The sequence below is a fragment of the Photobacterium damselae genome (assembly GCF_003026815.1).
Taxonomy (GTDB): Bacteria; Pseudomonadota; Gammaproteobacteria; order Enterobacterales; family Vibrionaceae; genus Photobacterium; species Photobacterium damselae.
The window spans coordinates 1-47,675 of sequence record NZ_PYOG01000030.1; the positions used below are offsets into that span (position 1 = coordinate 1).

40 protein-coding genes and 1 pseudogene are annotated in these 47,675 nt (G+C 40.3%); 15 read left to right on the forward strand and 26 right to left on the reverse strand.

The annotated features are described in order from the left end of the window. Positions 1 to 124: 124 nt before the first annotated feature. From CTN07_RS18715 to CTN07_RS18725, 3 genes and pseudogenes are all read left to right on the forward strand, one after another. A pseudogene (locus tag CTN07_RS18715) lies at positions 125 to 1,156 on the forward strand (SNIPE associated domain-containing protein); the annotation flags it as partial. 348 nt (positions 1,157 to 1,504) lie between these two features. Continuing rightward, entirely contained in the window at positions 1,505 to 2,836 is a 1,332-nt protein-coding gene (locus CTN07_RS18720; RefSeq protein ID WP_005299149.1) for an AAA family ATPase, read from the forward strand. Beyond that, complete coding sequence (locus CTN07_RS18725; protein ID WP_005299153.1) at positions 2,833 to 3,663, forward strand: HNH endonuclease; 831 nt, start codon at positions 2,833 to 2,835, stop codon at positions 3,661 to 3,663. Before CTN07_RS18720 ends, CTN07_RS18725 begins: the two co-directional genes overlap by 4 nt. 187 nt (positions 3,664 to 3,850) lie before the next feature. On the opposite strand, the gene CTN07_RS18730 is transcribed toward CTN07_RS18725, so the two are convergent. From CTN07_RS18730 to CTN07_RS18745, 4 genes are all read right to left on the reverse strand, one after another. After that, positions 3,851 to 4,084 carry a glutaredoxin family protein gene (locus CTN07_RS18730; protein WP_036763756.1) on the reverse strand — a complete coding sequence of 78 codons (234 nt, stop codon included), beginning with the start codon at positions 4,082 to 4,084 and terminating at the stop codon, positions 3,851 to 3,853. Between the two features lie 20 nt (positions 4,085 to 4,104). Next, positions 4,105 to 5,316, reverse strand: coding sequence for a leucine-rich repeat-containing protein kinase family protein (locus CTN07_RS18735; protein WP_005299155.1), 1,212 nt, complete (start codon positions 5,314 to 5,316; stop codon positions 4,105 to 4,107). Between the two features lie 158 nt (positions 5,317 to 5,474). Continuing rightward, the gene (locus CTN07_RS18740; RefSeq protein WP_036763757.1) at positions 5,475 to 5,930 is read right to left on the reverse strand and encodes a tellurite resistance TerB family protein; all 456 of its coding nucleotides are present in this window, start codon (positions 5,928 to 5,930) and stop codon (positions 5,475 to 5,477) included. Between the two features lie 81 nt (positions 5,931 to 6,011). Continuing rightward, positions 6,012 to 6,977 (reverse strand): zinc transporter ZntB, encoded by a 966-nt coding sequence (locus CTN07_RS18745; protein WP_005299159.1) that lies wholly within the window; start codon positions 6,975 to 6,977, stop codon positions 6,012 to 6,014. A gap of 372 nt (positions 6,978 to 7,349) precedes the next feature. Between CTN07_RS18745 and hrpA the strand changes: the two genes are divergently transcribed. Further along, complete coding sequence (gene hrpA / locus CTN07_RS18750; RefSeq protein ID WP_417568652.1) at positions 7,350 to 11,231, forward strand: ATP-dependent RNA helicase HrpA; 3,882 nt, start codon at positions 7,350 to 7,352, stop codon at positions 11,229 to 11,231. A gap of 110 nt (positions 11,232 to 11,341) precedes the next feature. On the opposite strand, the gene CTN07_RS18755 is transcribed toward hrpA, so the two are convergent. The 5 genes from CTN07_RS18755 to CTN07_RS18775 form a co-directional block, all read right to left on the reverse strand. Then, positions 11,342 to 12,007, reverse strand: coding sequence for a peptidoglycan DD-metalloendopeptidase family protein (locus CTN07_RS18755; protein ID WP_005299164.1), 666 nt, complete (start codon positions 12,005 to 12,007; stop codon positions 11,342 to 11,344). Next, on the reverse strand, positions 11,997 to 13,238 hold the full coding sequence (locus CTN07_RS18760) for an MFS transporter (protein ID WP_005299166.1): 1,242 nt from the start codon (positions 13,236 to 13,238) through the stop codon (positions 11,997 to 11,999). Before CTN07_RS18760 ends, CTN07_RS18755 begins: the two co-directional genes overlap by 11 nt. A 136-nt stretch (positions 13,239 to 13,374) precedes the next feature. Continuing rightward, positions 13,375 to 13,854, reverse strand: a complete 480-nt coding sequence (locus CTN07_RS18765) for a DUF417 family protein (protein WP_036763761.1) — start codon at positions 13,852 to 13,854, stop codon at positions 13,375 to 13,377. Between the two features lie 181 nt (positions 13,855 to 14,035). Further along, positions 14,036 to 15,346, reverse strand: a complete 1,311-nt coding sequence (locus CTN07_RS18770) for a DUF1501 domain-containing protein (protein ID WP_005299170.1) — start codon at positions 15,344 to 15,346, stop codon at positions 14,036 to 14,038. Next, entirely contained in the window at positions 15,343 to 16,881 is a 1,539-nt protein-coding gene (locus CTN07_RS18775; protein ID WP_005299173.1) for a DUF1800 domain-containing protein, read from the reverse strand. The genes CTN07_RS18770 and CTN07_RS18775 overlap by 4 nt, the downstream gene beginning before the upstream one ends. Before the next feature lie 487 nt (positions 16,882 to 17,368). On the opposite strand from CTN07_RS18775, the gene CTN07_RS18780 reads away from it, so the two are divergent. Continuing rightward, positions 17,369 to 18,922: a BCCT family transporter gene (locus tag CTN07_RS18780; RefSeq protein ID WP_005299177.1), complete on the forward strand. Its 1,554-nt coding sequence runs from the start codon at positions 17,369 to 17,371 to the stop codon at positions 18,920 to 18,922. A gap of 113 nt (positions 18,923 to 19,035) precedes the next feature. On the opposite strand, the gene CTN07_RS18785 is transcribed toward CTN07_RS18780, so the two are convergent. The 3 genes from CTN07_RS18785 to CTN07_RS18795 form a co-directional block, all read right to left on the reverse strand. Then, the gene (locus CTN07_RS18785; RefSeq protein ID WP_005299179.1) at positions 19,036 to 20,268 is read right to left on the reverse strand and encodes a mechanosensitive ion channel family protein; all 1,233 of its coding nucleotides are present in this window, start codon (positions 20,266 to 20,268) and stop codon (positions 19,036 to 19,038) included. 117 nt (positions 20,269 to 20,385) lie between these two features. After that, positions 20,386 to 20,856, reverse strand: coding sequence for a hypothetical protein (locus CTN07_RS18790; RefSeq protein ID WP_225314515.1), 471 nt, complete (start codon positions 20,854 to 20,856; stop codon positions 20,386 to 20,388). A gap of 206 nt (positions 20,857 to 21,062) precedes the next feature. Continuing rightward, a complete protein-coding gene (locus tag CTN07_RS18795; protein ID WP_036763765.1) occupies positions 21,063 to 21,419 on the reverse strand; it encodes a glutaredoxin family protein in 357 nt (118 codons plus the stop codon). A gap of 173 nt (positions 21,420 to 21,592) precedes the next feature. Between CTN07_RS18795 and CTN07_RS18800 the strand changes: the two genes are divergently transcribed. From CTN07_RS18800 to CTN07_RS18820, 5 genes are all read left to right on the forward strand, one after another. Next, a complete protein-coding gene (locus tag CTN07_RS18800) occupies positions 21,593 to 21,937 on the forward strand; it encodes a DUF3802 family protein (RefSeq protein ID WP_036763767.1) in 345 nt (114 codons plus the stop codon). A gap of 144 nt (positions 21,938 to 22,081) precedes the next feature. Then, positions 22,082 to 22,804, forward strand: coding sequence for a tRNA-uridine aminocarboxypropyltransferase (locus CTN07_RS18805; RefSeq protein WP_005299187.1), 723 nt, complete (start codon positions 22,082 to 22,084; stop codon positions 22,802 to 22,804). Between the two features lie 128 nt (positions 22,805 to 22,932). Next, positions 22,933 to 23,844: an N-acetylglucosamine kinase gene (gene nagK / locus CTN07_RS18810; protein WP_005299190.1), complete on the forward strand. Its 912-nt coding sequence runs from the start codon at positions 22,933 to 22,935 to the stop codon at positions 23,842 to 23,844. 227 nt (positions 23,845 to 24,071) lie between these two features. After that, positions 24,072 to 25,358: a DEAD/DEAH box helicase gene (locus CTN07_RS18815; RefSeq protein WP_036763769.1), complete on the forward strand. Its 1,287-nt coding sequence runs from the start codon at positions 24,072 to 24,074 to the stop codon at positions 25,356 to 25,358. 227 nt (positions 25,359 to 25,585) lie between these two features. Continuing rightward, positions 25,586 to 26,890, forward strand: a complete 1,305-nt coding sequence (locus CTN07_RS18820) for a GGDEF domain-containing protein (protein WP_005299196.1) — start codon at positions 25,586 to 25,588, stop codon at positions 26,888 to 26,890. 114 nt (positions 26,891 to 27,004) lie between these two features. On the opposite strand, the gene CTN07_RS18825 is transcribed toward CTN07_RS18820, so the two are convergent. The 4 genes from CTN07_RS18825 to CTN07_RS18840 all read right to left on the reverse strand — a co-directional run bounded on the left by CTN07_RS18825 (position 27,005) and on the right by CTN07_RS18840 (position 32,798). Further along, on the reverse strand, positions 27,005 to 28,375 hold the full coding sequence (locus CTN07_RS18825) for an SLC13 family permease (protein ID WP_005299197.1): 1,371 nt from the start codon (positions 28,373 to 28,375) through the stop codon (positions 27,005 to 27,007). A gap of 481 nt (positions 28,376 to 28,856) precedes the next feature. Then, entirely contained in the window at positions 28,857 to 29,531 is a 675-nt protein-coding gene (locus CTN07_RS18830) for a SanA/YdcF family protein (RefSeq protein ID WP_005299200.1), read from the reverse strand. Positions 29,532 to 29,773: 242 nt separating this feature from the next. Then, positions 29,774 to 31,462, reverse strand: coding sequence for an NAD-dependent malic enzyme (locus tag CTN07_RS18835; RefSeq protein WP_005299202.1), 1,689 nt, complete (start codon positions 31,460 to 31,462; stop codon positions 29,774 to 29,776). A gap of 439 nt (positions 31,463 to 31,901) precedes the next feature. Then, positions 31,902 to 32,798, reverse strand: a complete 897-nt coding sequence (locus CTN07_RS18840) for a 1,4-dihydroxy-2-naphthoyl-CoA synthase (protein ID WP_005299205.1) — start codon at positions 32,796 to 32,798, stop codon at positions 31,902 to 31,904. Between the two features lie 260 nt (positions 32,799 to 33,058). Between CTN07_RS18840 and CTN07_RS18845 the strand changes: the two genes are divergently transcribed. Both CTN07_RS18845 and CTN07_RS18850 read left to right on the forward strand, forming a co-directional pair. Further along, positions 33,059 to 35,458, forward strand: a complete 2,400-nt coding sequence (locus CTN07_RS18845; protein ID WP_036763771.1) for a helicase-related protein — start codon at positions 33,059 to 33,061, stop codon at positions 35,456 to 35,458. A 28-nt stretch (positions 35,459 to 35,486) separates the two neighbouring features. Then, on the forward strand, positions 35,487 to 35,855 hold the full coding sequence (locus CTN07_RS18850) for a hypothetical protein (protein ID WP_036763773.1): 369 nt from the start codon (positions 35,487 to 35,489) through the stop codon (positions 35,853 to 35,855). A 172-nt stretch (positions 35,856 to 36,027) separates the two neighbouring features. Here the strand turns inward: CTN07_RS18850 and CTN07_RS18855 are convergent, their stop codons facing one another. Further along, on the reverse strand, positions 36,028 to 36,456 hold the full coding sequence (locus CTN07_RS18855) for a nitrous oxide-stimulated promoter family protein (RefSeq protein WP_036763775.1): 429 nt from the start codon (positions 36,454 to 36,456) through the stop codon (positions 36,028 to 36,030). Between the two features lie 238 nt (positions 36,457 to 36,694). On the opposite strand from CTN07_RS18855, the gene CTN07_RS18860 reads away from it, so the two are divergent. Then, positions 36,695 to 36,988, forward strand: coding sequence for a hypothetical protein (locus CTN07_RS18860; RefSeq protein ID WP_005299211.1), 294 nt, complete (start codon positions 36,695 to 36,697; stop codon positions 36,986 to 36,988). A 311-nt stretch (positions 36,989 to 37,299) separates the two neighbouring features. Continuing rightward, complete coding sequence (locus tag CTN07_RS18865) at positions 37,300 to 37,938, forward strand: thiopurine S-methyltransferase (protein ID WP_036763777.1); 639 nt, start codon at positions 37,300 to 37,302, stop codon at positions 37,936 to 37,938. Positions 37,939 to 38,044: 106 nt separating this feature from the next. On the opposite strand, the gene purT is transcribed toward CTN07_RS18865, so the two are convergent. The 7 genes from purT to sbcB all read right to left on the reverse strand — a co-directional run bounded on the left by purT (position 38,045) and on the right by sbcB (position 44,810). Further along, positions 38,045 to 39,220, reverse strand: coding sequence for a formate-dependent phosphoribosylglycinamide formyltransferase (gene purT / locus CTN07_RS18870; RefSeq protein WP_005299217.1), 1,176 nt, complete (start codon positions 39,218 to 39,220; stop codon positions 38,045 to 38,047). 173 nt (positions 39,221 to 39,393) lie between these two features. Continuing rightward, the gene (locus tag CTN07_RS18875; RefSeq protein WP_036763779.1) at positions 39,394 to 40,266 is read right to left on the reverse strand and encodes a DMT family transporter; all 873 of its coding nucleotides are present in this window, start codon (positions 40,264 to 40,266) and stop codon (positions 39,394 to 39,396) included. Positions 40,267 to 40,454: 188 nt separating this feature from the next. Beyond that, positions 40,455 to 41,342, reverse strand: a complete 888-nt coding sequence (cdd, locus tag CTN07_RS18880; RefSeq protein WP_005299223.1) for a cytidine deaminase — start codon at positions 41,340 to 41,342, stop codon at positions 40,455 to 40,457. Positions 41,343 to 41,536: 194 nt separating this feature from the next. Continuing rightward, positions 41,537 to 42,217: a CidB/LrgB family autolysis modulator gene (locus tag CTN07_RS18885; RefSeq protein ID WP_005299226.1), complete on the reverse strand. Its 681-nt coding sequence runs from the start codon at positions 42,215 to 42,217 to the stop codon at positions 41,537 to 41,539. Further along, complete coding sequence (locus CTN07_RS18890) at positions 42,214 to 42,558, reverse strand: CidA/LrgA family protein (RefSeq protein ID WP_036763782.1); 345 nt, start codon at positions 42,556 to 42,558, stop codon at positions 42,214 to 42,216. The genes CTN07_RS18885 and CTN07_RS18890 overlap by 4 nt, the downstream gene beginning before the upstream one ends. A 173-nt stretch (positions 42,559 to 42,731) precedes the next feature. After that, positions 42,732 to 43,247 carry a winged helix-turn-helix domain-containing protein gene (locus CTN07_RS18895; protein WP_005299232.1) on the reverse strand — a complete coding sequence of 172 codons (516 nt, stop codon included), beginning with the start codon at positions 43,245 to 43,247 and terminating at the stop codon, positions 42,732 to 42,734. A 141-nt stretch (positions 43,248 to 43,388) separates the two neighbouring features. After that, positions 43,389 to 44,810, reverse strand: coding sequence for an exodeoxyribonuclease I (sbcB, locus tag CTN07_RS18900; protein ID WP_005299234.1), 1,422 nt, complete (start codon positions 44,808 to 44,810; stop codon positions 43,389 to 43,391). A 179-nt stretch (positions 44,811 to 44,989) separates the two neighbouring features. On the opposite strand from sbcB, the gene CTN07_RS18905 reads away from it, so the two are divergent. After that, positions 44,990 to 46,153 carry a tyrosine-type recombinase/integrase gene (locus CTN07_RS18905; protein WP_005299237.1) on the forward strand — a complete coding sequence of 388 codons (1,164 nt, stop codon included), beginning with the start codon at positions 44,990 to 44,992 and terminating at the stop codon, positions 46,151 to 46,153. 191 nt (positions 46,154 to 46,344) lie between these two features. On the opposite strand, the gene CTN07_RS18910 is transcribed toward CTN07_RS18905, so the two are convergent. Continuing rightward, positions 46,345 to 46,611, reverse strand: a complete 267-nt coding sequence (locus CTN07_RS18910; protein ID WP_036763784.1) for a hypothetical protein — start codon at positions 46,609 to 46,611, stop codon at positions 46,345 to 46,347. A gap of 198 nt (positions 46,612 to 46,809) precedes the next feature. Next, the gene (locus CTN07_RS18915; protein ID WP_005299243.1) at positions 46,810 to 47,442 is read right to left on the reverse strand and encodes a hypothetical protein; all 633 of its coding nucleotides are present in this window, start codon (positions 47,440 to 47,442) and stop codon (positions 46,810 to 46,812) included. Between the last annotated feature and the right edge of the window lie 233 nt (positions 47,443 to 47,675).

The window sequence follows — 47,675 nt, forward strand, 5'->3', positions numbered from 1 at the left end:
GCCGCTTCTAATTTAAATTCAGCACTAAATAATCGTCTTGTTCGTTTTGTCATGATGTCACCTATTCATGTTAAGAGGTGATGATATCACCTCTGAGTAGGTGGCCAAATTTAATGTACCACTACAAAAAGACCTTCTGCGTCTGAAGAATACCTCTGGAGCCATTTACTGCACTACAGAGTGGACGGTAGGTAACTCAAAAGTCGAAGGTAAGAAGATGACTGAACGAGGCATTAGGCTCACAGCTCGTGCATTCAATAATGAATGTGAAGCTGCCATCGCCAACTGTACATGGAAAAATGCTACCAAGATGGAGGAGCGAATCAATAAGGCCTTTGAAGCAATTAATAAGCTGAATGAGTCCAACATGATTATCATTTCAAATAAGTATCTGCAATTTAAAATTGAGGAACTTCGCCTGACTCACGAGTACAAAGAGAAGAAACAACGAGAGAAAGAAGAGCAGGCTGAAATTAAAGCTCAAATGCGTGAAGAAGCGAAGGTTGAAGCTGAGATTAAGAAAGCGGAACAAGAAGCCATCAAAGAAGAAGCTCGTTTTTCTAAAGCTCTTGTGATCGCCAGAAAACAGCTTGAGTCAGCGAATGATGAAGCTCGTAGTAAACTGGAAGAGCAGATTACACAACTACAGGCAGATCTTGAGGCTGCAGAGCAAAAACATCAACGAGCACAGAGTATGGCAGAGCAAACTAAGCAAGGTTACGTTTATATTATTAGTAATATTGGCTCGTTTGGAGAAAATGTTTATAAGATTGGTATGACCCGTCGACTCGAACCAATGGATAGAGTGAAGGAGTTAGGAGACGCTTCTGTACCATTCAGTTTTGATGTTCACGCTATGATTCACACTAATGACGCACCTTCTCTTGAGAAAGAGTTGCACCGTATATTCGATAATAATCGTCTGAACATGGTGAATCGCCGTAAAGAGTTTTTCCAAGTAGCGTTGTCTGATATCAAGCAAGCTGTTAAAAAATTCGATATTGATGATGCTGAATTCATTGAAACTGCTGTCGCGCAGGACTTTAATGAAACTAAAGCAATGCGTAAACAAGCTGAGTTAAAAGAAGCAATGGAACTTGGTGCTATCACAGATATAACTAAGACAAAGCAGCCTGAATTTGCCGAGTGTATTTGAAGATATAGAGGCATTGGTATCATCGAGCTAGCTAATACAGTTAGCTCAGTTTTGCCCCGAAATGTGTTAGCGGTTGAGAAGTGAGTCATTTTATCGCAATGTTTTTAGTATGTATCATAAGAAGAAAAAGTATACTAAAGAAACTCTTTATTAAGATCGCGTTGATGTATTATCGGTAGCAAGAAAGCGATACATAGAACATCGGTATATCATATTAGGAACTGTGAACCTGTTGATTAGATTCACTTGAATCCAGAGAAATAAACTGCCCAATAATCGTTTGAATAATGATGGCTATCTTGAAGAGCTGCACACTAGGTAATTTTAAATAACTAAAGAAGCAATTAAATGAAAATTTCAAAAATCAACGTCAAAAATTTTAAGAAGATACGTAATCTAGACTTGGATATTCCCGCAGATAACCGCGTGATCTGTTTTGTCGGAGAGAACGGAGCGAATAAATCATCTCTATTATCGGCGTTATATGCAAACTTACGTCAAACAAGCGGTGTCACTTCTCCGAGTGATGGGCAAGATCGTTATGTTGATAACTTAAACCATGTTTCTACATCAGTTAGTGCTGATGAGCGATTCTCATTGCTTTCGTTATCTTTATCAGAAAATGATGCTGTAATAAAGTCAGATAGGGCTATAGTACCTTCACTAGAGGACTTATCTGAAGAAAATAAGCAATTACTGAGAACTACATTTAATATCTTCTATAGCGAAGATATTAAATTCTTATTAGGGCAGAGTAATTTTCGTAATTTAGATTCTTATAACCCAGACCTTGTTCGTCAAAACGTTGTACTATTTAGACCGTTTAATAGAACAGAAACGCCTACTTGGGAAAGAGAAAGTCTGTCTGAAAATCAGGATGTTGTAGCAACGGGTCATAATATTATAGGTAAACGAAAATTCCCTATGCGTGTTGCTTCTGGAATTGAAAAAACAAACTCCTATTTTTTAGATGTTGTATTAGATCATCTGATAGACTCTTCGAATAATAGTGACACTACCTATTCGCTATTCAATAATTTCAGGGAAATACTGAGCACCATTGAGCCAGCTGCTAATGGTACTTTTGTTGTGCAAGAGTTCCCAAACAAATGTATCTCATTCCCAAATGTACCTGAATTAGCGTCATTATCTGCTGGTCAAAGCGATTGGTTTGTAACGGCTATCAATATATTGATACAGATGAAAGAACTTGCTAGAAACATTGCACCAGAGCTGATAAGAAATGTGGGCGGGATTGTTTTTATTGACGAGATGGACATGAATTACCACCCATCATTTCAAGAAAGAGTACTGCCTTGGTTCTTAGATTTCTTTCCTAATATCCAGTTTATCATTACTACTCACAGTCCATATCTCATTCGTTCGTTAGGGGAAAACTCTCTTGTAGTGAAATTGCCGTCAGGTGAGGTATTGGACGATGACTTCAGTTATTACGATATAAATGAGGTAGCTCTTAAAGTCTTCGGACAAGATCAAGGCTTTTCACCGATAGTAAAAGATAAGCTAGTTGAGTTAAAGCGAGCACTTAACGAAAGCAATAATGTAGTTGCTCGTGCTATTTACGACCAACTGATTACTAAATCAGAGTCATTAGATCGTGAGTTAAATAAAATTGTCATGACGGTTGCTGATGAAGAGTTTATTGGGGGATTGCAGTGAGATACATTAATCGAAACTCGATTCAAGTTCCTCAAAAGCTAGCAACTTTATATGCAAATCAAGCTGAGTTTGATAATGCAAAGCAAGCAATAGCGAATGGTACAGACATAAGAAAGGGTTTATATCGGCATGACAGTGTAAAACTGGCTTTAGAGACTCTTTATAAAGACGTTTGCTTCCTATGTCAGAAGAGTGTGAAAGATAACTATGATGTAGAGCACTTATTACCCTGGAGTAAACATTTTCCAGAGCGGGCTTACGACTGGGAAAATTTGCACCAATCATGCAAAGAATGTAATCAAAAAAAGAAGAGGCATACGTATAAAGAGCTTGATACGACCGATCATAATAAAGTTATCGATATTTTGTTGTTAGATCCTACAAGAGCACAAGTAGATCAATTTATCACATTTGACCCGTTTACATCTGAATCTGTTGTAACAGAGAGGGGAAATACTGTGCTTAAAGCCCAGACGACTACGCACTTTTTGAATAGTTCGGATTATGTATTAGCGCGTAAAGCTCATTGGGATGCTATTAGGGATATTTTTACGAGTGAAGAGTGGTTTGATGCATACAGAAAGTTGCGCAGCGAATATAGAAATCATAATGTTATCAACTTAAACTTCGCAGATGAGTTAGATTCTAAGGTCGGTTCTTTGTGTTACAGGATAGCAACAGGATTTTTAGGTCTTAACCGCCCATATAATATGTTTGTCGCAAGGGTCATGAATCAGAATATCAAAGTAAATCCTTATGCTATTAAACACTTTGCACAGCAGCATTGTGTAAATGTTGGTTCATTATTGCCAGCCCTAGTAGTTTAACTGAATGTGTTAATAACCTACGAATGCATGTTGTTTCGATACGCAGCCATGTGTTGCTTTTACAACCTTTAGGAATGTGTAACTTATTTTTGTCCACAAGCGAGTAAGCTATTCAGCTAACTCACCCAAAGCGATCCCTAAATTTAATAGATACAAAAAAGGATCTTATAAAAGATCCTTTTGCTGATTAATCTTTTGAATTAAAGATCTTATCAAAATTCTTTTGGTTCCAACCAACCATCACCTGATCACCAATCTTTAATACCGGAATACTTCGGGCACCAAGCGCTTGCAATTCTTTGCGGCCTCTTGGTTGCATGGCATCGGTTAAACGATATGGGATCTTCTTCGCATCAAGATAGCGTTGAGCATCTTTACAGTGTGGACACTGACTTTTTGTATATAGAACGACACGTTTCATACTGAGTTCTCATTGTTATATTAAGCCACAATCTTATCAGGAGTTTGAACACAAATAGAGGCAAGATCATCAATAAAATGCTCTAACGCTCGTTGTTCAATCTGACGAATTTGTTGCTGTTGCGACTCTGATAGCATGTGGTACATCGAAGCGGCACCAAAATCACCCACCAAAATATTCGCATCACGATCAAATAGCGTATTGTGCGCATACAGATCACCATGACACACCTTATTTTGATGAAGATGAGTAAAGACATCTCGCATCTGCTGCACGATTTTATCTATTTGCGTTTGCTCTAGTGAGAAATCGGCTGGAAAAGTATCTCGGGTGCAAGTTACTAGAGTAGGAGGCAAGCCCAGATTTTGATAATGGCTCGGGATTAAATCCATAATTAGAGCCAGATTATCAGGCTGCTGCACTTGAGCCAGAGATTTTACCAAGTTGGGATGAGAACCCGCCTTTAAGCACGCTTGCAGTTCATCATTTGGATAACCGTCACTGGTGACTTCACCTTTAAACACTTTCACTGCAACTTCATCGGGTAACTGATGTTCATTATGAGTCCAGGTCGCTTTCGAGATCACTCCAGATGCGCCTTGACCCAACACGTGATGCAGTTCTAATTGCGAAAAATCAACACAAGGTACAGTATCTAACTCTAGGTTATGCTGTGAAAACGGGTTGCCCGAGAACGCAAACCAAGCCAGCTTAGGTAAGTTTAATAACTGATCAGGACACTCAGTTAACTGATTTGCAGAGATGCGAACCAATTCTAATTCGTGACAGTGTAACATGCTCTGTGGTAATGAAGTGAGTTGGTTGCCAGCTAGCGCGAGCTTTTTCAGATGAACGCATTGGCCTAACGTGTCAGGCAACTGCTCAATATTATTGTCGGTTAAAATCAACCAACGTAATTTAGGAGGAAGCGAGTTTGCTGGCACTTCTTTAATGGCACAGCTTTTAAACCCAATCATCTCAAGGTTAGGGCAGCGACCAAGAACCTCTGGCAAGGTGGTAAATGGATTATTCGATGCAAAGACAATCTTTAATTTTGTTAATTGAGCAAACTCAGCAGGAAAAGCATTCAGTTGATTGCCTGATAGATCCAACACTTCTAACGTTTCGGCAAGATCTAAAATCTCCATTGGAAACTCAGTCAGTTGTTCTGAAATCTTTAAATGAGTAATACCGCGTAATTCACCGGCTTTAAGCTGAGCGAGAGTCTGCACCACAAAATCCTAATAACTAAAATTGAAGCGGTATTTTAGCCTAAGGGAAAGAAAATGTGATCGGTTTAACTAAATATAACTCAATGAGTAAGATATCGCTTGAGGGTAAAGCGAAAACCAAGACGATTTCCGCTTTAAGTAAAATGGCAGGAGAGGCATTACTGAGCCAGTTTTTGTGCGCTTAATTTTGCTCGAATAAACTCTGAGTGATCCAGATAAATCAATTCTGCTACTTGGCGGATCACCGCTTCTTCCATAGGATCAATTACACCGTCTGCATAGGCGACTTGCCACATAGCTTCAACCAATTCATAACGGGCTTCTTGCTCTAATGCGCGTAACTTATTAGTAAACTCATACAAAGAAACCGCATTTTCACTGCGCAGCTCACCTTCATTGAGTAGATGTTGTGCTTGCTGCTCGTCCACTTCCAGCAGTTTCGTTAATAGTTGTACTTTTGCTTGTTCTTCACGTGGATCTTTAGCATGGTCAGCATTAGCAACTTCACACAGTAAAGAGGCCATTGCTAAATTCATAGAGAGACTATCCATTGTCCCAGCATCGGTGCCATCGTTCATGACTTGGCGAAGTAGGGTGCGTAGCTTTGTAAACATATTTGCTCTCTGTTACTTATCTCTAGTTAATTAGAACGGTTATACAATCAAAAGTTCCTATTTATTCTTTATAGTTAGACACTATATCCATTTTCTACGATAGAAAAACAGCAACTGCAGCATAAACACAAACGCGAGTAAAATGCAGAAAATGGTAAAGGCTCGACCATCTTGTGCGCCCGGAATACCTCCTAAGTTTACGCCAAGCAAACCAGTTAGAAATCCTAATGGTAAGAATATGGTGGTGACCAAAGAGAGGAAATAAACACGCTGGTTTAAAGACTCCGACTGTAAACTCATTAACTCTTCTTGAGTCACATTCGCACGCTCGCGGATCGAGTTAAGATCATCGAGAACATGGCTAAGCTTATCGTTAACTTCGTGCAGTTTTTGACGATCCGTTAAGCTCAATAATGGCGTTTCTGTTGTCATCAATTTAGCAAGAGCATCACGTTGAGGGGCAACATAACGGCGGGTGTATACAGTTTGACGACGGATTACGGCAACATCACTGCGCAAATCAGGATCTGCTTTAGCAAGAATACGATCTTCAAGGTCGGTGACTTGATCATCTAAGACATCGATAAGGTTCATTTTATGACTAGCAAGATGATCACAAAGAGAAACAATAAAGCTGCCGGTATTTTTCGGACCAAAACCATCGCGGATATGATTAGCAATGCTTTGTAGAGAATCAATGTCGTGGTTTGAGGTTGTTACAATAAGATGCTTAGTAAAATAGCCTCGCACCGATGTCATATCATCTTCTTTTGGGCTGTCATTTAAATTGATGGCACGAAGAGCGAGGAACAACCCATCTTTAGAACGGTTGGCTCGGGGACGAATACGAGATGCAAGCAAAGAGTCCTTCTCAATATCAGGCAAGTCGCTATTTTTGATCCACTCTTGAGCATCGGGTGAGTTGTAGTTTAGATGCAGCCACAATAAGCCATCTTCATCATCCCAATCATTGATCTGTTCTAAGGTGAGCTGACTGTATTTTAATTTGCCGTTTAAAACGTAGCTATATACAAAGCAATTGGCCATGACACACTCCATCGATATCCATAAGCGTTACAGTTAATTTATCCAAAATAGCGAGAGGATATGCTTAATTATCATGACCTAAGCTTAACGTATCTCATGAATTATCATCCAGTGAAATATGAAATTAAGTTATATATTGCTGAATAAATCACCGTTGTCGTTTTGGTAACAGTCTTTTTCTAAACGAAATGCTTTCTCATCTCTCCAAGAAGTAAATCTGTGATAGAATTGGCAAAATTTAGAATTTAAATGACTCGCTATTTGCGCCCTAAATTTAGGGGATAGAGCATACTCAGTTTTGGCGAGTCAGTTCTCCGAAAATTGATATCAGGAATTCCATTGAGCCAGTCTAATCACTCTCAATCTAGCGCTTTGAATAATGAAAAGACGCTAAAGGCTGCGATAAAAGATTGCATGATGCGCGATCAGTTCCGCTTGCACAGACGTTTGCAAGGCGCAGCACGAATCAAAAATGACCAAGCCAAACACGCTGTTTTCGATGAAATTGCAACCGATATTGCAAAATCGATGAGTGTGGTTGAGCTGCGTCGTACTCAGCGTCCAACCGTAACGTACCCTGAATTATTGCCTGTTAGTCAGAAAAAAGACGATATTGCAGAAGCGATCAAACATAACCAAGTTGTGATTGTGGCGGGTGAAACAGGTTCAGGTAAAACCACTCAGCTTCCTAAAATTTGCTTAGAGTTAGGCCGTGGTGTGAAAGGTATGATTGGTCATACTCAGCCTCGTCGTCTTGCTGCCCGTTCTGTTGCTTCGCGTATTGCCGAAGAACTTGAATGTGAAATGGGCTCTTATGTGGGTTATAAGGTTCGTTTTAACGATCAAGTTTCTGACCGTAGCCAAATTAAGTTGATGACAGACGGTATCTTGCTGGCTGAAATTCAGCACGACCGTTACCTTAATCAGTACGACACCATTATTATCGATGAAGCGCACGAACGTAGCTTAAACATTGATTTTATTTTGGGTTACTTACGCGAGTTATTACCAAAGCGTCCTGATTTAAAAGTTATCATTACGTCGGCAACTATCGACCCAGAACGTTTCTCAAAGCATTTTAATAATGCGCCAATTATTGAAGTATCTGGTCGTACTTATCCGGTAGATGTACGTTACCGTCCGATTGTTGAAGACAGTGACGATACCGATCGCGATCAACTTGAAGCCATTTTTGATGCGGTTGATGAGCTGTGTGATGAAGGTCAGGGCGATATTCTGATCTTTATGAATGGTGAGCGTGAGATCCGTGATACTGCCGATGCGTTAGAGAAACGAAAACTGCGTGATACCGAAATTGTTCCGCTGTTTGCCCGTTTGTCGGCTGGTGAGCAAAACCGCGTATTCCAGCCTCATACGGGTCGTCGTATCGTTCTCTCAACCAACGTTGCAGAAACCTCGCTAACAGTACCGGGCATTAAGTATGTTATCGACCCAGGTACAGCACGTATTAGCCGTTACAGCTACCGTACTAAAGTTCAGCGTCTGCCAATTGAGCCGATTTCTCAGGCCAGTGCCAATCAGCGTAAAGGTCGTTGTGGTCGTGTGCAAGAGGGTATCTGTATTCGTCTTTACTCTGAAGAAGATTTCCTATCTCGCCCAGAGTTTACCGATCCAGAAATTCTGCGTACCAACCTAGCGTCTGTTATTTTGCAAATGACCGCAATTGGTTTGGGTGATATCCAGGCTTTCCCATTTGTTGAAGCGCCAGATAACCGCAATATTCAAGACGGTGTACGCTTATTGGAAGAGCTAGGTGCAATTAATGCAAATGCCAAAGATCCACGTAAGCGCTTAACGTCGGTTGGTCGCCAATTAGCCCGTTTACCTATTGACCCGCGTTTGGCTCGTATGGTGTTAGAAGCACCGAAAAATAATGCCTTACGTGAAGTAATGATCATTGCCTCTGCGTTGTCGATTCAAGACCCTCGTGAACGTCCGATGGAGAAACAGCAAGCGTCGGATGAAAAGCATCGTCGATTCTACGATAAAGAATCTGACTTTATGACGTTTGTGAACCTTTGGGATTACGTTCAAGAGCAGCAAAAGGCATTGTCGGGTAATCAATTCCGTAAGCAGTGTAAGAAAGATTACCTTAACTACTTACGCATCCGTGAGTGGCAAGATATTCACTTCCAAGTGCGCCAAGTGGTACGTGAACTGGAACTGCGTATTAATGACACTGAAGCTGGTTATGATGCTGTGCACATGTCGTTGCTATCGGGCTTGTTGTCGCATATTGGTATGAAAGATCAAGAGAAGAACGAATACCAAGGCGCTCGTAATGCCCGTTTCAATATCTTCCCTGGTTCTGGTATTTTCAAAAAACAGCCTAAGTGGGTTATGGTGGCTGAGCTGGTTGAAACCTCTCGTTTATGGGGTCGAATTGCCGCTAAAATTCAGCCTGAGTGGGTCGAGCCATTAGCACAACACCTATTAAAACGCAGTTATAGTGAACCGCATTGGGAGAAAAAATCTGCTGCTGTTCATGCGTTTGAAAAAGTGACGTTATACGGAATTCCGGTTGTTGCTAAACGCAAAGTTAACTACGGCCGTATTGATCCTACAATTTCCCGTGAGATCTTCATCCGTTCTGCACTGGTGGAAGGGGATTGGGATACCAAACATAAGTTCTTCCAACAAAACCGTAAGCTGTTACGTGAAGTGGAAGAGTTGGAACACAAATCTCGTCGTCGTGATATTTTGATCGATGATGAGCAGTTGTTTGAGTTCTACGATCAGCGTATTGATCTTTCGGTTGTGTCGGGTCGTCACTTCGATACTTGGTGGAAAAAAGCCTCGAAAGAGAACCCTGAGTTATTGAACTTTGAACGTGAAATGCTGTTCCGTAATGATGCAAGCCACGTTACCGATCTCGATTATCCAAACTTCTGGCATCAAGGTAACTTAAAACTGAAATTGAGCTATCAGTTTGAGCCAGGTGAAGATAACGATGGTGTGACCGTACATGTGCCGTTGGCGATTTTAAACCAAGTTGAGCCTGATGGTTTTGATTGGCAGATCCCAGGTCTTCGTCATGAGTTGGTGGTTGCTTTGATTAAATCACTACCAAAAACATTACGCCGTAACTTTGTGCCTGCGCCAAACTATGCCGATGCTTTCTTGTCTCGCACTAAAGTGATGGAAGCGCCATTACTCGACAGTATGGAAAAAGAGCTAAAACGCATTACTGGTGTGACGATTTTACGTGAAGACTGGAACCTCGATCAGATCCCAGATCACCTAAAAATTACTTTTAGAGCCGTTGATCATCGTAATCGTAAGCTCCGTGAGAACAAAGATCTGTACGAGCTAAAAGACAGCTTAAAAGAGAAAGTGCAGCAGACGTTGTCTCAAGTGGCTGATGATGATATCGAACAAGAAGGCTTAAAGACGTGGAGTTTTGGTACGTTGCCTGAGCGTTACCAGCAAAAACGAGGTGGCTTTGAGGTTCGCGCTTATCCAGCGATTGTTGATAATAACGATTCGGTTGGTATCAAGTTATTTGAAACCGAAGAAGAGCAGCATCGTGCTATGCAACAAGGTCAACGCCGTTTGATTTTGTTAAATATTCCATCACCAATTAAGTACTTGCACGATAACTTACCAAACAAATCGAAGTTAGGTTTGTACTTTAACCCTTATGGCCGCGTATTGGATCTGATTGATGACTGTATTGCTTGTGGTATCGATAAGCTGATTGAACAAAAGGGCGGTATTGTATGGCAACCTGAGGCGTTTGAGGCGCTAAAAGATTACGTACGTGCAGAGCTTGGCGATACTGTAGTAGAAATTGCTAAGCAAGTAGAAGAGATCCTCACAACAGCCTTTAACATTAATAAGCGTTTGAAAGGCCGAGTCGATCTGACTATGGCATTTGCATTATCTGATATTAAAGCGCAGCTTGAAGGGTTGATCTTTAAAGGCTTTGCAACTGAATGTGGTTGGAAACGTCTGCCTGATATCTTACGTTATATGCGTGCGATTGAGCGTCGTTTAGAAAAACTGCCAATCGATCCGAATAAAGACCGTGTTCATATTCTTAAAGTGGAATCTATGGTTAATGAGTACAAAGAGTTGCTCAATAAGATCCCGAAAGGACAGCCAATTCCAGAGAATGTGAAAGAGATCCGTTGGATGATTGAAGAGTTGCGTGTTTCATATTTTGCGCAGCAATTAGGTACGCCATATCCGATCTCAGATAAGCGTATTCGCAATGCAATTAATGAGTGTTAGGCGATAAATAGCCTTCTATTCTAGAAAATAAAACCGCCAATGTTGATGATTCAATATTGGCGGTTTTTTTATTAGGTGTGATATTTGATAGCTAGATTTTAGTGCCGAGACTAAAGATCTTCGCGTCCTAAAATCAGATTGGGGTCGGGGCAATTATCGAGGTAAAAGTCGAGCTGCTTGGGATCAACTACACCAGGATAGTCACTATGGTGTTTACCCATATCTTTTATTACTTGTAAATGTAGGTGAGGCGCCCAACCACCGTTCTCTTCTGGTGTTCCGATACTGGCAAAGGCTTCACCGGTTTTAATTGTTTGTCCGACCGATAACGCTTTTACACTTTCCCAGTGAAGGTGACCATATAAAGTATAAAATTTCTGGCCTTCAAGCTGGTGGCATAAAATAACCGTAGGGCCATAATCACCGTCATTATTATGATTTGCAACGCTGTGAACTTGAGCAGTGTAGGGCGCATAGATTGGTGTGAGCGCAGGCAGACCAAGATCAATCCCTATATGAACCGTACGGTGCTCTTGTCCGGCAAAATTATCGGTATCTTGGTAGATCAAACGTTGCTCATTGTAGCGCCCGATCACCACTTGAGCTTCTATTGCCACGGCCCGTTGTGCCATTTCATCAGAAAAGCTGTGTTGTTCGGTGACATGTTGCCAAATCTCACTACTTGGCGAGAGGTCAACAATCAGCGCTCGACCAAATTGCCGTTCTTTAGGAACAACAGGGTGAAAACGGTGATTTTTTAATAGATCATTGAGCATCAACCATCTCCTTATTCAGCATTTTTGGCACTAAGAAACTGGCCGCAATATAACCGATAACTGCAATCCAAGTGGGTAACATTAGACTTATATTAACCAATACTGCGGTTAAATATCCGGTCAAAGTCCAAGCTAAGCCTACCATAGCACTCGACATCGCCATTGCCCATCCTTGATCGATATCACTAGCGCGGTTAGATAGGCTGGTGATATAGAGAGGAAATGAAATTGCCACAAACGTTGCTGTAACCACCATAGCAATAGTATGAGTTAACGGTGTTGGGGTCAGTGCTAATGTAGCCATACCCAAAGCGGAAAATAAGAGAGTTATACGTAATGCTTTAGTCACACTCCAACGGCTGAGTATCCATTTAGGAAGGACTAAGAGCGCGATGATCATAACAATACCAATCGCAATCATGTAATTTTGATAGAAACTGCCACTGACTTCCAACTGCCATTTTTGGGGAAAGATAAAGGAGATATTTTGGAAATACAGACTCCAGCTAAATTGACCAAGAAAGACGATAGCAAGGCTCTTAATCAGACCCGATTGACTACGTTGTAATGGCGCCACAAAGGAGAGTGGATTATCAGAATCGGCTTTATGTTGCTTAGGTAGCCTTACGTTCTGCAATAACGCCAAGCAAATCAGCGCAATAAATAGACACGCATAAAAAGGGCCTTCTGCGCCATACATAGCGGTAAGTTTACTGCCAAGTGCGGGGCCAAACGACATAGCAGCGGTCATAACGACAGCGACCAAGCTCATCAGTGCCGCTTTATTTTTTCCTTCGCTGTTATCACTGAGAACCGCTTGCGCCATTGGTTGACTGGCCGAACCTAAGCTATTGATCATATTACCAGCAAAGAGCAAAACAACGGAACCTAGTGCAATGGCGTAAACGGGAAGAATAAAGCCGACTCCAGCGATAAGCAGACAGATTGCCATCATTATTTTTCGACCAAAGTGGTCTGCCAATCTGGCCAGTAGCGGGGTGAAAAACATCGAGATAAAAGGGGCCGCAGACATAACCGTTCCGAATAATTCTCGGCGCTGTTCTATTGGCATATTTTGCGCAATAGCTAAGGAGTGATCGGTAAGAAAGAGGCTGACATAAGCAGGAATTGTGATAAAAAATCCAGCAGAGCCTAAAAATATGATCAAATACAGGGTAAATAAGGAAAAGGGAGAGAACTTTGCCTCAATCGGTTGGGTTAAGCTATTCACATCAAGCCTCCATAGTAGAAGCTGAGTATTTTAATCAGGTATTAGTAATTGGCAAGAAATTATATATCCCCCAGCGATTTGAACTAAAAGCTGAGTGCTAGGGGATATACTGGTTTTATGGGAGTACAGCTAAGATCTATTTATTTTGAAGGCTTGTGTTTTGAAGATCTAAACGACTCCAACTGCGTTCAACCACCATAACTGCGATAGCTAAAAAGACAACATCTTTCACTAAGAAAAAGTTAGTCACTAAGATACCATCAGAGACTTTCCATGTATTGGGAGTCGTGAGTAGAAAACTTAATGTAACGACAAAAATTAGGCTAGCTGCTATACCTGAAATAAATCCAACTTTTGCGTTTTTGATGCCATAAATAAGACCTGCAGCCACAATAATTTCAGCACTGCCAACTAAGTTAGAAACTGTTTGAATGGAAAAGACTTGATATAACCAGCTCATTAAAAAGTGGTTTTTGACTAAAGGTTCAATCAATTTGGCTTCTGTTGGTGTGAACTTGTAAATTCCTATCCAGAAAAGCACCAGTACAATGCCAAATAAACCTATGTAGTAACCAATCGATTCTGTCGGTCTTGCTTGTTGTGATTTCAATTCCATGTTTTTTCTCCATTAATAATATTTGATAACCAAGACCAAGAGATGAGAAAAAATCTTTCATTAATAGGAAAGGCAAGTTGGAATATCTTATAATCAAAGTGCAGTTATTTTTGGTGCTTATTGAAAACAAAGGCTCGTACAATAACGAACCTTTATCATTTAATTGAATCTGATCTTGGTTTTATAAACAGTCAATATAAGGAGATCTGAAGTTAATTAAATTAGGAAACAACTCTAGTATTTGTTGATCCGATAAGCCAAACCAGCGGCACAAAGTTGCATGGACCTGATCTGCCGCTATGGTTGGTATCATGCGACCATTATTGTAATCATTTTCACTACCAGGTGTTAAATCAGGCCAGGTACCATAAGCTTTCTGCCCCTTAATTGCCCCTCCGAGAATCAGCTGATGTCCAGCCCATCCATGATCTGTACCTGACTCATTTGCCATTACGCGACGACCAAAATCAGACATGGTGACAGTAGTAACATTTTGTGTGACACCTTGTTGCTCTAAATCTTGCTGAAATAGTGCGAGAGCTTGAGCTAGTTGCTGTAACAAAGCGTGATGTGTTGGCTTTTGATTAAAATGAGTATCAAATCCACCGATCCCCACAAAGAAGACTTGACGCTGGTGGCCCAAACTTTGTCTTGCGCTAATCATCCTTGCAACCATTTGTAATTGCGTTGCAAGTTTAGAATCTGGATACACTATGCTAGAAGGGTGCGCATCAAGCACATTTTTAAGTTCAGTGTTTTCACTCACACTTTTTTTCATTGTATTGGCAAAGTGTTGTGTATAAACATTGTCATAGTCTGCTTTAAAATGAGCAAAATACTCATCCAATCTTACTGAGTCATGCCATGAACTGTATTGTCCAACACCTTGGCTACTTATAACGGTTTGACTCAGATTTTTTGCGCTATTAAAACGTCTTTGAGAGTTAAGCGAGATAAGGGGAGAAATTGAGGTATTGTTAGCTAGCATATCCATCATTCTACCAGCCCACCCGAGTGAATTATTGTAATTTGTCGCCCCTGTTTGCCACATATCTTGCTGCATATTATGCGCCATCAAAAATTCTGGAAGCGGTGATAATCCAGCAGCAATCGTTGAGCGGGTTGCAGGTGTTAGTAACTGACCTGTATTGAGCAATACTGAAGCTTGGCCAGATTCAAATAAAGGGAGTAAATCGGACATCGCACTGTGAATACCCAAGCTAATTTGATTTTCACTGTGTAATGATAAAGGTAAAATTTCTGATTGAGTTAAACCAAGAGCAGGTCGAGCTGATAAATAGCTCTGATACGCATCAGGAGATGTTGGCACAATCATATTATAGGCATCATTACCGCCATATAAAAACACCACAACAAGTGCTTTATAGTCGGAGATACTAGAGCTTGCTAAGGCAATATTTGGTAATACCGATGCTGATGTTGCGGATACGGCGGCGGCACTTTGCAAAAATCGACGGCGAGAAATCTTCATGCTAAAGCCTCCTGAGTAAAGAATTCTGGTGCTGTAAAGGCAATATATAAGGTTGTTTTTACTCGACGTAGGTCTTGCTTTAGAGGGATGTGCAAAGTGAGTGCCTCTACTATTTGCTGATGTACACGAGCAGGCATCAAGCCTAAAAAGATGCGTTCATTGATAAGTTGAGTATAAGCATCAGGATCTTGATGTACGGCTAAAAATGGAGTGATGTCATAACGCCATTGAGTACTCTTCTTATTTTTGTGTGACTCAATATTTTGTACGATTTTGTTATGGATCATCTGCATTTGATATGTCGTTAATAAACTAGCCTCTGGTGATGTTAATCCACGTTCTTCTAGAATTCCTTGCGGCGCAAAATCGGGCAAATAGAAATTAAATACGGTTTCTGAATTTAAAGGAGATTGGCCTAAGGTTCGAGATGAGGACATAAAATCTCGCCAATAATCACCAATCGTTGACATACCCAGTGCTTTTGCTTGATTAGTAATCATTAATATAGGTTCTTTAATTAACCCAAAATGATTATGTTGCTGCAGGGTTGATTGGTTGCCTTGAGAGCCAATGCTATTGAGAGCATCTTCGTCGGTTAATATAGCGAAGAGCGTTGCTTTTAAATCGCCCCGAACACCCATACCGTTATTTATAAAGGTTTGTGCCACGCGTTCAATATATTCTGGACGTGGGTTACTGGTTACAAAACGTTTAATTAATAAATTAGCGATAAAAGGAGGGGTATTTGGGTGGTTGAATAGTACTTCAATGGCCTGCTCAAGATCTTGCTGCGTATTTTGCCCAGCAGGGAATGTTTGCCCTAAAACGACTTTTTCATCGTAGTCATGGAATTTTTCTTTTCCATACATCGGAACATGTAAACTACCACCAGTCCAGCCAGTTAATACTCTGGCTAATTCTTGTACATCATCTTGTTGATAGGTTGGTATTTTTTGCCCATTACTATCAAGCAGAGCTTCACCGCGATTGTTTAAACGCCATAAACCAAGAGTAAACAGCTGCATAACCTCTCGAGCATAATTCTCATCAGGGAAGCTATTTTTCTTTGGGTTTGCCTTTCGACTTCCCCTTAGTGTGAGATATCTGCCCATCATTGGATTTGTCGTAACATCCCTTAACAGATCTTTGAAATTGCCTAAGCTGTGCTGAACAAGAAGATCATAATAAGCGGCGATTTCATCATGGCGATTACCAAGACCTTGTTGTGATATCACCAATATTTGACTTAGAGCATAAGCCATTCTTTGGCGAAGTTGATCGGGCGCCGTAAGTGCATGTTGGTACCAAGCTCCAGTACGGATTGTACTATTGGGTTTATCTAAATTAGCTAGAGCTGTTGCTTGCTGTATAACTGGAAGATGATAAGAAGGGGGGCGTTGACTTTGTTCCTCAAACCATTGCTGGACTCCAATGGTTTGTAGATGCGTCACATCATCAAGAGTTGAACCAAATGTTGCGCGATAGAGAAACGCGACATTTTGACTTTTACTTAAATACAATGAATGTACTGACATAGAGATAACCTAAGCTAAATTTATTATTTTTTATAAAATTAGATGCATATTTTTAATTTGCCAATTAATCCGTGCATCCGATACGGAAATAGCGGATGAGGAAAATAGCAACTTATTGATAGGATTAGCAATATTAAGAATTTGATCTTGAGTCAAAAAAGAGAACTCTTATATAAAATAAGTCGGACCTTCTGGTTGAAAGCTTTTATAGCGTTCGATCTTTTATTACATAAAATGTTTAGAGTTGTAATCTTGATTAATAACTAACACACGGGAATAGAATCGAGAAAACATCCTCAAAAATGATGTTTTTTTATACGGTGATGGTTTTTGATACTGTTTTTTATAACTTACTGAAATGTTGAGAAAAATGCTCATTAAATTAACGTATATTGTAAAAAATGTTGAAATATAAAGAAAAATTTAACTGGTTTTCTTAGGTTTTTGCTGATAATGTGCTGCCCCTCACACACCAAGTGAGATTATTATGCATTCTACTGCTTGCCGTGCTGGCATTAAAAAAGCACCTCAAGTTGATACAAAATTAGTTCCAATTCTAACGATTGGATTCATAGCTCTATTTCTAATCGCGGCACTCGTTGATCTATCGAGTTTCACAGCCTTAATTCAATCAGGCTTTGAATCTGCGGCGAACGAATTTGGCACCAGCTGGCAATGGCTGATGCTGATTAACTTCATTATTGCTATTTTGGTTGCTCTAAGCCCGATGGGGAAAAAAGTAATGGGTGACCAAGCCAAACCAACCATCGGTACTTTCCGTTGGCTTGCGATGATCATGTGCACACTGCTTGCTGGTGGTGGAGTATTTTGGTCAGCAGCAGAACCTATTTACCACTTCATTACACCTCCTCCAAGTTTTGGCGGAATCGAAGGTGCAACACAAGCGGCTGTTGAGCCAGCACTAAGTCAGGCATTCCTACACTGGGGATTCTTAGCATGGGCGGTACTTGGAACACTTTCAACCATCATTCTTATGTACGCACACCACGAGCATGGGGTTAAGTTACGCCCTCGTGCATTGCTTTTCCCTATCTTTGGTAAGCGCTTAGAAAACCATTGGTTAGGCAGCGTTATTGATGCATGTTCAATCATTGCTGTTGCTGCAGGTACTATTGGTCCTATTGGTTTCCTTGCTTCACAACTTGGTTACAGCTTAGAAGTATTAACCGGGCTTGAAAATAACGTTCAGTCTCAGTTGGTGATTCTTGCTATTGTTGTTGCTGTGTATTCACTGTCTGCGGCATCTGGAATGGATAAAGGATTACAGTGGTTATCTCGCCTTAATGTAGTAGGGGCTTTTGGTCTACTATTAGCCATGTTGCTGCTTGGTCCAACTCAATTTATTTTAAAAGAGTTTGGTTATGCCTTTGGTGATTACCTTGGTCATATTTCTTCTTTGAGTTTGGCCGATAGCAAACCCGCGTGGAATGTATGGTGGACATGGTTCTTCTGGGGATGGTTTATTGGTTTTGCTCCAATGATGGCTATCTTTATTGCTCGTATCTCTGAAGGTCGTAGTATCCGAGGCTTAGTCTTCGCGGTTGCAATTGGTGCGCCGATAGCGACCAACTTCTGGTTCTCTGTTTTGGGTGGTACGGGTATTTTCCTTGAGCTTAACGATCCTGGTGTCATTTCTGGTCCATTAAATGATGCTGGTCTACCTGCTGTGTTGTTAGCGTCACTGGCTCAATTACCTTTAAGTTCTATTTTATTACCGGCATTTTTGGTTCTAACAACGACATTCGTTGTAACCACCGGTGATTCTATGGCGTACTCCATTGCGATGGTTGTTTCTGGTGATAATGAGCCAAGTTCAAAGCACCGTTTGTTCTGGGCGATTACTATGGGCTGTGTTGCCGCTGTTCTGTTACTAGCGGGTGATGGTGGCTTAAATGCGCTGCAATCATTTATTGTTATTACAGCAGTGCCTGTGTCTATCTTGGTTGCCTTTACCTTAGTCAGTGGACCGCTTGCAGCTTATCGAATGACTTGTGCTAAAACTGCAGAAATAACCGCCTAACATATTCTGAATATTTAAAGCTGCTTTAATTTTAAAGTTTGTTTTATGAAAAAGCCCCTTACTCAAACATAATGAGAAGGGGCTTTTTGTTATGGTGCCATTTGAAAGATAAGTTAGATCTTGATCTCTCTGATATCTGACGCCGCAGGGCTTTGGAATGCCGCTAAACCAAATTGAGGTAATACTGCAAATACATGGTCAAAAATGTCGGCTTGAATACCTTCGTAGTAAGCCCAACGCGTATCGTTAGCAAACACATAAATCTGGATGGGTAGCCCTTGTGCTGTTGGCTCTAATTCACGCACCAAAAACGTCATATCTTTACGCAAATGGGTATTTTGCTGTAAGAACGCCTCTAGATAAGCTCGGAACACCGTGATATTTGTCAGCGAGTTAACCAGATAAGGATTGCCAGAACGGTTCAGCTCATCTTTTTTCTCTTTGATGTACTGACCAACAAAGGGAATAGTAGCAAGCTTTTGCTCATCATCTTCGGTTAAAAAGCGGATGGTATCAATATTGATTAAAATAGAGCGTTTAATACGTCGTCCGCCCGATTCTTGCATCTGACGCCAGTTAATAAAGGAGTCTTGTACTAGGGCATAGGCGGGAATATTCGTTACCGTATTATCAAAGTTTTTTACTTTTATGGTTGTTAACGATACCTCATCAACACTACCGTTGGCACCGTATTTATCCATTTGAATCCAGTCGCCGACCTGAATCATTTGGTTTGCAGCTAATTGAATCCCTGCAACAAAACCAAGAATTGTGTCTTTAAACATCAATAACACTAAACCGGTTGCAACACCTAAGCCACTTAGAAAGTAAACAGGAGAGCGGTCAGCTAAAATCGAAATTCCCACAAAGAAACCAATAAAGAATATGGTTAACTTAAAGAGTTGAACGAAACTCTTTACTGGGAGGTTTTTACTTAGATGATTCATGTTGAAGATATCATTTGAAGCATCTAAGAAAGCGTAACTGCTTCTAATTAGCGCAAAAATAAGCCAAATACCTAAGACTCGATCAATTAAATCACTGAGTAGGACATATTGATCTAGCACTAAGGGGATCAATAAATTCATCACAACCGCAGGTATGATTAAGCACAGCTTTTCTAATACCTGATGATGAACCAATATAGTTCCCCATTGTGATTTGGTCCGTTTTATCATCGCGTTGAGTATCTTCAACACCCCCCAACGGACAATAACGTAGGTACCAAATGCGACCATGGTACATAAAATAAGAATTACGATAGTCGAAAAATTATCGTGAGGTTGGATATTTATCCCTAATTTGGACATGCCTTCTGCAACGGCCTGCCGTATTTGCTTGCTCAAAACACTCTCCAAGCTAATTATATGTTCTAACCGTATCTTAGCATTTATTTGCTACTTAATGCTTTATCGCCAAGCTATTCTCGTAGGATCGTTTCGATAGAAATCATTATGATCTTTTTACAGTTTATTAAGGGCAGTTGAAAACCCATCTGCAGAAATATTGAAGCCAGCAATATCAACATGGCTTTTGGTTTCCATCATATGAAGGATTTGTCCCATAGCATCACCGTTATTACTGGCATAGGCGTGAGCAACACAGTATTTCTCAGCAGAGTTATAATCTGTACTGACTTTTAAAATCGTTTGCTTGTAAATATTGTAGTTATCGAGCGCAGAAACGTATTTCCAGCTATCGCACGTATGAGATTCAGTATCCATACGATTAATAAAGTCGATACTTGAAAGGTGTTGGCCACCGCCATTGAAATGAAAAATATAAGTCTGAACACCAAAATCGGTGTGAGTAACGATTTCATTTTTATCTGGAATTGCTTCAAAGCTGTTGTGTTGAGTTGTATCAGCAAAAACAAAAGATGAATAAGTGGTGGTTAGCGCAAAAAATACAGGTAGAAGATAACGGTTAAACACAGACAGTTCCAAAGTGGTTCGAAAGTTATAAATACAATTGTTAATATGACCTTGTGGTATTTATATTTCAAATTGGATTCACTGTGTTTTTAGAATACTAATATTTTATAAATGAATTGATTGAATAACGAAATAGAAAAATTCTGCAAGTTGCATAAAATCTAAGCTGAATAGGGTCAACTTAGATTTTTATCGGTTAATGATTTTTAGTTAAAACGTTGTTCAAGGTAGGCAATAATGTCATTGGATTCATACATCCACTCTGTTTTGCCATCTTCTTCAATGCGAAGACAAGGTACTTTACGTTTACCTCCACCATTAATCAATTCTTGCTCATAAATGGGTTGTTTCGCATCTAGAGTTTTGAGAGGCAGGTTTAATCGCTTAGCTGCTCGACGCACTTTAACGCAAAAAGGGCAGGCATCAAATTGATAAAGTGTTAATGCTTCCACTTGTTGATTGACGTCAGCTTGCTGTTCTGCAGTTCGTTGAACGGACTTTGGTGAGAAAACGGCATTTAATATCAGAATCAGCTTGCCAAGAATTGCGCGAATTAATTTCATATGTTGAGCCTTTTTGTTATTTAAGTATCAACACTATGTTACATCATCTCACCCTTAAATAGGGAGAGCATAAGGTGAAATATATATCGCTAAAATAGTGGGCATTATCATTGCATTTATTATCCGCATCATTATCATGCTAAACAATAATTAATATATGAGTTAATAGTATAATGGTTGTAGAATCATCGGGATATCATGCTCTGATAGAGTTTTTGGCCGAGAATTTGGCATTATTTGAATCGGCACAAAAAGAACACAGTGGTGAACAAACTATTGAAGATATTGTGATGGATCTTATTGCAACACATATCATGGCTGTGTTTGAACAAAACCCAGAATTAGAGTCTGATGTTCGGTTTCAATTATTAAAAGACGCAGATGCCGTTGTGGCCGATCTTAATGAAGTGCTGGCAGGTGTGTGGCGCTATTATCCCACCAATCAACAGATTCGTTTCTTAGAAGAGTATATTGGCCTAGTTAAAAACTTATTTGATACGGCAATTTCAAGCTACTAATAACAGATACCTATAAGAGCAGATACATATAATAATAGATACCTAGGTGATTTAACTGTATGGATACCGCTTTTAGAATTTATTGGCGGTACAGCATAGGTTTCTGTAGAATGCTGCGGTTTTTTCTAATTCAGGTAATACCCCATGCGCATTCATGCAGTTCACACACTATACGAAGAACGTTTAGCTCGCTCAACTCGACCATTTCGAGCTCGTGGCTGCAAAGTAGAGCGCTGTCGCCAATGTATGCTCAGACCGCACTTATGTATTTGTGAGCATCGACCTACGGTTAATTCTAACGCGGCATTTCTTCTGGTGATGTACGATACTGAAGTGCTGAAACCAAGTAATACTGGTCGTTTAATCGCCGATCTATTTGAAGATACGTTTGCTTATATTTGGTCTCGCACCGAAGAAAATACCGAAATGATGGCGTTGCTTAATGATCCTCAATGGCAGCCTTATGTTGTTTTTCCCGCTGAATATGCCGAGCCTGAGCGTGTCGCTGAAAAAGTTGAACTCGCTCAAGGTAAACGTCCACTGTTTATTATGTTAGATGGTAGTTGGGCTGAAGCGAAAAAGATGTTCCGTAAGAGTCCATATTTAGCTCAATTCCCCGTTTTATCTATCGATCCTGAACAACCATCTCGCTATAAAGTGCGTGAAGCATCCAAAGAGAACCAATTAGGTACAGCTGAAGTTGCTGCAAAAATTATTGAGCAATTTGGTGAGACTCGAAATGCTGAAGTGTTGGATTTATGGTTCGATGTTTTCCGCGATCATTACATTGCTGGCAAAATGAACAGAGAGCTTGCAGATGATACGGCGATGACCGCTTTGAAATCTCGTTTAGCCCATTGCGATTAATTTTTCGATCAACCTGACAATTTTGCCAAGTAATCTTGGGTTTTGATCACAGTCTGTAGGCGTAGAAGTGTGGATAATTCTTTGATTGCAATACTTTTTAGGATACAGATTTTTTCTGGGAGAGAACAATGTACTACGGCTTTGATGTAGGCGGAACTAAAATAGAATTTGGCGCGTTTAATGAGAAACTTGAACGTGTAGCAACGGAGCGCGTACCTACGCCAAGTGATGATTACCAGCAATTAATTGATACTATTGTGGCTATTATCCAAAAAGCCGATCAAGAGTTTGGTTGTGAAGGTCATGTCGGTATTGGTATTCCAGGAATGGAAGATGCTCGTGATGGTACGGTACTGACCTCTAATATTGCAGCAGCTAAAGGCAAGCCTCTGCGCAAAGATTTAGAAGCAAAATTAGGACGTTCTGTCACTATTGATAATGATGCAAACTGCTTTGCGTTATCTGAAGCGTGGGATGAGGCGCTACAAGATGAAAAGTCGGTGTTAGGCTTGATTCTTGGTACCGGTTTTGGCGGTGGTATTGTTATTGATGGTAAAGCGTTTTCTGGTATGAACCATGTCGCGGGTGAGTTAGGTCATGCGCGTTTACCTCTAGATGCATGGTTCCATCTTGGTGAAAATGCACCGTTACTAAGCTGTGGCTGTGGTAATAAAGGTTGTATTGATAACTATTTATCTGGTCGTGGTTTTGAGTTGTTATACGCTCATTATTATGGTGAAGAACTTAAAGCGATTGAAATCATAAAGCGTAATGCAGAAGGGGAACCAAAAGCGGTTGAACATGTTGATCGTTTTATGGAACTACTGGCAATCTGCTTTGCTAATATCTTCACCGGACTTGATCCAAACGTCGTTGTGCTAGGCGGTGGTTTGTCTAACTTCGACCTTATTTATGATGAAGTGCCAAAGCGTATTGGCAAACATCTACTGTCTGTTGCTCAACCACCAAAAATCGTAAAAGCTAAACACGGCGATGCTGGTGGTGTTCGTGGTGCTGCTTTCTTAAACATTCAGCGTTAAGAACGGATCCCCAAGGTTTTTGGTTATATCATGTTGAGTTAAATCATTCGTGATTATTTGATGAAACGGCATACTTTGAGTGTGCCGTTTTTGTTTATCGATTTTTATCATCTCGATTTTTTTATCTTCCTGATTTGTTTATCTTACATTGCCTGTTAAAATCCGCCCCCTATTATCAGTTCTATATTAATAAGCTGACTCTGTTTTACCTCTAATAGGAATCGGTTATGTCGTTTGACTCCCTAGGTCTTCATCCGAAATTACTTCAAGCTATCCATGAACTTGGATTTGAGCAGCCAACCCCAGTGCAAGAACAAGCAATTCCTCTCGCGTTAACGGGCGTTGATGTAATGGCTGGAGCCCAAACTGGTACTGGTAAAACAGCTGCATTTGCACTGCCGATGCTGCATCGTTTAATGAGTTATCCGGCTGCGAGTGAATTACATGCAGATGAAGCAGAACAAACCGAACAGCGTAAGCAACCGGCATTGATTCGTGGTTTGGTGTTAACACCGACTCGTGAGCTTGCTCAGCAGGTTTACGATAATGTTATGACTTACTGTAAACATACCGATTTAAAAGTGGTTGTTGCCTATGGTGGTACTAGCATGAATGTTCAGGTTAAAGCACTTCAACAAGGTGCTGATATCGTGATTGCTACACCGGGACGATTAATCGATCACATGCATGTTGGTACGCTATCACTAAAATATCTTGAATGTTTTGTGCTTGATGAAGCGGACCGTATGCTAGATATGGGCTTTATCATTGATATTAAGCGTATTATGAAACGCATGGCTGCTGAACGTCAGACTCTGTTTTTCTCTGCTACGTTCTCAAAGCAAGTTAAGAAATTAGCGTTTGATATTATGACAGAGCCAAAAATGGTTGAGGTAACACCTGCGAATACGGCAGCCGAAACGGTTCAACAAATGGTTTATCCGGTTGATAAGCATCGTAAACGTGAATTGCTTTCATACTTGATTGGCTCTCGTAACTGGCAGCAAGTGCTTGTCTTTACTAAAACCAAGCAAGGCTCTGATGAATTAGTAAAAGAACTTGGGTTAGATGGTATTAAAGCCGCTTCGATTAATGGTGATAAGAGTCAAGGTGCTCGTCAGCGTGCATTGGATGATTTTAAATCGGGTAAAGTTCGAGCATTAGTTGCAACCGATGTGGCGGCGCGAGGTATTGATATCGAGCAGCTAGAATATGTTGTGAATTTTGATATGCCATTTAAACCTGAAGACTATGTTCACCGTATTGGCCGTACTGGTCGAGCGGGCAGTGCTGGACATGCCATTACACTGATGAGCTTAGACGAAGAGTGGATTTTAAAAGGCATTGAAGAACTGCTGGATACTCGTTTACCTCAGCAGTGGTTAGAAGGGTTTGAGCCAGATCCTTTAGCAACAGTTGAAACCACAATGCCAAAGCGCTCTGCTGAAAAACGTCGCGCAAAAGCGAAAGCAAAAATTCATCAAAATCGCGGTAAAAATAATCGTCGTCGATAATATCGATTTTAACTTACTTCATATAAATTATTGAAGGCGCTCGCAGTATTTAGAAAAAGAGCGCCATTCATGGCACAAATCACGGTCCATTCGTCTTTAAAAGGCTAACTTAGATCTCATATTGATTGAAATGTTAATTAATATCTAGACATACTTTAACATATGAAATAAGTTTTCGGCAGATTGTGTTTTAATACAGATTTGCTCTGTCTTTTTAGGAACTTGCGATGGCAGATTTAAGACAACGCCTACGCTATACCGCTTATTGGTTGGTATCGATAACCATTATTGTTTATGGCTGGTTTTATTTTGGCGGTGCTGAAAAAGAGCTGGTCATCACCCCAAAGAACTCTACATTTCGTTTAATCGATGATTCACATCAAGGTGGAGCATCAACCGCAGAACTTGATATTAATCCAGACGGCGCCATTTTAAATTGTGAATTAGTTAAAAAATCACAATGGCCATTTTGTGAGATGGCTATATCGCTTTCTGACAGTGTGGCTAAAGGATTCGATCTTAGCAAGTATCACGCTATTGGTTTAGATATTGATTACGATAGTCCTGTAGAAGGCGAGCGCGTTCGTATTTATTTACGTAATTATGATGAGTCTTATTCCAATGAAACAGATCCTGTCTCTCTTAAGTTTAACGCGATTGAATATGCGCCTGGCAAAGATCAAGGACTGCAAGTTATTCCACTTAAGTCGTTTCAAGTTCTCTCTTGGTGGATAGCTGAGTATGAGTTACCGATAGAAAAAGCTGGGCCTCAGTTTGATAATGTTTCCATAATTGAAATCGCAACCGGCAGTTATGTAAAACCGACTCACTACGGCATTACATTAAACAAACTGGTTCTTTATGGTACGTGGATCTCTGAAGAAAACTTAGTCAAAATTTTACTGGTGATTTGGATTTTAACTGCGTTGGTGTTTTTAACAACTGAACGTATTCGTTTGTATAAGCAGATCCAAAATGCAGAACAAAAAGCAGCTCGATTAAAAACAATGAATAAGGTGTTGTTTGAAAAAAGCTTACGTTTTGAAGAATTAGCTTACATCGACCCTTTAACTAAAGCGAAAAACCGAAATGCTGTTAGTGACTGGGTGCGACAGGTGGTCGAGCATTCAAAAGATATGGCTCAGCCGTTTTCAGTTATCTACATTGATATCGACTTCTTTAAAAAGATTAATGATAAATACGGTCATGGTCGAGGTGATGAAGTCCTAGCAAAGTTTGCTGATTTATTGCGTAGAAATATCGATAAAAGTGATATGTTGGTTCGTTGGGGCGGTGAAGAGTTTGTTGTTTTTTGTCCTAGCACCTCACTTGGTGTGGTGGCGGAGAAAGCTGAACTATTACGAGAAGCGATTGCCGAGTATCAATGGGGAAATGAATTCTCTGTTACTTGTAGTTTAGGTGTCGCGCAACTAGAAAATGAAGAGTTTAATCGCTTAATGGAACGTGCTGATGAAGCCTTATATAAAGCGAAAGAACGTGGACGAAACCGTGTAGAAATTGCATGGGATTAGTTTAATCGCCACAGCTAACAGATAAAAGAGAGCCTAATAGGTAAAAGAAAGCCGCTATTTGAATTGATAGCGGCTTTGTTGTCTTTAAAGGAGAAGAATTATCCCTGAAAGCTCTTACCAGAAGAACCAAGCAAAGAAGGTTAGAGCGATGATACAGGCGAGGTTAAGATAGATACCGACCTTCATCATCTCAGACTGTTTTATGTGCCCAGAGCCAAAGACAATGGCATTTGGTGGTGTTGCAACAGGGAGCATGAAGGCACACGATGCTGCAACAGCAATCAAGGCAGAAAGTACAACTGGAGATACGCCTAGAGCTTCTGCAATGGTTGCAAAAACAGGAACTAATAACGCAGCACTAGCGGTATTACTTGCAAACTCGGTCAAAAATACAACAAAGGTCGCAACTACTAATATCGTAAAGAACAAGCCCGCTTGAGCTAGAAACTCACTTAAACTGTGAGCCAAAAAGACACTGGTGCCTGTTGCCTTTAAAATGTTACTTAGACAGATACCACCACCAAATAGTAGTAAGACTCCCCAGTCGGTTGATTTTTCAATATCTTTCCAGCGAACCACACGCGATACACCTAATAGGACGATCGCAGTTAAAGCCACAAGTGTATCAAACTTACTAAAGCCACCTAGCATAGCGTTGATTGGTTTGCTGAATATCCATAAGAATACCGTTAGAGCAAAAATGGCTAACGTCATGCATTTACCGTGGTTCCACTCAACTGGTTTATGGTCAAGTTCGAACATATGATTGAGGTTCGGCTTTAACATGAAATAGAGAATCGCAACGGTAATTGGAAGAAGAACCATAGTGACAGGTAAACCAAATGCCATCCAACCAGTAAAGCTTAAGCCAACTTCAGCAGCTGCAATGGCATTAGGCGGGCTACCTACAACGGTTGCGATACCTCCGATACTGGCGCAGTAAGCGATCCCCAGTAGCACGAAAACATAAGTATTGCGCTCTTGTTTAGCGTCTACTTTATTTAGTACGCCCAAAACTAAAGGAAGCATCATTGCTGCCGTTGCTGTGTTACTGATCCACATAGAAAGCACTGCGGTAACACCAAACAACATAAAGACCGCAACAGACATTCTTCCTTTGGCTAGCATTAACACCTTATCGGCAATGGCTTTGTCGAGTTCTTGTCGATGAAGAGCGGCAGCAAGAGCAAAACCGCCTAAAAATAAGAAAATAATAGGGTTGGCGAAATTACTTAACGCTTGTGGGGTTTGGAATATCCCAAATCCAACGGCAAGTAGGGGGACGAGAACCGCGGTAATACTAACGTGAATCGCTTCTGTTAACCAAAGAACGGCAACGAAAGCTAAGATAGATAAACCAATTACCACATTTTTCTCAAACGGTAAGGTGTTGAGAAGTACAACAAATAAAATGACATCAGCAATAAAAATTAAACTATTTCTATTGATCAGCCAGTTTTTAATTGAGAGAGCAAGAGTCGTCATAAACGTGTATTTCCTTCCATAGGGTTGACGATTTTTCTTATTATCTTGTTGAGTTATATGAAGTAAATCATATACCCACAATGATTTTGTTGGCTAATAGGGTACACAAGGTTTCATATCTGTTAATGGGTGGTGATCATAAAAATCACTTACTGCGCGGGGATTAATAAGATTTGTGATTTTAGACTAAAAATTCTAAATGAAACTTACAAAAGAAGAGGGATAGAAGTGTGATCTTTCTCGTATTGAAAAAACTTGTTAGCTCAATTGGTTTGCAACGAAATATAAATCATTACTATGAGTTATTAACATAAAAAACAAACACAATAGGCTTGGTTATGACTCAGAGAGATAGAAAAAGGCAGAGATTGAAGATAACGAGAGATGCTCAGGCTCATATGCGAAAAGTTCGAGCGAATGTCTTAAAAATGGTTGAAAAGAAAAGTTAAAAAACAGCCAGCATCATTGCTGGCTATTTTTATCATGTTACGTTGCTATCTTGTGACGGATAAACAGGATCCTCAATCGGTTCTTTAGGGCCTAAGAATTTTGGTTGCTCATGCAAGACATAGATATCAATAACAGCTTTAACACGAGCAAGAACTTCCCGTATCCTCAGTTTAAGTCCTGCCATTCCTTTCGGTTCTGGCACTGCTAAACAGATCGCATCAATATTTTTATTCTGAGCGATAAATAAAGCACGTTCACAGTGAAACTTTTGAGTAATAATAACAAAGTGGTTGGCTTCAAAGACCTTTTTTGCTCTTACAATCGAATCTAAAGTCCTAAAGCCTGCATAATCGAGTACGATCTCGTTGTCTGGAACGCCTGCTTTTAATAAATCACGCTTCATCGTCCATGGCTCATTGTATGAACGATGGCGATTGTCACCACTCAATAAGAACACATTGATCTTATCTTGCTTGTACAACTCTAAAGCGGCTTGAATCCGATACTCGTAATAGGGGTTTAATGTCTTAGCAATATATTTGCTTGTCCCAAGTACTAAGCCGACAGAACGCGATGGGATTTGAGAGATATCGCGATAGATCTGGTTGGATGTTTCGGCAGACACCCAACGGTTAACCAACAATAACGAACCGACAAAAATGATACAGAGAACTGCAAAAGCCGGGAATATATTACGCAGTTTCATAAGCATCCAAAGCTAAATTAAACATACTTTTATACAGATTCAGTCGTTTTGAACCGTATAAAAGGGCAAATCATAATTAAGATTAATAATTTGCGAAAAAAAATGCAGTAGATTGTCCATAAAATGTCAGTTTATCAATAAATGGGGCTATTTGCTGATATTTAATTCAATTAATTGATAGAAAAAAGAAATCCGAGACAATGCTCGGATTTCGATGAGTATACTATGACATGAAAGAGTAATTAGAATGACGTACGTTTGTAACGACGGTACTCTGATGTCCAGTAATTGTCTTCAATCTTTTCACGAATGCGTTCGTCAGACTTCTTCGGCGCTTTGTGCTGCTCAACAGCTTTTTTAGCAACAGCAAAAGCGATTTTACGTGACACATTTTGAATTTCTTCAAGAGGTGGCAGTAGAGCGCCATGACCGTGAATTGCAAGTGGCGAGCATTCAGCTAGCGCTCGGCTACTTTCTTGCAGCATTTGATCGGTAACACGACGAGCATTAACCGCTAATACGCCTAAACCGATACCCGGGAAGATGTAACTGTTATTACACTGCGCAATTGGGTAAGTTTTACCGTTGTATACTACTGGCTCAAATGGTGAACCTGTTGCAACTAGAGCGTTACCATCTGTCCAACGAATCAGATCAAATGGTGTTGCTTCAACACGACTGGTTGGGTTTGATAGTGGGAAGATGATTGGGCGAGGGCAGTGTGCATGCATCTCTTTGATCACTTCTTCACTAAATAGACCTGGAACACCAGATACGCCAATCAATACAGTTGGTTTAGCGTTACGCATTACATCTAACAGTGAAATATTGTTATCAGCAACATCCCAGTCTGAAATATTATGATGTTTTTGAACCAAAGCCTGTTGGAAGTTAAGTAGGTTAGGCATGCCATCAAGCAGTAAGCCCCAACGGTCAACCATGAATACTTGGCTTCGCGCTTGCTCATCAGAAATACCTTCTGAAACCATTTGAGCAATGATCGCTTCTGCAATACCACAACCTGCAGAACCAGCACCTAAGAAGGTTACACGTTGTTCGGACAGTTTGCTTCCAGCAGCTTTACATGCAGCTAATAAAGAGCCCACGGTTACAGCGGCAGTACCTTGAATATCATCATTAAAGCAGCATACTTTGTCTTTATAGCGCTCAAGTAGAGGCATTGCATTTTTCTGTGCAAAGTCTTCAAACTGAATTAATGCATCAGGCCAGCGAAGTTTGACGGCTTGGATAAACTCATCAACAAACTTTTCATATTCAGGGCCAGTAACACGAGTATGACGCCAACCCATGTACATTGGATCAGACAGACGTTGAGGGTTGTTTGTACCTACATCAAGAACAACTGGTAGTGTGTAAGCTGGGCTGATGCCACCACAAGCTGTATATAGCGACAGTTTACCAATAGGAATACCCATACCGCCGATACCTTGGTCACCAAGACCTAAGATACGTTCGCCATCGGTCACAACAATTACTTTTACGTTCTGGCGTGACGCATTGTTTAGCATCTCTTCGATACGATCACGGTTAGGGTATGAGATAAACAGACCACGACCACGGCGATAGATATTTGAGAAGTTTTCACATGCAGCACCAACTGTTGGGGTATAGATAATTGGCATCATTTCGCTGATGTGGTTCTGCACTAAACGATAGAACAGTGTTTCGTTAGTATCTTGGATATTGCGAAGATAGATATGCTTATCGAGATCGTTATCAAACATCATGTATTGCTGATAAGCACGTTCTTCTTGCTCTTCAATCGTTTCGATGGCTTCAGGAAGAAGACCTTCCAAGTTGAAAAACATGCGTTCTTCGACAGAGAATGCACTACCTTTGTTTAGAAGTGGTGTTTCAAGCAGTGCAGGGCCTGCATAAGGGATATATAAAGGTCTTTTATTGTAGTTCATGCAATTAACTCTGTTTTTGGCGTAAAGTAGAGATGAAAACACGGCATGGTTTTCTTTGGGGAGTAATCCTAGACCTACTATGCTTATATTTCAAAGTCTAAGCGCACATTTTTCGAGAAATAGATCATGTTTCTTGTCTTTTATTTGCACTCTGTAACATTTGGCAGGAGTAAATTTTAATTTTTTGAGCTTATTTGTTTTATCTGTTGGTGGCTATTTGGTGAGTGGTGGCTAGAATGTTGCGTAATTTTACTTGCTGATACGATTTAGTAACGCAATTGGCAAATGAAAAATTATGTCTATTTATAACTGTTTTTATTGTGTTGTGTTTGTTTTATTAATGTTTAATTTATCGATATATTGTTATTAGTTTAAGCAAGAAAAAGCCCCAGGTCATAATACCCTGAGGCTAGATAATATCGATTTTTCTAATCTAGAATTAGTAATGCCAAGGGAACTTGCTGAAGTCCTGATCGCGCTTTTCTAGGAATGCATCACGACCTTCTTGAGCTTCATCTGTACCGTATGCTAAACGAGTTGCTTCACCTGCAAACAGCTGCTGACCCACTAGGCCATCATCTGGTAGGTTAAAGCCATATTTTAGCATTCGCATAGCAGTAGGAGACTTACTGTTGATCTCTTTTGCCCAACGAAGTGCCTCTTCATCGAGTTCATAATGTGGTACAACTTTATTGACCATACCCATTTCGTAAGCTTCTTGAGCGCTGTAGTTGAAACCACAGAAGAAGATTTCACGAGCACGTTTTTGACCAATCATTTTTGCTAGATAAGCAGAACCATAGCCAGAGTCAAAAGAGGCTACATCTGGGTCAGTTTGTTTAAAGACCGCATGCTCTTTCGATGCTAATGTTAGGTCACATACAACATGAAGGCTATGACCGCCACCAACAGCCCAACCAGGAACAACCGCAATCACAACTTTAGGCATAAAGCGAATCATGCGTTGTACTTCAAGAATATGAAGACGGCCCATGCGTGCAACGTCTGCTGTACCTGCTTCTTCGCCCTCGTACTTGTAGCCGTCTTTACCACGAATACGCTGATCGCCACCTGATGAGAACGACCATTGACCTTTATGAGATGGGCCATTACCGGTTAATAAAACGCAACCTACATCAGACCACTGACGAGCATGATCGAGTGCCGTAAATAACTCATCAACTGTTTTTGGGCGAAATGCATTAAGGCAATCAGGGCGGTTGATAGCAATGCGTACCGTACCTTGATCTTTTGCGCGGTGGTAGGTGATATCTTCGAAATCAAAGCCAGCTACTTCATCCCATAGCTCAGGGTTAAAAATGGTTTTATCGGTCATGTTGACACCTTGGTTTATCATCAATAGTTACTAGGCTATAAGCTCAGGTGTAAAAAAGTCAATTTTTGTCTGATAAAAACTAAGGATATTTAAACCGATAAACAGTAATGGATTGAGAAATAACCAGTTACGAACTGAAATTGCGTTTTTCTTATCGATTTATCGCTATGGATGGAACCCTATCATGACAATGGTAGACTAAATTGTCACAATACGGTAATTCTTTGTCGTTATTCGTTTTATTTGGGTTGGTTAGGCGTATGTCTTTTTCTTTACCGATAGATGCTGTCAAAAAAGAGTTCTTACAACAGCTGTCATCTCACCATTTGGTTGTTGAGGCTGAAACAGGGTCGGGTAAATCGACTAGGCTTCCGATTTGGGCTGCAAAAGACGGTAAAGTACTCGTGGTAGAGCCAAGGCGTGTCGCTTGTACATCATTAGCCGAATTTATCGCAGTAACTCCCGATGATGAAAATCGAATATGGGGCAGTAAAATTGGGTATGCGATTCGTTTCGATAACCAATTTGATCAAGATACTGATATTGTTTTTGTCACTCCAGGTGTTGCTCTTCGTTGGTTAAGTGAGAATGGATTAGCCGATTTTAAAACCATTATTATTGATGAATTTCATGAACGTCGTTGGGATACCGATTTATTACTATCTTTACTATTACAAACACAATCTCACCGCCTCGTTGTCACATCGGCCACTTTAGATAGCCAGCGTCTTGCTGAGTATATGGCAGCAAAAAGGCTAACTGCCAATGGTCGAATGTTCGATGTTGAGGTGATTCATCAAGCCAGTGATGCTCGGTCGATGCCTGAAATTCAACATATTGAACGCAAAATTGGCCAAGCATTAGAAGTACACAGAGAACATCATCAAGATATATTAGTCTTTTTACCTGGCCGTAAAGAGATCTCATCGGTTAAACAGAGCTTACAACAGAAATATCGAGATGATATTGAGGGTGGCAAACTGGATGTTATCTCTTTGCACGCTTCTGTCAGTGAACAAGAAAAACAGCGAGCATTAACCGAATCAGAAAAACAACGCATCATCTTAGCGACGAATGTTGCTGAAACGTCGCTAACCATTCCGGGGATCACTCTTATTATTGATTCTGGTTTGGAACGACGGACCCACCAGCGTAATGGACGAACTGTATTAAGTTTGCATGCCATTTCAAATGCCAGTGCCGAACAGAGGAAGGGACGTGCTGGACGAGTGCGTTCAGGTACTTGCATTCGACTATATGGCAAAGCGGCGCCACTTGAGCGACTCACGCCTCCTGAATTACTACGAGAAGAGTTAGTTGAACCGTATCTTGCTGCTCTTTGTTGTGGCTATTCTTTAGAATCTTTACCTTTTATTGATGTTTTGCCTGAGAAAACCCTAGAACAAGCACGCAGTGTTTTAACTAAGATGAAGGCGATTGATGACAAGGGGGCAATAACTGATCACGGTAGAGTGCTTTACCCATTACCGATTGATACCTTATTTGCCCACTTAATTACCGCGATGCCAACTCGCGGGTTAAAAGAGGCTATGGTGGATCTATCTGCCGCTTTATCTGTCCCGCAAAAGTTGTGGCAGAGCCCTAGTGGTGAAGAGCAGCTAGCGTTACTCAAGCAGTGGTTAAAAATCGAAGGTTGTGATGCCACTGGGTTGATTGCGATTGTTCGTACGCCATTTGATGAATTGCCCGATTGGCTGAATGTCGATCCTCTTGTTCATCAAGAAGCTCAACAACTGTCGGTGCAGATTCGAGATGCCCTTGAATTACCCGAATTAAGTGTCGCGAGTCGATTTAAGCGAGCTGAATGGCTTGATGCTGTGATGGTCGCAACGCCTGAACTGGTTTTTGTGCGCAGGGAAAGACGCCGCCAAGCTCTAACTAATGGGTTCTATGAACTGACTGTCGGTCGAGATTGCTTGTTATTAGACGATGCTGAAGCTGCAATTGTGTTTGATCAGTATGCGTTACCTGGGCGGGGTGTTAAACAAAATCTAGTGTTAGCAACATGCATGGCTCCTGTGACGTTGTCACTAATTAAGGCTCATCATTTAGCGACAGAGCAAGTTGGAGAGACAATTCAAACCGATGACGGCGTTAGAACATCTATTGATTATGTGTATGCAGGGCGAGTGATTAAATCGGAATGGCGACAACCAGAAGGGGATATTGCTCAAGAGGCTTTGGTTGATCTCATTATTTCGAATCAAATCTTAGATGGTCTGTATACAAAACTAGAGTTTGATATTCACCAATGGAATCTATATTTGGCTTTGGGATTATATGATGAAACCCAATGCCAGCTGCCCGCAAAAACCGTTGTTACGAAAGATTGGCTAGCGCAACAAATTGAAGATCTTGGTGTTGAAACCGTTGATGATCTTGAGATGTTTACTTGTGACGATTTTACGTTTAATGGAATTCCAGAGTGGGAGCGTAGTGATTTTGATGAGCGTTATCCTGCTGTAGTGGCATTAAACGATCTCAAAATGACAATTGAGTATCATGTCGCTAGTAAAATGGTTACCGCTGTTCATTGTGACGGAAAGCGTAAACAGGATCCAAAACGTTGGGAATTACCACGATGGAATGGCTGGCGAGTCAAATACCGTAAAGCGAGTCGAATCATCGATATTAAATAATGATTTGTTAGGACATAAGGAAACGACAGTGAAAAAAATATTAGGTCTAACTGCAATTATCGTGAGTTCCTTATTAACTGGATGTGGCCAAGATGCCAAAATCAGTGTGACACCAGATAAAGGCGTAGAGCAAATTGAACGAGCATCTGCCACGGGCATGGATGTTTATTGCCCATCGGGTATTTGCAAATTCTCAGTAGAAACGACAGCTCCAACCGAATTAACAGTGACGATGAATTACCAAAAAGATAAGCCTTTTAAGAAAATCGAAGGGGTTAATGTAATTGGAGAAATTGGTGGTTCTGTCCATGTTTTGAATCAACACCAATTTACACTGAATTTAGAGAAAACAGATCAAAAAGCACAAATTCAAGTTGTCGATTATTACCGCAACTGATTTTCTTATTGAACAAAAAACACTCGCCATTACAGCGAGTGTTTTTTTATGTAAAAATTTTTACAGTATGAGTGTTTATATATGGATATATGAATAAAGATAGTGAAAACCTAGGATGTTAGTGAATAGCCATACATTTATTTGCATTTAACTAACAATAGGTTAAGTGATTTTAATCTGCTCTTTTATTCATGGTATTACTCTTTTCTTGCTGTTTTCGTTTAAAACGATTGGTATTGTTTTCAGGAATTTGCTCTGGAATGGGTCTTTTTTCCGAAAGTAAGTGTCTAATTGCCAAAATAGGATGTTTTAATAGCATCTTTGGCCCAGAATAACGCATGATTGTTCTAGAAAGTTCTCGCTGTTCTTTTTTATAGCAGTGAATAGGGCAGACGCGACACGTCGGTTTTTCATCTCCATACGGGCAGCGATCTAAGCGCATTTCTGCGTAATCTAAGAAGGCTTGACAGTTTTCACATATCGTATCTTCTGGTTCTTTAGGGTGATGATGGTCTTTACAATAGATCTCCACCATAGCTTTTATTGTCTTAAACTCAGTTTGAAGGCTTCCAAGCAAGATAATGTCCGAAACTGGATTCATTCTTATACCTTTCTCGTTTTTTGTCTTAAAAATAGGATAGCAAAGATGCATTAAGAATGAAACTTAATAAAATATGCACAATCTATGTTCTAAAAATGTGATTTAGATATAAGTTTTTGGTTAACATATTGCCAGTTAACTAAAAAACTGCAATTTATCGACAGAATAACCCGGCTATCCCTTGATTTCACCGCTTATGAGCAGTAGTATCCTCGCCTCTTTTATGATGGTGGTGAATATGAGCAGATTTGAGTGTCTAGAAAGAATTGTTGAGGAATATCGTAAGAAAGTTCGTGACTCAGAGTTCAATCGTCAAAATGACAGCGAAGTCGCTAAAGTATTAGTACTGCTTGTGGGTAACTCAATGTTCAGCCTTGCTGATCAATTTGCAGATTGGGTTAACCGTGGCGGTGACCGCGCGTACGGCGGTAAATTCTTCGTATCTAAACAGTTAATGACTCTATTAGAGCCTGTAACTTTTCGTGGCGTAACTGTACGTCGCGACTCGATTAAGTTATTCCGTATTTCTTAATCTTAAACCAGGATGTTTAAATCGTTGATTCAATGACTCTCATTAAGAAGAAGATTGAAGAACAAATTTTTCGAGTTTAATCCACTAATTAAGCTTGAATTGCAAAAGGAGAGCATGAGGCTCTCCTTTTGCGCATCTATACCTAAGTATCCAATATATCTATGTATGTTAGGGTTACTTGGGTATAGCCTTTCTGTTTGCATTCCTTGCCTTTCCCTCGAACCTATCTCACCCCTTTGTTATACTGCTACCTGCTAAGCACCACTGAAATGCAAAAGCGAATAACAACGAAAAAGAGAGTAGTCAGCAACATGAATCCTGAATTTTGGCATAGCCGTTGGGCTGAAAATCGTATTGGCTTTCATTTAACCGATATCAATCCTTTGCTGGTGGAGTACTGGCCAACACTTAAGCCTCAGCGAAATGAGCGAGTCTTAGTACCTATGTGTGGTAAGAGTAATGATCTCGTATGGCTGGCAGAACGCCATAATCAAGTCGTTGGTATCGAACTGAGTGATATTGCCGTTAAAGCTTTCTTTGCTGAGAACCTTTATACCCCGTTAGTGACTGGGGTGGGTCATCAACTCACTTATGAATTTGATGAAATTACTATCCACTGCGGTGATTTTTTTGCTACTCAGATTGAGCCAGTTGAATTGGTCTACGATCGAGCGGCTTTGGTCGCAATGCCGCAAGAACTACGCCAAGCCTATGTGAACCATCTTTTGAGCCTTACAGCTGAAAATGGTCGTATTCTTTTAGTTTCTCTTGATTATCCTCAAGCAGAAATGGCAGGGCCTCCATTTAGCGTTGATCAGCAAGAAATTGAACAATTATTCTCAGGTTGTAAAGTTTCTCGTCTAGCTCGTGACGAAGGCGATGAGAATCATCCTCGTATTAAGCAAGGGGTCTCTCGCTTTGCTGAAGAAGTGTGGTTAATTGAGCGATAGACTAAGAGAAAAGAGAACAGAGAAAGATAAATGAGAAAAAGAGCTTCAACGGAGAATTGTCTCTCATTGAAGCTCTTTTTTGTTATTTATCCGATCTTAGTTGTAATCAGAAGTGCACTTTAATCTGTTTGCTTGCGGTAATTGCATCTGTGATGGCATCTTCCGTTGAGGTTCTTCTTGTTAGAACTACGCCTAAACGACGACGACCATGGATTTCTGGTTTACCAAATAAACGAACTTGAGTATTAGGTTCGATTAAGGCTTGGTCTAATCCACTAAATTGAATGGCATTTGAAGTACCTTCGGCAAGTACGACCGCAGACGCTGATGGCCCATATTGGCAGATATGACGAATAGGTAGGCCCAAGAAAGCGCGAACATGTAAGGCAAATTCGGATTGGTCTTGAGAAATCAGGGTCACCATTCCTGTATCGTGTGGGCGAGGGGAGACTTCACTAAACAGAACTTGATCGCCTTTAACAAATAACTCAACCCCAAAGAGTCCATAACCGCCAAGAGCATCAACCACTTTAGCGGCCACATCTTGTGCGGCAATAAGAGCTTGCTCGGTCATTGCTTGTGGCTGCCAAGATTCACGGTAATCACCATCTTCTTGACGATGTCCAATTGGAGCACAGAAATGAATCCCATCAACGGCTCTAATAGTCAGTAAGGTGATTTCATAATCGAACTCAACAAAGCCTTCAACAATAACTCGACCTTGTCCCGCTCGACCACCTTCTTGAGCATATTGCCATGCCGTTGCGTAATCAGCTTCCGATTTTATGACACTTTGTCCTTTACCTGAAGAGCTCATAATTGGTTTTACCACACAAGGCGTACCAACAAATTCAATGGCATCGACAAAATCTTGATAAGTATCGGCAAAACGATAAGGTGAAGTGGGTATTGATAAGGTTTCAGCCGCTAAACGACGAATACCTTCACGATTCATTGTTAGTTTGGTCGCATTCGCCGTTGGTACTACATTTAGACCTTGTTTTTCTAATTCAACAAGCGTGTCTGTCGCAATCGCTTCAATTTCTGGAACAATATAGTGTGGCTTTTCCGTTGCAATAATTTGCTGCAACGCTTCGCCATCGAGCATATCAATAACATGAGAACGGTGAGCAACATGCATAGCTGGTGCATTGGGATAGCGATCGACTGCAATAACTTCAACCCCAAGGCGCTGACACTCAATAGCCACTTCTTTTCCTAACTCACCAGAACCCAGTAAAAGTACACGGGTTGCACTATTTGTTAAGGCTGTTCCAAGCATGATGAATCCTTTTTTGAGCTAATCAATATGGTTGTTGGTTGGCATCATACCGAATTATTTACCTAGCGCAAACGTTTGCTTTGGTGGTTTTGCTTGTTTCTATGGATTTATCCTGTTAATTGAATAAAAAAAGAGCGACTGACTAAGCCGCTCTTATATAGGTCAGAAAGGGATTATTTTCTTTTTTCCCATTGAGTAATAAACGCAACGGAAAAAATAATGATCGCAGCACCTAGCCATAAACGACCGGGTGGAACCCAACCAAAGACAAGCCAACCAGCTAACACATTAAGAGGCAATTTGGCATGGTCGAATGGTTGAACAAAAGAGGCATCAGCAACCGCATAGGCTTTGGCGATAGCCCATTGTGCAAGCCCGGTTAAAAGTCCTGCTGCCACTAATAAAGCCCATGTTAGACCTGAAGATGGCATAGTAAAATCAGGCGCAGCTAAGAAGATATTAAATGGGGTGATCAAAATTAGCAGATAAACCACAATGGTTGTTGGTGAGTCGTGTTTTGATTGCTTCTTAACCATGAGTGAATAACAGGCCCAGAAGAAAGCTGCACCAACAGGTAGTAGTGTTGCCCAGTTAAAGCTATCGCTCCACGGTTCTAAGATGATCATTGCACCAATAAAACCGGCAATAGTTGCAATCCATCGCGCGGCACCGACTTTTTCTTTTAAAAATAAGCCTGAGCCAATAGTGGCAAATAGCGGCGAAGTCATCAGAAGTGCAATACCTTGCCAAATCGGTACTGGGTAGGCTAGAGCCCACAACCACAATTGAATGCCAATAACAGAGAGGAATACACGGAAACAGTGGGTTGCAAAATGTTGAGTGCGTAGAGCTTGTCGTAAACCTAAACTATGTAGCCAAGGGAGCATAGCAATCAGTGCAATAAAATACTGAATAAGTGCCACAGTCGTTGAAGGAAGACCAAGTTTGATACTGAGGTACTGAGCTAAACTGTTAACAATCGCAAAAGCAAGTCCTGCGGTTAACATCCAACTTGCACCTTGAATTGGGTTGTGTGATTGAGGCATGAAGACTAAGCCATTATCAAGTTCATTAGGAAATGTGCTAGATAATACGCTGAGATGTCAGAGATTAATATATTAAGTGTGAGAAATCAGGCTAACGGCATTAAAAGTAGCCAAGAGTTGAATTTTAAAAACAAAAAGGCCGCTGAAAAATAGATCTGCGGCCTAGAATTGATCATCAACGTTGGCGATTAAGCGGCAACGTAAAGTAGAGGAATGTCTGGGTTAATAGCTTCTAGTAGAGCTTGAGTATCATTAACGTGGGTAATGGTACTGTCTTGCTTTTCAACCAGAGCAGCCTCAACAATCTTATCAAATGTGTAGCCAGCCATGTTCATGCCAATCAATGCTACTTGAAGTGGTGGTAGGCTAGGGTTGAATGCAGCATTTTCAGCATACATACCCGTAAAAATACGACCATCATCGGCTTTAAGTGCTACACCACTGAAGTTTTTGGTGTAAGGCGCATGCGCTCGGTTAGCGGCTTTACACGCTTGCTGTGCCAGTTCTGCCGACTCTTCAATAACCAAACCGTTATTAACTTCAGCCAATAGAGCATCAGTAATTTGTAGATCGGCAGGACCAAATGATTCAGGAAGATATTCTTGCAGTGTTTTAGCGGCACGTTGCGGCAGTTGCACTTCAAGTTCTTTAGCCGTTGTTAGTTCATTCATAAACTGGCGGCAGTGACCACAAGGGCTGTAGTTGATGGTGATATCAGAAATACCTGTTTCACCTTTTACCCATGCATGGCTAATTGCTGATTGCTCTGCATGAACAGTTTGAGAAAGAGATGCGCCAGTAATTTCCATATTTGCCCCAAAGTATAGGCGGCCAGAAAGACCACGAACAATGGCACCAACATAGAAATTAGAAATAGGAGCAACAGAATAAGCAGCAGCAATAGGAAGGAGGGCAACGCGAAGATCGGAATCGGACATTTGAGTTTGAGATAACAAATAGTCAAACTGATCAGGACTGATGGTTGCGTCAAATTGAGGATCTTCAATAATAGGCAGTAAAACCGTTTTTAACTCGGTCGGAAGATTACCTAAAGCATCCATTACTTTAGCGTGCATGAGTTGTCACTCCGTATAGTTGATGGAGAAACATTGTAGACAAGCTTGCTAAATCGATTTGTGATCTAGATCACGTATGTATTTAGAGTGTTTCATGATTTGCATTTCTGAGAGAGGCGTCACACAGGTTTTTTGACTTCTCTCCCAAAAATGCAGAGAAATAACTTATGAATTCGATTTCATTCACAAGTTTATTAGCTAAATAAATGAACCAGTATAGGGAACAATATAGGCGCTAAAATTGTTGTCATAATGCCGCAGATAACCAATGCCAATGAGCTAAATGCCCCTTCTTGGTAATCTTCTTCAGCCGCTTTTGCAGTCCCTAATGCGTGCGATACGGTACCCATTGATAATCCTTTTGCGAGAGGATGTTCAATTTTAAGCAGCTTCATAATCGGATAACCCAACACAGCGCCAAAGATACCAACCAAAATAACCATTGCGGCAGTGATCGAAGGAATACCACCGATCTGTTGAGATGCAGCCATAGCTAATGGGGTCGTAATGGATTTTGGCAAAATACTGGCGGCGAGTTGGGCATCTGCTCCCATCCAAAACGCAATAGCCGTACCAAATGTCATGGATAACACACTACCGACAAAACATGCGGTCATAATGGTTTTCCATTTACTACGAATATGTGCCAATTGCTGGTACAGCGGTAAGGCAAGAGCAACAACAGCAGGACCCAACAAGAAGTTGATGATTTTGTTATCGGCAAAATAAACCTCGTAAGGTACCTGTAACCATTTAAGCAGCACGATAAGAACAATTAACGTGATCAATAAAGGGTTTAACAGCGGGTTTTTAATTTTGCCTGAAATGTATCGTGCTACATAGAAGCAGACCAAAGTTGCAACTAACCAGATCATTTGTCTTTCTCCTTATGGTGCACGGCAAGACCTAAAACAACGAGAACAATGAATGTGCTACCGAAAGTACTTGCTGCAATAACCGCAACGTTGTTGGAAATCAGATCCAGATAATTCATTAAGCCAACACCAACTGGAACAAACAGTAGTGCCATGTGTTTGATTAATAAATTACACGTGCTTTCTACCCAAGAAGTCGGACACACGCCTAAACATAAAGCGGTAAAGAGAATAAATAGACCAATAATGCTACCTGGTATTGGTAGATGGGTTAGATACTGTATTCCTTGTCCTAAGAAATAGCAGATCATCACAATAGCGAAAGATCGTAAGTAGTTCATTTAAGTTCAAATTGGGAATCAACAAAATTTTAATTCATCATACAAATAAAATGTGAGCTTTGCCACACTTTTTGCGTTGTTTACTGATAAAAAGATCAAAACTATTACCGTATAAGAAACGATAGCAGAAAATTTATATTTTTTGTTAATTGACTGAAATATTTGAAACTCTTCTAAATTATCTTCGTAAATAGTACAAAAAGTATTAGTAAAAATACCGAAATTAGAACTGGTTTTTTATGCTGCTGACAAAATTTAACCAAATTGATACAACTTACTGTATCTGATTCATTTTGAGTTAATGGAAATGCTTTTTGTAATATGGGGTTATGTGTGGATTGTGGTTTTCTATGCGGTAGCGGGACGCGATAACCAAAGCTGGGTATCACATGGATTGGGATGAGCATTTGCCCACGATAATTGAGCTTTTTAGATAACGCCATCAATAAAAGATTCAGATCATACTGTTGATCACAATCTTCAAATGGGTCTATTTCGATAAATGTTTTTTGATATAACGTTTGAATGCTGACGACTTCTCCTGCACAGGAACAGAGAGTGCAGAGTAGGCGGTTTTCATGTTCAGATAAAAAGCAACTTTTGTCTTTGTCCCAAGTGATTTGTCGGTTTTCTGGTATAAACCTAACGCCACCAAAGCAGAATGACTTTGTTTTAATTTTCGCAACCATGAACACCTCAGTAAAATTTGAGAACTGACCATGTTTTTGTATGCAAAATAAATGACATATCTTGTTTAATATTAATAAAAAAACAGATCTGCATTAGAGAATACAGATCTGTCTTAGAATCAAGATAATAGACTACTGATATCAGCAGAGAGTAGAAATATACTGGCCAAGTTTGTGCAGTATTGCCATTTTGTTCTCATCACTTTGATTATCTAATGCAACCTGTTCAAAGTTTTCCATATAACGTGGAATATTCGCTTCAAAATAATCTTGGCAGTGGTGCTTCCAGCGTGTTTGTTCTTCGTAACTTAAGGTCATTGGGAAGTTACGAGCGCGATAGCGGAAAAGCAGTGGTTTAATACGTTTATCGGCCACTTCTAACTGTAAGTTTGCTAACTCTTCCGGTGCCGTTTCCCGAATGATATCCATCGCTACACGATCGGCATGAGAGAAGAAACCATCATATAACATGGCATCTACGTTATCGTGATTATCAAACTCACGTTTAACGCTAAATACCTCTAAAACTTTTTCGCGAATTTCTGGGTGTTGCTTAATAAGAGCCAGATTTTTTAAGCACTGCTCACGATCAATATCTAAACGGTCTGCATCATTTGCTGTTAGCGTTTTTGCTGGAGCTAAAATAGGGCATTTATTGAGATGAACTTCTTTTAGCGGGATCGGCAATTCATCGGCTGCTAGATCGGCACGTTTTGTATATAGACGAGTTCGAATAGTTTCGCTATCTAATTCAATTAGTGGTGTTGGGTCTTGCGCTAGATTAATGGTAATCACGGCATTTTTATTATCTGGATGCCATGCAATCGGCACAATCCAGCTAGTATTGCCACATACGGTACCAAACATACCTGTAACGTGGACTAGCGGGGTAAGATTAACCACATCAATAAGTTGCTGCAGTTTGTTTTTATGGCGATTATTGAATAGGTAATCAAACAGCTTAGGTTGATTTTGTTTAACTAACTTTGCCATTTCAATGGTTGCATACACATCAGCCATCGCATCGTGGGCATTACTGTGTTCAATGCCATTTGCTACGGAGAGTTTTTCTAGCTTGAAGCTTGGTAGGCCTTCATCATCGGTTGGCCAGTTGATACCGTCAGGGCGCAGCGCGTAACAAGTACGCATAATATCCAGTAAGTCCCAACGCGAATTACCTTGCTGCCAACTCCAACCGTATGGGTCATAAAAGTTACGGTATAAAGTATAACGAGTGACTTCGTCATCAAAACGGACGTTATTGTATCCTACTACACAAGTATTAGGTTTTGAGAGTTCTTCGTGAATACGAGCAATAAATTCAGGCTCTGAGAGACCTTTTTCATTGGCTTCTTGTGGAGTGATCCCTGTGATTAAACAAGCCTCTGGAGATGGCAGGTAATCGTGAGGCGGTTTGCAGTAGATAACGAGAGGTTCACCGATGATATTGAGATCCATATCTGTACGAATACCGGCAAACTGACATGGACGATCGGTCGCAGGGCTTGCGCCGAAAGTTTCGTAATCAATCCAGTATAAGCTTGGTTCGTTTTTCTTGATCATAGTATTTTCCGGAAGCCATGTGTCTTGTATTAAGTGATTGTTATAAATATGGCTTTTTGTGATATACTGTTTTTATATACAGTAGTTAATTCCACTTGAATTCAGCGTGGGATTCGCATTAATGTCCGAATGTGCGTCCTAAAATCCAAGCCTGTGTCCTAATTTAAAGGAATAGCATAATGAGCCTAACAGACCGACAACTTAATCTTATCTCAAAGCAAGACACTTATGATGGTAAAGCTGAAATTAGTGATGGTGAAGGACTCGTTGTCCGTATAACACCTCAAGCTAAAATCTACTTTCACTACCGTTGTCGCTTTAATAAAAAAAGCTTAAGAATCCGTATAGGTAAGTATCCCGTAACTAGCCTCAAAGAGGCAAGACGAATGCATAAATTAATGATGGAATTGAGAGAGTCCGGTCGAAATCCCAACATTGCTATAACAGGTGAGCTTGAATTTATCACTTTGGATGATTGTGTGGCGTACTGGTTGAAACATTATGTTCCTCAATTAAAAGAGGGTACTCAGGCGCTTTATCGCTCATTTGCTAATAATTACCTTATTGGCGCTTTCCCAGAACGTAATGTCGAAACTATTCCTGCTAGAGAATGGATGCAGTGGTTAGATACCATTAGTCTTGATAAGCCCAAAACCGCTAATTCATTATTTACTAAGTTAAGATCCTGCTTAAACTTTTGTAAGAGTAAGTTCATCATAGAAAAAACAGACTTAGATCGTATTAAAAGGCAGCATGTGGGTAAAGCTCCTGAGGTTGGTACCCGTGTTCCAACGTTTTCAGAACTTAGCATGATTTGGTTGGCCATCGAGCGTAGTCGGGCCAGCTCATCCAATAAAGCATTGCATCAGCTGACTATGTTGTGGGGCAATCGTTTATCAGAATTACGCCTTGCGCGTCGTAGTCACTTTGATATGGAAGCAGGTATATGGACGGTACCAAAAGAGCTTAGTAAAACAAATACGCCAATAAGACGGCCAATCCCAACTAAAGCAAGGGCAATATTAGAACGGGTAATGGCTACTTATGATGATGTACTTTTTCCCGGTGGCGATCTGGATAAGCCGATAACTATCTCAGCAGCTAACCGTTATATCCGCCGTATTAGAGATGGTTTACCTATTGAAGATTGGCGTACCCATGATTTTAGACGTTCGCTATCCACCGGAGCATCAGAATTGGGAGTCATGCCGCATGTAGTTGAAAAGATGCTTGGCCATGAACTTGGTGGGGTATTATCTGTTTATAACAAGCATGATTGGTTGAAAGAGCAGTTAGAAGGGTATGAGCTATATGCTGAGAAGCTGGATAGTTATTTGAAGTGATTTTTTTGGCTTAACTAGTGTTGGATATAGTATTTCTAATACTGAAATACCCAGTTTCTTGTTAGTGTAAAGGCTCATTCAGAGTCTACTAATGCTAATTTCTGGTCTTTCGCAAGATACAATAAAAGGCCTGCTAATGTAGACCTTTTGTCACGGTGAATAGAATAGGTATTACGTTAAATCTAGTTAAATCATTTGATTGGGATGTCTTTTTCAACGCCACCTGATTCAAACTTAATCTCTGATACACCGAGTTTTTTTGCCTCTTGGATAAATAAATCTAGATCTGCCGAATCAAACTCCCTTTGGTACCCATTATCTTTGATAACTTCGTAAACAACCAAAGGGGTCATATGCTTAAAGCTTGAATCATCAACATTAAGATTAAAGAAAAATGGTTCTTCATCATTTCCTTTTTTATAGTTAACCTCGATACAAAAGTGGGCTTGATGTTCCATCGAAAAACTCCTATATATAAAACAGGTTGTCATTGTCTCAACAGGATAGTTGGTTTAGCAAAACAAATTTTATCGCATCTAGGTGTTACGTAGCCAAATATTACTATATCTGTTTTTTGTGCTACTGATGATAGTCATTGAATTAGATTAATTTAACGAGAAATCGAGTTGTAAGTCTAAGAAAGAACCTGATGAACTTTAGTTAAAATACTTGTCACATCCATTTGGACATATACCTTGAACTCTACCTTTAATAATTTCAGGTGATAGAGCCAATTTTTTACACTGTTTAGTGTACATATCATAACTTTTGCTAAAATTATGAAAGTCCACCTTCTCAATATTTTTCCCAGATTGACCATTAAATCTAAAGTATCCTTTATGTGAGTCTTTTAGTATCTCTAGTAGGCTATCTTCATCTTCTTCTGGTACAAATATTGATTTTTGATAAGCCTTGTTTAAACTACGTTCAACAGAAAAAGAATAGCTTTGATCATGTTCATTTTTGAAATCAATAGTGGCACCATTTATAATACTGAAGAAGAAAGAGTCTTGAGCATACAGGCCTATCATGTTGTCAAATTTATCGCACATGAAATCCACAGAAAATGACGTGGTAGATTTATCATTTGGTTTTAGCCATACGGTAAAAGATGTTCTAGTGGTCTCATCATCAAAAGGATCATACTCGTAATCAGTTCTGGTAATGAGATTCCATTGCCCTATATTGGTAGTTTTGAGTTTCATTCCTTTTTCGGTTGGTAGGGCCTTAGTCTCTAATGGAGTAAGAAGAAAACAAGCTAAAAGGGAGAAGATGTAGGTATATCTCATAGTTAGTAACCATAAAAATTAGTAGAATGAGTACATATTAACACTATGATATTGATAATCACGGAGTTAATTATGATTAACCTAATCAACTAACTGTAAAGGTGTTAATGTAGTGGTCAACAAATACTGGCCACAGTATTAGAGGTTAACCAATATAATCGTTCGGATTCATTCGGTGTTAATCCGCCATTATATTGATGTGGTCGTAATTGGCTGTAATAACCAATAATATA

What these genes read in the sequence shown, in the direction of transcription:
- CTN07_RS18720 (WP_005299149.1), top strand. Translation starts at nt 1,505, where the DNA reads ATGAAAATTTCAAAAATCAACGTCAAAAATTTTAAGAAGATACGTAAT.
- CTN07_RS18730 (WP_036763756.1), bottom strand. Translation starts at nt 4,084, where the DNA reads ATGAAACGTGTCGTTCTATATACAAAAAGTCAGTGTCCACACTGTAAA.
- CTN07_RS18740 (WP_036763757.1), bottom strand. Translation starts at nt 5,930, where the DNA reads ATGTTTACAAAGCTACGCACCCTACTTCGCCAAGTCATGAACGATGGC.
- CTN07_RS18745 (WP_005299159.1), bottom strand. Translation starts at nt 6,977, where the DNA reads ATGGCCAATTGCTTTGTATATAGCTACGTTTTAAACGGCAAATTAAAA.
- CTN07_RS18755 (WP_005299164.1), bottom strand. Translation starts at nt 12,007, where the DNA reads ATGCTCAATGATCTATTAAAAAATCACCGTTTTCACCCTGTTGTTCCT.
- CTN07_RS18765 (WP_036763761.1), bottom strand. Translation starts at nt 13,854, where the DNA reads ATGGAATTGAAATCACAACAAGCAAGACCGACAGAATCGATTGGTTAC.
- CTN07_RS18770 (WP_005299170.1), bottom strand. Translation starts at nt 15,346, where the DNA reads ATGAAGATTTCTCGCCGTCGATTTTTGCAAAGTGCCGCCGCCGTATCC.
- CTN07_RS18775 (WP_005299173.1), bottom strand. Translation starts at nt 16,881, where the DNA reads ATGTCAGTACATTCATTGTATTTAAGTAAAAGTCAAAATGTCGCGTTT.
- CTN07_RS18780 (WP_005299177.1), top strand. Translation starts at nt 17,369, where the DNA reads ATGCATTCTACTGCTTGCCGTGCTGGCATTAAAAAAGCACCTCAAGTT.
- CTN07_RS18795 (WP_036763765.1), bottom strand. Translation starts at nt 21,419, where the DNA reads ATGAAATTAATTCGCGCAATTCTTGGCAAGCTGATTCTGATATTAAAT.
- CTN07_RS18800 (WP_036763767.1), top strand. Translation starts at nt 21,593, where the DNA reads ATGGTTGTAGAATCATCGGGATATCATGCTCTGATAGAGTTTTTGGCC.
- CTN07_RS18805 (WP_005299187.1), top strand. Translation starts at nt 22,082, where the DNA reads ATGCGCATTCATGCAGTTCACACACTATACGAAGAACGTTTAGCTCGC.
- nagK (WP_005299190.1), top strand. Translation starts at nt 22,933, where the DNA reads ATGTACTACGGCTTTGATGTAGGCGGAACTAAAATAGAATTTGGCGCG.
- CTN07_RS18815 (WP_036763769.1), top strand. Translation starts at nt 24,072, where the DNA reads ATGTCGTTTGACTCCCTAGGTCTTCATCCGAAATTACTTCAAGCTATC.
- CTN07_RS18820 (WP_005299196.1), top strand. Translation starts at nt 25,586, where the DNA reads ATGGCAGATTTAAGACAACGCCTACGCTATACCGCTTATTGGTTGGTA.
- CTN07_RS18825 (WP_005299197.1), bottom strand. Translation starts at nt 28,375, where the DNA reads ATGACGACTCTTGCTCTCTCAATTAAAAACTGGCTGATCAATAGAAAT.
- CTN07_RS18830 (WP_005299200.1), bottom strand. Translation starts at nt 29,531, where the DNA reads ATGAAACTGCGTAATATATTCCCGGCTTTTGCAGTTCTCTGTATCATT.
- CTN07_RS18835 (WP_005299202.1), bottom strand. Translation starts at nt 31,462, where the DNA reads ATGAACTACAATAAAAGACCTTTATATATCCCTTATGCAGGCCCTGCA.
- CTN07_RS18840 (WP_005299205.1), bottom strand. Translation starts at nt 32,798, where the DNA reads ATGACCGATAAAACCATTTTTAACCCTGAGCTATGGGATGAAGTAGCT.
- CTN07_RS18845 (WP_036763771.1), top strand. Translation starts at nt 33,059, where the DNA reads ATGTCTTTTTCTTTACCGATAGATGCTGTCAAAAAAGAGTTCTTACAA.
- CTN07_RS18855 (WP_036763775.1), bottom strand. Translation starts at nt 36,456, where the DNA reads ATGAATCCAGTTTCGGACATTATCTTGCTTGGAAGCCTTCAAACTGAG.
- CTN07_RS18860 (WP_005299211.1), top strand. Translation starts at nt 36,695, where the DNA reads ATGAGCAGATTTGAGTGTCTAGAAAGAATTGTTGAGGAATATCGTAAG.
- CTN07_RS18865 (WP_036763777.1), top strand. Translation starts at nt 37,300, where the DNA reads ATGAATCCTGAATTTTGGCATAGCCGTTGGGCTGAAAATCGTATTGGC.
- purT (WP_005299217.1), bottom strand. Translation starts at nt 39,220, where the DNA reads ATGCTTGGAACAGCCTTAACAAATAGTGCAACCCGTGTACTTTTACTG.
- CTN07_RS18875 (WP_036763779.1), bottom strand. Translation starts at nt 40,266, where the DNA reads ATGCCTCAATCACACAACCCAATTCAAGGTGCAAGTTGGATGTTAACC.
- cdd (WP_005299223.1), bottom strand. Translation starts at nt 41,342, where the DNA reads ATGCACGCTAAAGTAATGGATGCTTTAGGTAATCTTCCGACCGAGTTA.
- CTN07_RS18885 (WP_005299226.1), bottom strand. Translation starts at nt 42,217, where the DNA reads ATGATCTGGTTAGTTGCAACTTTGGTCTGCTTCTATGTAGCACGATAC.
- CTN07_RS18890 (WP_036763782.1), bottom strand. Translation starts at nt 42,558, where the DNA reads ATGAACTACTTACGATCTTTCGCTATTGTGATGATCTGCTATTTCTTA.
- CTN07_RS18895 (WP_005299232.1), bottom strand. Translation starts at nt 43,247, where the DNA reads ATGGTTGCGAAAATTAAAACAAAGTCATTCTGCTTTGGTGGCGTTAGG.
- sbcB (WP_005299234.1), bottom strand. Translation starts at nt 44,810, where the DNA reads ATGATCAAGAAAAACGAACCAAGCTTATACTGGATTGATTACGAAACT.
- CTN07_RS18905 (WP_005299237.1), top strand. Translation starts at nt 44,990, where the DNA reads ATGAGCCTAACAGACCGACAACTTAATCTTATCTCAAAGCAAGACACT.
- CTN07_RS18910 (WP_036763784.1), bottom strand. Translation starts at nt 46,611, where the DNA reads ATGGAACATCAAGCCCACTTTTGTATCGAGGTTAACTATAAAAAAGGA.
- CTN07_RS18915 (WP_005299243.1), bottom strand. Translation starts at nt 47,442, where the DNA reads ATGAGATATACCTACATCTTCTCCCTTTTAGCTTGTTTTCTTCTTACT.